This is a genomic window from Halopenitus salinus, assembly GCF_042662125.1.
Classification (GTDB): Archaea; Halobacteriota; Halobacteria; order Halobacteriales; family Haloferacaceae; genus Halopenitus; species Halopenitus salinus.
The window spans coordinates 111,307-167,381 of record NZ_JBHSXL010000008.1 but is presented as its reverse complement, the minus strand read 5'-3'; the positions used below and the strand labels follow the sequence as shown (position 1 = coordinate 167,381).

Sequence of the window (56,075 nt, the reverse complement as noted above, 5' to 3'; positions counted from 1 at the left end):
CCGCCCGTCCTCGGCGTCTCCCCCGACTCGATACACTCGGAAAAGTGGTCGACCTCGTGGCGATACTGGTCCGCGGGATCGAACTCCTCGACGGCGTGGCGGCCGTCGACGTGGTACTCGAGCGTCGTCGAGACGTCGGTGGGCGCGTTGTAGGTCACCTCCCGCTCCGCCTCGATCCAGCCGTTTGCCCCCTCGATCCGGTAGCGCTGGACGTCCTGGGCGTCGAACGAACAGTCGAACTGGGCCAGGGCGCCGGAGTCGTACTCGAGGAGTCCGTCCATTCGGGTGTCGACGCCGCAGTCGCGCGCGTCGTGGGCGTACGCGAACGCCCGGTCGGGCTCCCCGAGGATCCACCGCGCGACGGAGACCGGGTAACAGCCGAGGTCCATCAGGCTCCCGCCGGCCAGATCGGGGTCGAGCCGGATGTCGTCGGGGTCCTCGAGCGGGAACTTCAACGTCCCGCTCACGTGGTGGACGTCCTCGAGCAGATCCCGAGCCAGCTCGCGGGCGCGCAGGTTCCGCGGGAGGTACCGGTACATGAACGCCTCCATCAGGACGACGTCGCGCTCGCGACAGTACTCGATGAGGTCCTTCGCCTCCGCGGCGTCGCTCGCGAGCGGCTTCTCACAGAGCACGTGTTTCCCGTGGTCCGCCGCGCGCTTCGACCACTCCGCGTGCATCGAGTTCGGGAGCGGATTGTACACCGCGTCCACGTTCGGCGCCTCGAAGAGCGCCTCGTAGGAGCCGTACGCGTCGGGGATCCCCAGGTCGTCCGCGACCGTCCGCGCCCGATCTTCACTCCGGGAAGCGATCGCCTGTACCGTGTGCTCGCCCCGTCTGACCGCCGGGATCAGGTCCTCCCTCGCGATCGCCGCGGTGCTGATGATGCCGAGTCGCATGGGTCCGGTGACTGATGGGGAGCTAATAAGGGTACCGTGGCATCCGGACTCCGAAACGCGGTTGCGACCACTCGACGACCGGGATTAACCACGAAAGAATGCGGGTAGTGGGCCGGCGCGAAATTCGAACTGGGCAAGACGGTCGCGCTCGCTTCCTTCGCGCGCTGCGACTTGCTGGCTCGAATTCGCGCCGGCGTGATTGACACACCCACTACGGACTCCTCGCTAACGCTCGTCGTTGCGAAGTGGGGTGAAAATGGGCCGGCGCGAATTCGAATCGCGGTTACGGCCACCCGAAGGCCGAAGGATACCAAGCTACCCCACCGGCCCGCGTTCGAAGACACGTCGCTCGGTCCTTTAACGCTTCCGAACCGCCTCGGATTCGGGTCCCCGCTCGTCGACGATCGCCGGACTCCGGTCAGTTCCTCGACTCGCCGTCCGCACGCTCCGTCGGCTCGAAGTACCGATCGCGGTGGGCGCGACACCCCGGATTGAACGCGGCGCCGCAGGCCGGACAGCGGTCATCACACTCGAGGTAGGCCGCGGCGCTCATCGCCTCGCCGCAGACCCCACACAGCACCGCCGGCTCGTCGAAGCGGTCGCGGGGCCACCGGACCGGCTCATGGTCGGTCGCCGCCTCGTGACACCGAAAACACGGGTAGTACGTCCCACAGCACGCGAACCGGAGCGCCACCACGTCGACGGCCTCGTGCCAGTGGGCACACCGCGTCTCCGGATCGACGTCGATCCCACGGAGCGGGACGGCGAAACGCTCGTCGAGATCGGGCTCGACCGTGGTTCGAGTTCGAGTTCGAGTTCGGGTTCGGGTTCGATCTCCCCCTTCGCCGCCGCCGTCGCCGTCGTTTCCGGTCATCGTCGGCGGATCAGTACGACGTGTATCCGCCGGTGTCGAGCCAGTTGTGTGCGACCGTGATCGCGTGGTCGGCGTGGAGGACCTCCGGGCCGACGCGCACCCGGCGGTCCGCGACGTCAGCGAGCACCTCGCGTTCCGCGTCGGTGAAGTCGCGGTGGTCCGAGAGAACGAAGACGGGGTCCTCCGGCGGCGTCTCATCGGCGAGCGGGCTGCCGTCCTCGTGTAACTGGACGATCGGGCCCTCGCGAGCGAGCCGATCGACGGTGGCCTCGAAGTCCATCCGGAGGATGTCGACGCCGGGCGAGACGTCGGCGGGCTGGTGGCCGATGGCCGACTCGCGTTCCGCGAACGCGTCCCGGATGCGCGCGGCGACGTTCCGCTCGTCCGGATGGAGGTGTCGCAGGTTCGCCGTGTCGAACCGCACGGTGTAGGCGTCGCCGCAGACGAGGTGGACCCGCACCGACTCCCGGATCCCGTGTGAGAGGAACACGGCGGCGCCGACGCTCCGGCAGAGCAGGTCGAGCCGCCCCGCGCCGGGGAGGTCGTCCAGCGGGATGTCGGGGGTCGTCGGGACCTCGTGGCCGACGATCACGAACTGGCGCATACGAGGTCACCGGAACTCGTTGAGTCGGCGTTTGAGACGCTTTGCCGACTCGCCGGCCGCCCGGAAGTAGGGCCCCTCGACCTCGCCGTCGCGTGCGGCCGTGACCTCCTCGCCCGCGAAGATGATCCCGCGCGAGGAGTTCACGAGCCCGACGTCGACGTCGTGGCCGTCCCGCGGGGCGAGTCCGAACTCGACTGCGGCCTCGGCGTCGCCGCCCTGGGCCCCGACGCCGGGGACGAGGAACGGGAGCGAGGGAACCGCCTCCCGGAGCGACTCGAGTTCATCGGGCGCGGTCGCGCCGACGACGAGGCCGACGTTGCCGTGCTCGTTCCACAGGTCGGCCAGGGCCGCGATCCGCTCGTAGACCGGCTCGCCGCTCGCGAGTTCCAGGTCCTGGATGTCGCTGCCGCCCGGATTCGAGGTGCGACACAGGACGAAGACGCCCGCCGTCTCCCGGTCGAGAAACGGCTGGAGCGAGTCGCGTCCCATGTAGGGATTGACCGTGATCGCGTCCGCGCCGAGATCGCCCTCCCCGTCGAGCGCGCTCGCGTACCGTCGGGTCGTGTTCCCGATGTCCGCGCGCTTGGCGTCGAGCAGGACCGGAACGCCCTTGCCGTGTGCGTAGGCGATCGTCTCCCGGAGCGCCCGCCAGCCGTCGGCGTCCTCGTAGAAGGCGGCGTTCGGCTTGTAGCAGGCCGCGTGCTCGTGTGTCGCGTCGATGATCCGCCGGTTGAACGCCCACCGCGGCAGGTCCGCGTCCGCGAGGAACGCCGGGATCCGGTCGGGATCCGGATCCAGGCCGACCGAGACGACGCTGTCGACGGCCGCGATCCGCTCCGCGAGCCGGTCGAAGAAGGCTCCGGCCGCATCACCGCCCGCGTCCCCATCCGTGTCCGTGTCGGTGCTCATCGGATCGGGATGGACGCCCCCGGCGAGTAAGCGTTTCCGTCCGTGGCAGTCGATCGACCGGGTCCGGACCGGGATCCCTACTCCACGCCGCCGACGCCGCTCGACGCCTCCGGCGTCTCGTTGCGGACGACCTCCATGCCGAGCGCCTCGATGGCCGCCTCCATGTGCTCGTCGTCGACGTACTCCGCGCCGGCCTCGACGCGGGCCTGCTGTGCGCGCGCGAGCACCTCGCCGCGGCGGTCGTCCGGGATCTCGTATTTGTCGACGGCGAGCTCGATCGTGAGGCCGTTGTTGTCGCGGGTGTAAAGCGAGTGGAACGCGCCGCGGTCGAACTCGTTGTAGCCGTATCCCGCCTCGTTCAGCGCCTCCTTTATCTCCTCGAGCCGGTCGGCCTCGATCGTGAACGCGAGGTGGTGGACGCCGCCGACCCCGGTCCGCTGGGGGTTGGCGTTCGAGGGCCGGTCGTCGGTGACGAAGAAGGTGAGGATCCGCCCGTCGCCGGTGTCGAAAAAGAGGTGGGTCACCTCGGGCTGGTCGAGGTTGGGCTGGCGCAACACGAGGGGCATCCCGAGCAGGTCGCGGTAGTACTCGATCGTGTCCTCGACGTTGCTGCCGATGACGGTGATGTGGTCCGTTCCGAGGGTGTGAATCGGGCTGTCCGGCCGGTCCGCGGTGACTTCCGGGTCCATGTTCGCTCCGTTGGGCCCCGAGGGCCTTCCCTGTACCGCCCGCGGCGAGCTATCACTTCGTTCATCCTCCCTTCGGCTCCGGCCGCGAGCGATCCTTAGAAGTCCGCGCGCGCCGAACGCCGCCCATGGACCTCACCGACCGGCCGCGCCGGCTGCGGACCGACGGCGTCAGGCCGCTCGTCGCCGAGACGTCGCTTTCGCCGACCGACCTGATCGCGCCGGTGTTCGTCGACGCCACGACGGACGAGCGCGTGCCGATCGACTCGATGCCCGGCCAGGAGCGCGTCCCGGTCTCTGCGGCCGGCGACCGAGTCGCCGAGATCGAGGAGACCGGCGTCGAGGCGGTCATCCTCTTCGGGATCCCCGAATCCAAGGACGCCGCCGGCACCCGGGCGTACGCGGACGACGGCGTCGTCCAGCGGGCCGCTCGCCGGATCGACGCGGAGACGGACGCCTACCTCGTCGGCGACGTCTGTCTGTGTGAGTACACGGATCACGGCCACTGCGGCATCCTCGAGGAGACGGCCGAGACCGACCCGACCCTCACCGTTCGAAACGACGAGACGCTCGATCTGCTCGTCCGCACGGCGGTCTCGCAGGCCGAGGCCGGCGTCGACATGATCGCGCCCTCCTCGATGACCGACGGGATGGTCGCCGCGATCCGCGAGGGGCTCGACTCGGCCGGATTCGAGCACGTGCCGATCATGAGCTACGCGGCGAAGTACGAGTCCGCCTTCTACGGCCCCTTCCGCGAGGCGGCCGACGGCGCGCCGGCCTTCGGCGATCGACGCCACTACCAGATGGATCCGGGAAACCGCCGCGAGGCGCTTCGGGAGGCCCGCCTCGACGCCGAGGAGGGCGCGGACGTGTTGATGGTGAAGCCCGCGCTCGCCTACCTCGACGTCGTCTCGGACCTCCGCCGGGAGTTCGATCACCCGATCGCGGCCTACAACGTCTCCGGCGAGTACGCCATGTTGCACGCGGCCGCGGAGAACGGGTGGCTCGACCTCGAGTCCGTCGCCCTCGAGTCGCTGTCCGCGATCAAACGCGCCGGCGCCGACCTGATCGTCACCTACTTCGCCGAGGACCTCGCCGAGCGGCTGTGACCGTCGGAGCCGCAGCCGTCACCTCTCGTCGACGACCCGACCCCCGCTCCCCCTCCTCCGTCTCGACCTCGTCCGACTCGATCCCCACTCCTCTCAGACGACCTGCTCCCCGTCGTCGTACACCTCGATCGCGTCGACCGGACAGACGCGTGCCGCGAACTCGGCCTCGAACTCCTCGCCTTCGGGGACCTCCAGTTCGTAGACCTCGACGTCCTCGTCCGGCCGCTCTCCCCCCTCGAGGTCGGCCTTCCCCTCGTCCATGTTCTTCGTGAACTTCCCCCACTCATCGACGCACTGATACATCCCGATGCAGGTGTCGCGATCGAAGACGACCTTCATACGCGGTGGTTCGCGGGAGGGACACATATCGGTGGCGACCGTCTCCCGAGGTGGGCTGTGTGCGGAGGACGCATCCCTGACCGATCAGTTATAAACCGCCCCGGCCGTCGGATCGACCATGGACGCCACGGACGCAGACCCGATCGCCTTCGGAACCGACGGCTGGCGTGCGACGCTCGACGTCTTCACCGACGATCGCGTCCGGATCGTCGCCCAGGCCGTCGCGGACCACCTCGAGGCAGCCGGGCGGTCGGACCCGGTGTTCGTCGGCTACGACGCCCGCGAGAGCTCCGAGGGGTTCGCCGAGCACATCGCGACCGTCCTCGCCGGCAACGGCTTCGAGGTCCTGCTTCCCGACCGCGACGTCCCGACCCCGGTCGTCGCCCACGCCGTCGTCGACCGCGGCCTCTCCGGCGCCTGCATGGTGACGGCGTCGCACAACCCGCCGGAGTACAACGGCGTGAAGTTCATCCCCCACGACGGCGCGCCGGCGCTGCCGGAGGTGACGGAGGACGTCGAGTCGAGACTCCGCGAGCCGGACCTCCTCCCCGCGGACGAACGGGCGCCGATCCGCCGGTGTGACCCGACCGCCGCCCACGCCGAGGCGGTCCGGGACCGGGTCGGCACCGACCTCTCCGGGCTCACCGTCGTCTACGACGCGATGCACGGCAGCGGCCGCGGCGTCACGGACCGGCTGCTTGCGGACGCCGGCGCCGAGGTCGTTCGGCTCCGCTGTGACCGGGATCCGACCTTCGGCGGTACTCCGCCCGAGCCGAGCGCGGAGAACCTGCACGCGCTCGCCGATGAAGTCCGCGAACGCGACGCCGACCTCGGGATCGCCAACGACGGCGACGCCGACCGGATCGCCGTCTGTACGCCCGATCGCGGCGTCGTCGACGCGAACCGACTGTTCGCTTTGTGCTACGACTCCCTCCTCGAGTCCGAGACCGGCGCCGCGGTCCGCAGCGTCCCCACGACGTTCCTGATCGACCGGATCGCCGACGCCCACGGCGAGACCGTCCACGAGACGCCGGTCGGGTTCAAGTGGGTCGCCAGGGAGATGGCCGACCACGACGCGCTCGTCGGCGGCGAGGAGTCCGGCGGCTTCTCGATCCGCGGTCACGTCCGCGAGAAGGACGGCGTCCTCGTGGGGCTGCTCGCGGCCGCGGCGGCCCTCGAGGAGCCGCTCGACGACCGTCTCGACCGGATCGCCGCCGAGTACGGCGAGATCCACACGGACCGGACGAGCGTGCCGTGTCCGAACGACCGAAAGGACGCGGTGATGGCGGGGCTCTCGGAGCGGATCCCCGACGACGTCCTCGGCCGGGGGATCGACCGCGTCGTGACCCTGGACGGGTTCAAACTCCTCTTGGAGGACGGTTCCTGGCTGCTCGTGCGCCCCTCCGGGACGGAGCCGAAGCTTCGCGTCTACGCCGAGGCCGAGAAGGCCGAGCGCGTCGAGGCGCTGCTCGCGGCCGGCCGCGATCTGATCGAGCCGTTGCTATAGGCCGCCGGGGCGTCCCTACGGGTGATGGGCGTCCCTACCCACGGGTGACGGGCCTCCCTACAGGTGATCTCACACGCGACGCGCGCGAAGAGAAATAGATCGGATCGCGGGTCTTTTTAGGCCATTACGCCGTAGCGGTCCGTATATGTTCAAGGCCATCGTGAGTGCGTCGACGCTTCAGGACGCGCTCGACTCCGTGAGCGTGCTCGTCGACGAGTGTAAGGTCCGCCTGAACGAGGAGGAACTCGCCATTCGGGCCGTCGATCCCGCGAACGTCGGCATGGTCGACCTCTCGCTCGAGGCCGCGGCCTTCGAGTCCTACGAGGCGGACGGCGGCGTCATCGGCGTCAACCTCGCGCGGCTGCAGGACATCGCCGGGATGGCCAACTCGGGCGACCTCGTCCACCTCGAACTCGACGAGGAGACCCGAAAGCTCCACATCCAGATCGACGGGCTCTCCTACACCCTCGCGCTCATCGACCCCGACTCGATCCGCCAGGAGCCCGACATCCCCGACCTCGACCTCCCCGCGGAGATCGTCTTAGAGGGCGCCCAGATCGACCGCGGCATCACGGCCGCCGACATGGTCTCCGATCACATCCGCCTGCGCGTCGACGAGGCCGCGGAGACCTTCTACATCGAGGCGGAGGGCGACACCGACGACGTCGACCTCGCGCTCGAGCGCGGCGACCTCATCGACCTCACCGCCGGCCCCGCCGACTCGCTGTTCTCGCTCGACTACCTCAAGGACATGAACAAGGCGATCCCGAAGGACGCCGAGGTCGTCGTCGAGCTGGGCGAGGAGTTCCCCGTCAAGCTCCACTACTCCTTCGGCGAGGGGATGGGCAACGTGACCTACATGCTGGCGCCGCGGATCCAAAGCGAATAGTCGGCTCACGAGCGGTCGACTCACGAGTGGCCGACCGACCCCGGGTCGTCGATCCGTCGGATCGCCGCTCGTTCCTCGAGGCGGGTGACCGTCATTCCGACGTATCCGTCGTATCCGTCGACGTGTCGTCCTCCATCGGTAGCCGCAGCGTCGCGACCGTCCCCCGCGGATCGCGGTCCGCGAACGTCGCCTCGGCGCCGATCGCCGCGGCCGCCCAGTGGACGATCCACAGCCCGAGTCCCGACCCGTGTTCGAGCGCCGTCTCCCGGCCCGCCTCGATCGCCTCGATCTCGTGATCGGGGATTCCGGGGCCGTCGTCCACGACGCGGATGACGGGCCCGCCGTCCGATCGATCGAGGACGACCCGCGCCCACGCACCGCCGTCCGGTCGTTCCGTTCCCGCGCCGTCGTGGTGGCGAAGCGCGTTCTCGAGGAGGTTCGAGACGGCGGCCGAGAGGGCCTCCTCCGGCACCGACGCGACCGGATCCGACTCCGGGTCGACGCCCGGTCCCCGCTCGAGGTTCACCGTCGCGTCCGGGAACTCCTCTTCGGCCTCCGCGACGGCTCGCTCGAGGTGCGCCAACAGCGCCACCGGCCGTGACGGCTCACCCTCGATCAGCGTCTCCACGGTCCGTGCCTTCTCGCCGAGCGCGGTCAGCGCGCCCGCGCGACGTTCGATCGCGTCCGCCATTCGGTGGTTCTCCCCCTCGAGGCGGTCCGCGAGCAGCTCGCCGTAGCCGCGCACCACCCCGGCGTCGTTTCGCAGGTTGTGTCGCAGGATCCGGTTGAGCACCTCGAGCTGCTGGCGCCGCCGCTCGCGCTCCGTCACGTCCCTGAAGATCGCGGTGTATCCGACGTGGGTTCCGGCGGGATCCGAAAGCGGAGACACGGAGACCGCGAACGTGGCTCGTCCGCCGGCGCTCGCGCCGTTCCAACTGCCCCCGACGTCTCCACCCCTCTCGACTCGCCGCTCGATCGTCGCCTCCTCGCCGACGTCCGGCAGATCGCCCCCGACGACCGTCGCTATCGGCCGATCGATCCCCTCGTCGGGGTCGAACCCGAAGGCGTCCGCGAACGCGCGGTTCGTCCTCGCGATCCGACCGTTCGGGTCGACCACCGCGAGCGGGTCGGCGAGGTCGTCGATCGCAGTGCGCTCGGCCGCCCGAACGGTCGTGGGGTTGCGCGCGAACAGCTCGCCGCGGCCGAACGCGTAGGCGTCCAGCACAACGTGCGGGATGAACATGATCGGCGCGAGGTTGAGCTGGGGAACCGGGCCGACGCCGAAGGCCCACGCGAGGAGCGCCAGCCCGGGCGGCAGCGCGCTGACGGCGACGGCCGCGGCCTCCCGCCGGAACAGCGGGCCGTAACTCGCCACCGTGTCGACGAGGAGCCCGACGGCCACGACCACCGCCAGGGTCGCGATCCCGAGGGTGAGAACCGCGGCCGGCGCCAGCGTGTATGAGACGGTGGCCGACCGAAGCACCGGATCGAGTTCGAACCCGGTCCACATCGCCCCGTGGAGGGGGTTCGAGAGAACGAGCACCGACGCGACGACGCCGAAGGCGACGAACGCCCCGTACCCCCGCCCCCACACCACGTCGCCGCGGCCGGTGTACTCGAGCGCGAACGCGAGGAAGGTGAGCCCGGTCCAGACGATCCCGACCCACGAGACCATCTCGAGAACCAGACGGACGCCGGGATCGTAGACGAGGAGGCCGACCCCGTATGCGAGACACCACCCCGCCTGCGCGAGCAACACGGCGAGGAACCAGTTCGCTCCCGGCTTCCCGCGGTGGGCGAGGACGCGCGCGACGAGCGCGAGACTCGCGACGGCGGCGGCGATCGACCCGATCGCGGGCCACGGCAGCGTCGCGACCTCGACCATACCCTCGCGAGGACGGGCGGCCTGCTAAAGGTGTCGTGCGCCTCGATCGGATCCGGACGTCGCTGCGGCTCGTCGGTTTCGCTCCCGATCTGCCGTTCCCTCTCTCCTACCCGTGACGCTCGATGACGCGCTTTGCGGCCTGGGCCTTCTCCTTCCAGCCGTAGCCCGCCTCGTAGACGTGGCGTTTCGAGTCGACGAGCTCGCCCGGCGACGACTCCTCGAAGCCGCCGCGGTCCCACGCGCCCGACTCGTGGAGCCACTCGATCACGTTCTCGCGCGTCTCCGACCAGGAGAGCCCGACCATCTCGTACCACGCGACCATCGCGAAGACGGCGTTGTCGTGACACCCCGGAACCGATCCGTGTTCGTAGATCGTCCGAACCGGATCGCGGGTCGGCTCGGAGACGAGTTCCTTGAACTCCGCCGCCGTGAGCAGCCGCAGCTCGCCACCGTCGTCCGATTCGGACTCGTTCACCACCTCCCGATCGATCCCCTCGCCCCCGCCGTCTCGAACCACGCGATTCCCGCGTTCGAGCGTTCCGAGCGCGGCCCGGTGGAGCCCCGACCACTCGCCGGGAACCGCCTCGCGGAGATCGGACTCGTCGATCCCCGCGGGAGCGCGCGTCAACACCGCAAGCAGGTCCGTGTAGGCCCGCTCGATCGTCGGCCAGTCGACCCCCTCGAACTCGCAGTCGGCCTCGTGGAGGCTGTTCGTGGTCCGACAGCCGGGACACGGGTACTGAAACGTCGCCACTACCCCACCGTTGGTCCCGGCGGAAATAGGGTTTTCGCGAGCGAGACGCGAGCCCGGTCGGGGCTCGCGTGCCCCGGGGCCCCGTGGTCCCCGGACCTACCCCTCAGAGGTCCTGTCGCTCGAACAACACCATCCCGACGTAGACGGGGACGACGAACCACAGCGCGAGCAGCCCGGCGACGAACGGGTCGGTGAAGTAGACCGGGAGCTCGTCGCCGAGCGCCTCCGCCGCCGCCGGATCGAAGAAGATGAAGAACCCGAACAGCTGCTGGCGAGCCTCCATCTGTGTCGAAAGCAGCGAGTCGACGAGCGTCTTGTAGGCCGCGGTCGGGTTGAGCAGCTTGAAGCCCAACTCGATCAGATAGCGCTGTTGGACGCTCGCGCCCGCGTACTCCTGAAGCGCCGATGCGATCCGCGAGGCCGCGGTCCCCCAGAAGACGTTCGTCAGGACGAACAGCCCGACCGACCCGACCATCGCCTGTCTGTCGCTTTCGGCGGCGGCGGAGATGCCGACGGCCAGCCCGACGAAGACGACGCCGAGGAGGACCGTCAGGAACGCGAAGGCGACGAACTGCCCGATCGCCTGTCCGCTCGTGGCCGGGATCAACACGAGGCCGGCCGCCAGGAAGCCGACGGCGATGGGCAACGCGACCACCGCGGACCGTCCGATGACCTTCCCGAGGACGACGTCCGCGCGCGAGTGGGGAAGCGACAACAACAGCTTCAACGTTCCGCTTTCACGCTCGCGGGTGATCGACGCGTAGCCGACGACGATCGCGATGATCGGCACGAGCACCGCCGTCCCCTCCTTCATGAACTGGACGAACAACACGACGATGCTCGTCGCCTCCGCGGCGTCGCCGAGCCCGACTCCCAACGTGTACCGGATCAACGCCGGTCCGGCGAACGTCACGACGAAGAGCGCGGAGAGGACCCAGATCCACCGCGATCGCACCGCGTCCTGGAAGTCCTTTCGCGCGACGGCACGGAAGCTCATTCGGCCACCTCCCCCTCGGTGTAGGCGAGAAAGAGGTCCTCCAGGGACGCCTCCGTGGTCTCGAAGTCCTGGACGACTACGCCCGCGTCCTCCAGGGCCGCGATCACGTCCGTCTTCACGCCGCTTTCACAGCTCACGCGGACCGTTTCGCCGTCGGTCTCCGCGCTCGCGACGCCCTCGATCGCCCGGACCGACTCGAGGTCCGACTCCGTCGCGGCGTCGACGGTGATCGCGAGCGTCTCGTCGCCGCCGACCGCCTCCCGGAGCCCCTCGATCGAGTCCTCCGCGATGAGCCGTCCCTCCCGCAGGATTCCGACCCGGTCACAGACCGCCTCGACCTGTCCGAGGACGTGCGAGGAGAAGAAGACGGTCGCTCCTCGGTCGGCCTCGGCCTCGACGATCTCGCGCATCTCCCTCGCGCCGGCGGGATCGAGCCCGGAGGAGGGCTCATCGAGGATGAGGAGCTCGGGCTCGCCGACGAGCGCCATCCCGAGCGCGAGCCGCTGGCGCATCCCCTTCGAGTAGCCGCCGGCCGGCCGGTCGGCGTCGCCCGCGATGCCGACGCGCTCGAGGATCGCCTCCGGATCGGCGTCGACCTCCTTCGAGTCGATCGCGAACTCGAGGTGCTGTCGTCCGCTCAGCCGGTCGTAGACGCCGAACCCCTCCGGAAGCACGCCCGTCTTGCGGCGGACGGCGACGCTTTCGGCCTGCGCGTCGTGGCCGAGCACGCGAACCGACCCGGAGCTCGGGCGGACGAAATCGAGGATGGCGTTGATGGTCGTCGACTTTCCGGCCCCGTTCGGGCCCAGAAAGCCGTAGATCTCGCCCTCCCGGACCGCGAGATCGAGGTCCTCGACGGCGGTCACGTCGCCGAACCGCTTCGTGACGCCGGAGAGATCGATGGCTGTCATACCACCGGATCCCTCCCGTTCGGATAAAGGGTTGTGGGTGTCGACTCGAGGGTCGACGGGACGCACTCTCGGGGCGCTGCGGCGGCCGCTCGATCATTCGTCATTCCGACGGCCGGTCGATCCCCCATCACTTCGGCGGCCACTCGATCCCCCGTTCGGCCAACAGCCCCTCGAACGCCTCCTCGTCGATCGTCTCCACGCCGTGTGCCTCCGCGTCCCGTCGCTTGCTCGTACCGGGACTCTCGCCGATCACGAGGTAGTCGGTGTTGCCGGAGACGCTGCCGGTCGCGCTCCCGCCGTGACGCTCGACGAGGTCCTCGGCCTCGCCCCGGGGAACGGAGAGGCTTCCCGTGAAGACGATCGTCACGTCCTCGAGTTCCGTTCCGCCCGCCGCTCCCGTCTCGCCGTACGGTTTCGGGTCGACGCCGAGATCGCGAAGCTCGGCGATCGTCTCGCGGTTCCGCTCCCCGTCGAGGAACTCCCGGATCTCCGCCGCGACGGTCTCGCCGACGTCATCGACCGATCGAAGCTCCTCCTCGGAGGCCGAAAGGAGCGCGTCGAGCGTGCCGAAGTGCTCGGCCAGGTTGCGGGCGGTCGTCGCCCCGACGTCGGGGATCCCGAGCGCCGCCAGGAAGTCGGGAAGCGGCGGCTCCGTCGTCGCCTCGAGCTGTTCGAGGAGGTTCTCGGCGCTCGTCTCTCCCCACCCCTCCAGTTCCGCGAGCGCCTCCCGATCGAGCCGGTAGAGGTCCGCGAGCGACTCGACGAGCCCCGCCTCCCGGAGCTGCGTGACGGTCTCGGGACCCAACCCCTCGATGTCGAGCGCGTCGCGACGCGCCCAGTGTTCGACCGCGCGTTCGAGCTGTGCCGGACAGCCGAGCCCGCCGGTGCAGTAGGCGATCGGGCCGTCGCGTTCCACCGGCGAGTCACAGACCGGACACCTCTCCGGGAACTCGAAGGCCCCCTCGGATCGCTTCTCCACGACTGCGGGGACGTAAGGGATGACGTCTCCGGCCCGGTAGATCCGAACGACGTCCCCGACGTTCACGTTCAGCGTCTCGATCTCCGCGGGGTTGTGCAGCGTCGCCCGCGAGACGGTCACGCCGCCGACGTCGACCGGTTCGAGCAGCGCCACCGGGGTCAACCGTCCGGTTCGGCCGACCTGGATCACGACGTCCTCCACCGTGGTGGTCTCGGTCCGCGGCGGGAACTTGTAGGCGAACGCCCACCGGTAGGACCGCGAGGTCGTTCCGAGCGCCTCCCGGGCGTCGAGGTCGTTCACCTTGATCACCGTCCCGTCGATCTCGTAGTCGAGATCGTCGCGCACCTCCTGTAGTCGATTCCGGTAGGCGATCGCGTCCTCGATCTCCCCCGTGAGTTCGATCCGGTCGTTTCGCCGCAGCCCCAACGACTCGATCGTCGACAGCGCCTCGAACTGGCTCTTCGGACGTGCGAGTTCCGAATCGGAGCCGTCCTCCCAGGCGAGCACGTCGAAGAAGAAGACGTCGAGCGGCCGCTCGGCCACGACGTCTGGATCGAGCTGTCTGAGCGTTCCCGCGGCGGCGTTTCGCGGGTTCGCGAACGGTTCCTCCCCGCGTTCTTGCAGCTCCTTGTTGTACTCGGCGAAGGCCTCCCGCGGCATGTAGACCTCGCCGCGGACGGCCAGAAACGACGGCAATCGGTCGGGGTCGCCGCGAAGCCGCTGTGGCACCGATCGGATCGTTCGGACCTGTTCGGTCACGTCGTCGCCCGTCGTCCCGTCCCCCCGCGTCGCCGCCCGAACGTACTCGCCGTCCTCGTAGACCACCTCGATCGAGAGGCCGTCGAACTTCGGCTCGCAGACGTACTCGACCGCCTCGGGGTCGAACCCGGACTCATCCAACTCCCGCCGGACCCGCTCGTCGAACTCGTGGACGTCCGCGGCGTCCGTGGTCTGGTCGATCGACAACATCGCCGCGGCGTGTTCGACCGACTCCAGCTCGTCGACCGGCGCCCCGCCGACGCGCTGGGTCGGGGAGTCCGACGTTCGCAGATCGAACGCGTCCTCGAGATCCCGGAGGCGCTCGAAGAGGGCGTCGTAGGTCGAATCCGAGACGATCGGCTCCGCCTCGACGTAGTAGCGGTAGTCGTGTTCTCGGATCGCCTCGCGAAGCTGCTCGGCCTGTGCCTCCGCCGCCGACTCCGAGAGATTCTCGACGGGCTCGAAGTCGGTCGGCGGATCGAGCACGTAGGGGTTCTCCGCGGGATCGGCGTACCGTTCGGCCTCCCCCGTTCCGGCTGCGTCCTCGCTCATGATCCCACCTGTGACCGCCATCGTGTAAAAGGGGTCGTGCTCGGCCGGCTTGCCCAGCTCGTCCCGGCCGTTCGCTCGCGCTACTCGCGATAGCTCGGCGCCGCCCGCTCGACGACCGCCGTCGCGAGCGCGTCGAAGGTCGCCTCCTCCGGAACCACGTCGACGTCGATGCCGTGCGATTCCGCCGTCTCGCGTGTCGGATCGCCGATCGCGCCCACGATGGTCGCGGAGAGTCCCTCCCGTGCGTCCTCCTCGATCCCGCGGTCGGCGGCCGCCTCGAGGAAGTGTTCGACGGTGAGCGAGGAGGTGAACGCGGCCGCCTCCAGCTCGCCGTCGGCGGCGAGCTCGGTCGACCGCCCGGCGTCGGCGGGGCGGACGAGCCGGTAGAGCACCGTCTCGTGGACGTCCGCGCCGGCCGCGCGCAGCCCGTCGGTGAGCACGTCGCTGCCGTGGTCCGATCGCGCCACCTCGATCCGGACCCCATCGACGGAACCCTCGAGCGCCGTGACGAGCCCGGCGGAGGTGTACTCCTCGGGGACCAGGTCCACCTCCCAGCCGACCCCGCGGGCCGCCTCGGCGGTCGCCGGCCCGATCGCGGCGAGCGTGGTCCCCGGATCGGGTTTCCAGCCCCGATCGGCGGCCAGTTCGACGCCCGTCTTGCTCGTGAGAACGACGTACGGCGCGTCCTCCGGAGTCCGTCCGGTCGCCTCGACCGCCAGCATCGGGTCCGGGACCGGATCGCCCCCCAGCGAGGAGAGCAGCTCGACCGCGTCGTCGATCCGCTCGTCGTCCGGCCGGAAGACCGCGACGCGAACCCGTCGGCTCACGCCCGGTCACCGTCCGTGGACGCGTCGCCGCGTCCCTGATCGTTCCCGCCCTCGCCGTCGATCGGCGCCGCGGTCGGGTTCTCCAGGAAGTCGACGACCCGCGAGCGGGTCGCCGCCACCTCGCCGATGACGGTGATCGCGGGCGGCTCGATACCCGCGGAATCGCGCGCCTCGACGATCGTCTCGAGGGTTCCCGTCGCGACCCGCATGCCGGGGCGGGTCGCCCGTTCGACGAGCGCGACCGGCGTGTCGGGGTCCGTCCCCGCCTCCAGGAGCGCGTCGACGTACTCGGGGAGCTTCCCCACGCCCATGAGGACGACGAGGGTGCCCCCGGTGGCCGAAAGCGCCTCCCAGTCGACGGCCGACTCGGGCTTCGTCGGGTCCTCGTGGCCGGTGACGAACGAGACCGAGGAGGCGTGATCGCGGTGGGTGACCGGGATCCCTGCGACGCCAGGTCCGGCGATCGCCGAGGTGATCCCCGGGACCACCTCGAAGGGGACGGACGACGCGGCGAGATGTTCCATCTCCTCGCCGCCGCGGCCGAAGACGAACGGGTCGCCGCCCTTCAGTCGGACGACCCGTCTCCCCTCGCGCGCGAGTTCGACCATGCGCCGGTTCGTGTACTCCTGGGGCGTCCACTCGCCGCCGGCTCGCTTCCCGACGTCCTCGCGTTTCTCCTCGGGGATCGCCTCGAGGATCTCCGGCCCCGGCAGCTTGTCGTGGAGGACGACGTCGGCCGACTCGAGCAGGTCGCGGGCTCGAACCGTCAGCAGCTCCGGGTCTCCCGGTCCGGAGCCGACGAGATACACCTTTCCGGACGCGTCCTCGGAGGCGTCCGCGGGTATCGAGTCGTCGCTCATCGCTCCTCGCTTTCGGGGTCCGCTCGACCCGGTTCGTCCTCGCGGTTCTCCCGGACGGATCCCTCGTCTCCGTCCGATTCGGCCGCCTCGCGGGCACGCTCTATCAGCTCCGCCGCTCCCTGCTCGGCGAGATCCTGCGCAAACGCCACCGCGTCCTTCGTGTATCGTTCGACGTCGAGATCACGCGTCTCCGCGATCTCCTCCGTGCCGTCCGGCGAGAGCACGCGGACGTTCGTCCGGACGTAGGAGCCCTGAACGATCGCGTTGATCCCGATCGGCGCGATGCACCCCCCGCCGAGTTCCGCGAGGATCGTCCGCTCCGCGGTGGTCTCCACGCGGGTCCGGGGGTGGTCGACGGCCTCGCGGACCGTCTCGATCACGTCGGGGTCGGACGCGACGACCGCGATGGCACCCTGGCCGGCCGCCGGCACGAACTCCTCGCGGTCGAGCCGAACGGTCGGGACCGAGTGCAGCAGGTTCGACCGCCGGAGGCCGGCCTCCGCGAGCACGAGCGCGTCGTACTCGCGGTCGACCTCCCGCTCCATCGCCGCCCGCTCGAGGTCCGAAAGCGAGTCGAACCACTCCTCGATCGTTCGGTCGAACGCGTGTTCTTCCCCTCCGTCGCCGCCTCCCCCGCTCTCCGCGGTCGCGGCCGTCTCCTCCGCGCGCGCGTCCATCCGCGCCTCGTGCTCGCGCTGGAGCGTGGGGGCGAGCAGCTTCTCGAGTCGAGTGTCGACGTTGCCGCGTATCGCCTCGACCTCGAGATCCGGCCGCGCGGCGCGGATCTGGGCCGTCCGGCGCAGCGATGCGGTCCCGACCACGGAGCCGGGATCGAGATCCGACAGATCGCTTCCGTCCGCGGTCACGAGCACATCCCCCGCCGGCGCGCGCCGCGGGACGCCCGCGACGACGAGGTCGTCCATCCCCTCCGTCGGGACGTCCTTCAGCGAGTGGACGGCGAGGTCCGCCTCGCCGGAGAGCACCTCCTCGTCGAGCGAGCGGACGAACGCCCCGGTCCGCCCCAGCTCGTGGATGAGGGCGTCCGGGATCCGGTCGCCGCGGGTCTCGACCGTCCGGATCTCGACCTCGCGGCGCCGGCTCGCGAGCGCGTCCTCCACCGCCGTCGCCTGCCTCACGGCGAGATCGGAGCCGCGCGTGGCGAGCCGAAGGGTCTGGGTCATACCCGAAGGGTGGCGCCCGGGCGTGAAAAGGCCTCCAGTTTCCGGTCGCGGGGCGCCCGTCTCCGGTCGACGCGCCCGGCCCGCAGCGCGTCGATCTGGAGCGCGTGTTCGTCAGAGTGCGTGCTTGTACGCCTCGAGCGTCTCCTCGACGTCCTCGTCGGTGTGGGCGTAGGAGACGAACTGGCTCTCGAACTGGTTGCCCGTAAGGAGGATCCCGCGTTCCTTCATCTCCTGGCGGAAGACCCGCTCCCATCGGTCCGTCCCCGCGCGGGCGACGTCGGCGCCCGTCTTCGGGCAGTACTCGTAGCGGGGACAGTCGGGATCCTGTCTGCACCCGGCCGTACAGCACTCCCCGAGGTCGGACCGCGCCGGCCCCTCGCGGGTGAAGATCGTCTTGAACAGCGAGTCGGTTCCGACGACCGTGTAGGAGGGCGCCTGGTCCGCACAGATCTCCGTGATCCCCTTTCGGAGTCGACGGCCCAGATCGTTCACGTGCTCGTAGACGTCGTGTTCGGCCGCGTACTCGAGGTAGGCCTTGCCGGCCGCCATCGTCACCGGGTGTCCGGAGAAGGTTCCCGCCTGGAAGACGTCGCCGGACGGGGTGAACGACTCGATGATCTCCGCGCGGCCGCCGATGGCGCCGACGGGGAAGCCCCCGCCGACGATCTTGCCGAAGGTCGTGACGTCCGGGGTCACGCCGAACTTCCCCTGGGCACAGCTCAATCCGCCGACCCGGAAGCCGGTGATGACCTCGTCGAAGACGAGGAGCGAGCCGTGCTCGTCACACAGCTCCCGGAGCGTCTCGTGGTAGCCGTCGACCGGCATCACGATCCCCATGTTCGCGAGGATCGGCTCGACGAGCACGGCGGCGATGTCCTCGCCGTGTTCCTCGAACACCTCTCGGGCGGCCTCTGGGTCGTTGAACGGCACCGGCAGCGTGTGTTTCGCGAACTCCTCGGGGACGCCGGCGGTCGAGGGGCTCGGGTCGTCGGCGTCGCCCTCGACGAGCGTCGACTCCTGGGCGCCGTGGTAGCCGCCCTGCATGATCACGACCTTGTCGCGGCCGGTGTAGCCCCGCGCGAGCCGCACCGCGGAGACGGTGGCCTCCGTCCCGGAGTTGACGAACCGGACCTGCTCGACGCTCGGGACGTGGCGGGCGAGGAACTCCGCGTGTTCGACCTCGACCTCCGTCGGCGCCCCGTACATCGGCCCGTCGGCGGCGGCCGACTGGATCGCGGCGGTCACGGACTCCGGGACGTCGTGGCCGTAGAGCAGGGGTCCATAGCCCATCACCCAGTCGACGTACCGGTTGCCGTCGGCGTCGATCACGTGGCCCCCCTCGCCCCGCTCTATGAAGACGGGATACGGGATCGTCGCCCGGACCGAGGAGTTGACGCCGCCCGGCATGACCGAGAGTGCGCGATCGTACAGCGCGCGCGAGCGCTCGTGGTTCATGTCCCTCCCTTCGGGGGAGGGGAGAAAAGACGTTACGTTCGTCCGGTGGCCTCGCCGCCCCCCCGACCGAATACGTTCGTGTCCGCGCTTCGGGCGTCACCGTCTCGGTTCGTCACTGGATCAGGTCGATCTGTACCTCGCCGTCCTCGTGGACCCGATCGATCGGAACGCCGAGGTCCAGCCGCACCCGAACGGTATCGCCGGGACCCAGGCGAACCGGCTCGTGAGCACGCGCGTGCTCCTCGCCCGCGGTCGCCTCCACCGTCGCGAGTCCGGATCGGATTCGCGGTGGTTCGCTCGCGGCGCTCCCGTCCGTTCCGTTCTCCCCCGCCTCGTTCACGATCGTGAGTTCCATCACGAGGTGACCCGACTCGTCCTCCCGGAACTCCCAGTCGTCGACGGAGAGGGTCCGGTTCTCCGAGTCCTCGGCGAGTTCGAGGTCGTACCCCGGCGTCTCCGCGTGGTCGACCCGATATATCCGGACCCCCTCGTTCTCGAAGACGCGTTCCATCCCGTCCATCGACCCGAACGCGACGGTCCGGTCGTAGGCCTCCCGCTCGGCGCGGCCGACCCAGACGTACTCGACGTCGTAGTTCTCGAGTAGCGTCCCGACCACGACAGGGTCGCCCGTGTACATCCGGTCGACGTGTGTGGCGCGCCGCTCGAACGCCTCGTCGCCCCGGTAGCCGCGCTGGTGATCCCAGCCGACCACGGTCGGCAGTCCGGTGAACGTCGAGGCCACGGATCCCCACGTGTAGCTTTGACGCGTCGGGGCCTCGAGCACGGTCGGAGTCCCCTCCCGCTCGTCGAGCCACTGGAGCGCCGCGAGCTGGTCGGGGTACCACCGCTCGTGGCCATCGAACCCGTCGATCGTCGGGTCGCTCGGCGGGTCGCCGAGCTCCTGGCCGACCACGAGCGCCGGGAAGACTGCACTCGCCATCAGCACGCACCCGACCGCGAGAACCGCCGCGAGTCCCGGAAGGCGATCGCGTGCCGGGGTGCCGCCCCCGAGGCTCCCGTTGCGTTTCTCCCCCGCCACACGCAGCCGCTCGCGTCCCCACGCGAACAGCCGGGTGGCGACGATCCCGGCGGCGATCGCCGACAGCGTCCACGCCTGGATGGCGACCTTGAGCGTCGTGTTCCAGCGGTCGAACTCCGGGGGCCACACGCGCGCGTGGACCAGCTCCATCGACAACACCAGCCCGACGCCCGCCAGAAGCAGCGTCGTTTCGAACCCGGATCCATCGTCGAAGCGAACGACCGCGTAGCCGGCGAGGAGGAGCCCGCCACAGACCGCGAGCGCCGGGAACGCGAACGGGCCGACGAGCAGCCCCGCGAGGACGGCTCCCGCGGCGAGGACCGCGACCGTCCGCGACCGTGACCCGAGATCGAGCGTCGGCGCCGCCCGCCACCGCCACCCGAGGAAGGCGGCGAAAAGCAGGAACGGCCCGCCGTACAAAAGCAGGAGGCCGACCAGTTCCGTTCGCGGCGGGAACAGCCCGATGCCGTCGTTCGTCGGCGTCCCGCCCAACAGGAACGGGGACGCCGCAGCGATCGAGAGCCCGCCGACTGCCGCCCCGGTCGCCGTCCCGAACAGGAGCCTCGATACCTCCCCGAGCGGCGTTCCGTCCTCGTCGATCCCGTCCGGCAGCGCCGTCCGGATCCGACCTCCCGGCGCGAGAAGCGTGATCGGGTGTGCCGGCGCGGTGATCAGTCCCAGCCAGGCGAGCCCGACCGCCGTCGGCAGCGCCCAGGTGTTCGTCACGCCGAGCCACCCGCCGACGAGCGGGATGCCACAGCCGAGGAGGAGCAACCGCCGCCGCCGATCCTCGGCCGGCGTCAGGTAGTAGGCGTACGCGAGCCCCGCGGCGAGAAGCAGGAAGCCGGTCGTGATCGTGTGGCCGTGGTGGTCGCCCTTCACGAACGAGTACAGCGGCGTCTCCTGGAGGGTGCCGGGAACCACGTATCGTGCGTCCCACCACGTCCACGTCCAGGGATTCGACTGCGCCAGAACCGCCTCCTCGTAGGCGTCCCTGATCGCGCCGAAGACCGGCGCGCCGTACCGGATCGCGGTCTCCTCGGGGAGGAGTCCGTACGCGAGCCGAACCGGCGTCGTGACGGTTCCCGCGAGCGCGACGAGGAAGGCGCTCGCCGCGCCGGCGCCCCGTCTGGAGACGCCGCTTCGGTCGGCGATCGCGCCGGCGAGCCCGTAGGCCGTGGTCGCCAGGACGCCGAAGTACGTGGCGAGCGCGAGGTTGTACGCGTACCGCAGCTCGACGCCGCCGACCGTCGCCATCGTCGCGGTCGTGGTGTGGCCGCCGTAGTAGTACCGCAGCGGCTCGCCCGCGAACCACATGTCCTCCGGCGGCAGCGCGGGGGCGCGCGAGACGGCGTTCAACACGCCGAAGTGCAGGAACTGCTCGCCTCCCTGTGGAGTTATCGTCGGGGACGCGGTCCGCAACGCGAGCGCGAACCCCATCGCGAGCGCGAACACGCCGGCGACCTCCGCCGCCCGCCGGGGTGCGGGACGGTGTCCCCGCGCGAACGCGACGGCGCCGGCGGCGACCGGGATCGAAACCACGATGACCGCGACGGCGGGTCCGTATCGGAGCTGGCCGATCCAGACCGCGCTCAGCCCGACGCTCACGATGGAGAGGGGAAGCGCGAACGCCGCTCCCCTGTCCGGCAGCGTCGGCCAGACGAGCGCACAGACCGGCAGCGCGGCCACGTACAGGACCGCACAGACGAGAAGCCACCGGGCGATCTGGAGAAGCTCCATTCGATCCGGACGCGTCGCTCAGCGGAGTTAAGTGCTTTCTCCTCTGCGGCCCTCGTCGGGCGAAAAATGGGACGTTCGAGCGTTCGGTCGGCCGGCGTTCGGTCCGAAGCGGCTCAGACCGCCTCGGGACCCACGTCGCCGGTGCGCACCTGCAGCGCGTCCTCCACGGGCATGATGAACACCTTGCCGTCGCCGGGCTCGCCGGTGCTTGCGGCCTCGCGGATCGCGTCCGCGACCTCGCCGGCCGGGACGTCGGCGACGACGCACTCGACCTTCACCTTCTGGTGGAGGTCGACGACGTACTCCTCCCCGCGCCACTGGCCCTTCTTTGCGGGCTGGGAGCCGCGACCGGAGACGTTCGTGACCGTGAGCGAGGGCGCGCCGACCTCGGCGAGCGCGCTCTTTACCGCGCCGAGCTTCTCGGGGCGGACCACGGCGGTGACCATCTTGATCTCCGAACCCTCCTCCTCGCCGCCGTCGGCGCGCACGCCGGCGTTGCCGCCGTCGGCCGCCATCGGCTTGCCGAACTCGGGGTAGGTGTCGACGCCGTGTTCGCTGACGTCGAGCCCCTCACGCTCGTGTTCGGGCGTCACGCGGGCCTGGCCGGCCGCCTTGAACGCGCCGAAGACGACCGCGGTCGCGGCGACCGTCCAGACCGTGATGACCGCCACGCCGACGATCTGCGCGACGAGCAGGCTCATCGAGAACCCGTTCACGTGGACGAACGGCAGCGCGAGCACGCCCAGCACGCCGGCGGAGCCGTGTACCGGAAAGACCGCACAGACGTCGTCGATCTTCAACGTGTCCGAGACGAACTCGAAGACGAACGGAAGCTGCAGTCCCGCCAGCAGCGCGACGAGCATGGCGCCCCACCAGGTGACCACGTCGGCGATCCCGGTGACCGCGACGAGCCCGGCGAGCAGCCCGTTCGCCACGTACAGCGTGTCGACCTTCCCGTTGACCGCGATGGAGGCGATCGACGAGCCGATGGCGCCGCAGGCCATGCCGACCGTGGTCGCCAGCGCGACGCGTCCGACGACCGCGTAGCCGTCGAGGACGAGTTCGCCGTTGTCGACCGCGAAGACGGTCGCGGTCGTGCCGACGTTGAACCCGTACCAGCCGAAGGCCAACACGAGCGTGCCGAGCACGGCGAAGGTCAGCGAGTGGCCGGGAATGACGTTCGTCGAGCCGTCCTCCGCGTAGCGGTCCAGGCGCGGACCCAACACGTAGGCGGCCGTGAGCCCGGCGATGCCGCCCATGCCGTGGACGATCATGCCGCCGGCGAAGTCGTGGAACCCGAGCCCGGCGAGGAAGCCGCCGGCCCAGGTGAACCCGACGACGACCGGGTAGATGATCGCCGAGAGGAGGACCGTGTACCCGACGTACGCGCGGAGCTTCGCGCGGCCGGCGACCGCGCCGGAGACGATCGTCGCCGCCGTCATCGCGAAGACGGCGCCGAACAGCCAGCTGTTCACCCAGGCGCCGTCGGACGCGGTCATCGCCGCGGTCAACGCGCCCAGGCTGTAGGACCCGCCGCCGGTGAGCCCGCCGGTGATCGCCTCGACGCCGAAGCCGACGAAGAAGTAGGCCACGATCCCCACGCTCCAGGTGAGCAGGTTCTTCGTCAGCTGGTTGGCGACGTTCTTCGCGCGCACCTGTCCGGCCTCCAGCATGGCGAAGCCGGCGTGCATGAAGAAGATGAGGAAACACGCCACCGCGACCCACATCAGGTTCACGCCCTCCGCGATCACGGCGGGATCCACCTGCGCGAGCAGTCCGCTCATTCGGTGATCCCCTCCCCGAGACGGGTGCTTGGTTTACGTTCCGGTACTATTCCGATCGGTTCGTCCGTGTTCGTGTTGCGAATCACGTTTCGACTGGGGTAGTTGGATGTATATAAATCCTTGAGTTAAAATATGTGGATATATTTTGAAATAGAACAACATTCGTCATATATTAGATCGAATAAGGTCAATATAAGGACGTAAATCGGACGATCGGGACACAAATGTTGCCGTAGAATCCAACGATCGTTTTGTCAGATCTTGGAGTAGTAGGCCCGATACGGCTCGCGCGCGCCGTCCCGCGCGGTGTTACTCGGGTTTGAGGCCGCCGTCCTGGACGCGCATCACGGCCTCGCCGTCGGCGAGGTTGGGCGCGTCGACGAGCCGGACGATCCGCTTGTCGCCCTTCGACTTTCGCAGATAGATCCGGAACGTGGAGGTGTGGCCGAGGATGTTGCCGCCGATCGGCTGGGTCGGATCGCCGAAGTAGGAGTCGGGGTTGGAGGCGACCTGGTTGGTGACGAGGATCGACGTGTTGTAGAGGTCGCCGATCCGCATGAGGTCGTGGAGGTGCTTGTTCAGCTTCTGTTGGCGTTCGGCGAGCTCGCCGCGGCCGACGTACTCCGCGCGGAAGTGGGCGGTCAGCGAGTCCACACAGACGAGCCGGATCGGCCACTCGCTCTCCTCGTGTTCGCCGGCCAGCTCCTTGGCCTTCTCGGCCAGCAGGATCTGGTGGTTGGAGTTGAACGCCTTCGCGACGTGGATCCGGTCGAGGAACGCATCCACGAGCTCGCCGACCGCCTCCTCGTCGTTCGGGGTTCCCTCGATCTCGCGACGCTCCATCTCGGCCGCGAGGGCCTCGTCGTCGAGCCCCCGGACCATGTCGTCGATCCGCTCGGGCCGGAAGGTGTCCTCCGTGTCGACGAAGATGGCGGCGCCGTCGAGGCCGCCGTGTTCCGGAAGCAGCTGGACGTTGACCGCGAGCTGGTGGGTCACCTGCGACTTGCCGGCGCCGAACTCGCCGTACACCTCCGTGATCGACTGCGTCTCGACGCCGCCGCCGAGCAGCTCGTCGACCTCGTCGATCCCCCACGAGAGCTTGCCGATCTGCTCGCGCCGTTCGAGGACGGCCGCGCCGGTCTCGAAGCCGCCGACGTCGGCGGCCTCGCGCGCCGCGTTGATGATGTCCGACGCCGTCGAGGCGCCGATGTCCGCCGTGTTCGACAGCTCGCCGGGGCTCGCAACGGCGATGCTCTGGTAGCTCTCGTAACCGGTGTCGACGAGCTTGTCCGCGGTCGCGGGTCCGACGCCTGGGAGGTCCTCGAGTTCGTCTTCGGGCATGTACGTCCCGCTTGTTCGCTCTCCCATATAAACCCCCGTTAACAGTCAAGTGAAAGTGAAAAACCGTGATGAGGTGACACGATCGGGATCGGTTCGAGGGGACTGTGGCGTCCTGGATAAAGGTGGTTGGGATCGTTCCGGGGAGCTACGCGTCGCCCTCCGACTGCCCCGGTTCGCCGACCGCCTCGACCGGGGCGTTTCCGTAGACCTCCGCCTCGAGGTCCTCGGCGGACCCGAAGACGTCGTCGTTCGATCGGGCGACGACGGCGGCCAACGGCTCCCTCCCGTCGGCGTACACGAGCGTCACGTCGGACAGCTCCTCGCGTGCCGTCTCCCGCTCGATCGGATACTCGAGGGCGTCGATGACCGTGTGCAGCCGGTTGAGTCGTACCTCGGTTGACATACGGTTCGTACGCGACCGAACCGTATAACGGTGCGTGTTACCGGTTGTCCCCCACCGGTCAGAACTCCACGCGACGCACGTACGGCAGCTCGCGGATCGCCACGAGCAGGTCGCCGGGCACCTCGGCGTCGAGGATCACGTAGAGCTTCGGGTCGTCGGTGAACTCCGGGTCCTCGCTTATCACCTGCCGGATCGAGAGGCCCGCCTCGGCGATGAGCGTCGTCACCTCGGCGACGATCCCCGACTCGTCCGCCTCCGCGACCTCGACCGTGAGCACGGTCAACTCGAGGACCGGCGCGAGATCCATGAGGCTCGGGATCGACGAGATGTTCGCGAAGATGCGCCGCAGCTCCGGGTCCTCGAGGATCGCGTCGGTCGTCGAGTCGACGACCCGCCTGTCGACGTCCAGCTCGCGTGCGATCCCCGTATACGGGATCTCGATCCCCCCAGAGACGACCCGTCCCTCCTCGTTGACGGAGAACCCCCGCTCGAGCAGGAGCCGGATCACCGCCTGCTGGCTCGGCGATCCCTCGAACTTGCCGAGGATCTCATCGAACATGCCTCAGAGCGCGCCCTTCGTGCTCGGGGTGTCCGAGCGCCGGTCGTCGAGCCGGGTCGCGTCATCGAGCGCGCGAGCGAGCGCCTTGAACAGCGCCTCCACCTCGTGGTGGGCGTTCTCGCCGCGAACGACCGCCGCGTGGAGCGTGATCTCCGCGTTGTGCGCGAGCGACATCGCGAAGTGGTCGGCCATGACGCTCGTGAACTCGCCGACGGACTCCTGGGAGAACTCCCCGGTGAACTCGTAGTGGGGACGCCCCGAGACGTCGACGACCACGGACGCGACGGCCTCGTCGAGCGGCACGCGGCGGTCGGCGTACCGGCTGATCCCGCGCTTGTCGCCGAGCGCCTCCGCGAACGCCTCGCCGAGACAGATCGCGACGTCCTCTACGGTGTGGTGGTCGTCGATGTGGGTGTCGCCGTCACACCGGACCGTCAGGTCGAACAGCCCGTGTTTGGCGAACGACTCGAGCATGTGGTCGAGAAACCCGATTCCGGTCTCCACCTCGCTTTCCCCGTCGCCGTCGATCGCGAGCGTCACGTCGATCTCCGTCTCCGCCGTCTCGCGCGAGACGGCAGCCGTGCGGTCGCTCATACGCGTCCTGCGGGCGCGACTCTTAAGGTGATTGCGCTCGGCTGCGTCCTCGACCGCGACTCGATCCCGTGTGAGTGGGTCGCCGTGCCCTCACGTCGACTCGACGGCTCGCTTGGCCTCACGCAGCGTGAACTCGCCCTCGTAGAGCGCGGTTCCGATCACGACCGCGGCGGCGCCCGCCCGCTGTAGCGCCACCACGTCGTCGATGCTCGCCACGCCGCCGGAGGCCACGACGGGGATGTCGACGGCGTCGACGACGGCCTCGACGGCCCCCCGGTCGATCCCCTCCAGTTGCCCCTCGACGTCGACGTTCGTAAAGAGGATCGCGCCGGCGCCGAGTTCCTCGTAGCGTTCGGCGGCCTCCGCGGGGTCGAGCCCGGTCGATTCGGTCCACCCCGAGACGACGACCTCCCCGTCCTTCGCGTCGAGGCTCACCATCACGGTGCCGGGATACTCGGCCGAGATCGCCTCGACGATCGGCGGGTTCTCGATCGCCGCGGTCCCGAGGATCACGCGATCGATCCCCAGATCGAGGAGCCCCGCCGCGTCCTCGGCGGTTCGGATCCCCCCGCCGAGCTGGAGATCGACGCGGTCACCCACCGCGTCGACGATGGCCTCGAAGGCGGTCGCGTTGACCCGCTCGCCCTCGAAGGCCCCGTCGAGGTCGACGAGGTGCAGGGTCCCCGCGCCCGCGTCGATCCAGCGCTCGGCGGCCTCGACCGGGTCGCCGTACCGCTTGCCGGTCCCCCGCTCGCCCTGTACCAGCTGGACCACCTCGCCGTCCTGGACGTCGACGGCGGGGATCACCTCGAACTCCGAGTCCGCGCTCATACCCCGAGGTTGGCGGGTCCGGGGTTAAATGGATCGAGAGTCGGACCGCACGAGATCGGGGAGACGTCCCTCCTCAACTCTCGAGCGACTCCTTCCCCTCAGCTCACGAACAGCCGTCTGTCCGCCCGCTCGTGTTCCGCCGACACGACATCGACGAGCGGGGCGAACGGCGTCATGTCCTCGATCGTCCGGTTCGCCGAGTCGTCCACGGCGTCCCGCATCGCCGGCCGCAGTCCGTCGAGTACCCGCTGGGCGTCGGTGTGGCCGAGCGACAGCAGGCGCTGGGCCGCCCCGAGCATCCCGGTTGCGAACCCGTGACAGCTCAACAGACACGCCTCGCGCTCGTCGACGCCGGCCAGTCCGGTCGCCACCCCGAGCACGACCGGATACGTGCCCTCGGCCTCCTCGGCCTCGATCCGCTCCGCGTATCGTTCGAGGAGCGGCTCCTCGCGCAGATCCCGCTGGAGCGACAACAGGCGCCGTCCCGATTTTCGGGCGCTCTCGCGGAACTCCGCGGGCAGGGTCGCCGCCGTCAGCCGGCGGTCGGCCGCGAGGGCCGCCTCGAGGTCGCCCTCCCGTGCGGCCGCGTGGGCGGCCCGCAACGCGACCAGGTCGGCGGGCCCGACCTGTCGCCGGAGGTACGTCTCGAGGATCTCCTCGAGATCCGTGACGTCCTCGACCCGGTCGTCGGCGATGAACCCCTCGAGCGCGTAGGAGACGGTGTAGGTCCCGACCGGCAGGAAGGAGTCCGCGAGTCGGAACGACTCGAGACTGGCGTCGTCGCTCGCGCCCCGGTCGCTCGCCGCTCGATCGCTCATCGATCGCCTCCGTCGCTGGCCTCGGGGGCTCGTGGGCGGTCGTCGTGACCGTTCCGGTGGGTGTGTTCGTAACCATGATCGTGACCATGGTCATGACCATCGTGACCATGCTCGTGATGGTCCTCGCCGTGGTCGTGACCGTCGCCGCCGTGCTCGTGGTCGTGATGGTGTCCGTCAGCGTCGCCGCCGTGGTCGTGTCTATGCCCGTGCTCGTGGTCGCTCCCGTCGTGTCCGCCGATCTCGCCGAAGGTCGTGGGCGGCACCGTTTCGAACCGCACGGTCACCCTCTCGGGCAGCAGGCCGTCGACCGTCTCGCGCATGCGCTCGCGGGTGTCCGGAACCGGAAACAGCGCCTCCTCGCCGCGAACCGCCAGATCGAGGTGGCGGTTGCCGAGCGCGTGACCGATCTCGAGGGCGGCCGTCGCCGACACGTCCGCGTCCGCGAACCCGAGCACGAGCGCGTCGACCGCGGCGAGCTCGACGACGACGAGCGTTCCCGATTCGGTCTCGAGCACGTCGCCGTCGCCGAGCTCCCGGCTCACCACGATGCCGAGATCGCGTCCGTCCTCGGTCTCCGTTCGGACACGCGACCGCCGCCGCTCGACGTTCGAGAGGACGACCCTGGCCGGGGTTTCGCCCCCGTCCTCGTCCGCGAGGCGCGCCTCGACGTCGGGATCGTCGCGGTGGCCCACGTGCGCGTTCGCGACGAGCATCAGTACTTCCTCCCCGACGGCGCGGGGGCGTCGATCAGATCACGGCGCGCCGCGTCCCACGCCGCGTGGAGGCTCGCCTGAACCGTCTCGGCCCGGTCGCCGAGCGCGCGCACGGCGACGCCCGCGCCGTTCGGGAGCGCGCTCGCGCCGGCGCGCGCCGTCTCGGCGGACGGTCCCTCGCCACTCGCTCCGCCGCCGGTTCCTGTCCCTCCGTCGTCCGCGTTCGACTCGGTTGCTTCGATCGCCTCCGTCGCCCCTGTCGATTCGGCCGCTTCCGCCGCTTCGGCCGCTTCAACCGCCTCGGTTGCCGCTGCGTGAAGCCGGTCGCTCATCGCGGGCGCGTCCATCTCGGGGTCCACGACGTAGAGCGTTCCGTAGACCGTGAACTCGCCGAGCACCCCGGAATCGGTCGGATCGACCGATCCGGCGTCGCCGGGCGCCAGATGGGCGGCGTCCTCGAAGAGCATCGCCTCCGGTCCGTACGCGCGCACCCGCGAGAGATACCGTTCGAACTCGAACCGCTCCCCGCGGGCGAGCCGGCCGGGGACGACGACGTCGCCGAGGACGGCGGTCGCGCCGGCCGCGAGATCGATCCGGAGGTCCTGGTGGTATCGCGAGTTGGCGTGGAGGATCGTCGGCTCGGGCACGTACTCGAGGTAGCCCCCCGTACCGACCGACAGGCGCAGGTCCGCGCCGGCGTAGTTGCGCTCCATCGATTGGACCTTCGTCGAGCTCTGGGTGGTCACGTGCGCGATCGCCTCCGGACCCGCCGCGATCTCGACGTCCTGGCGGTCGCCCTGGGCGATCCCGCCGGTCGGCGACTGCAGGAAGACGGTCGACGCGTTCGGGTGCGGATCGGACGCGAGGGTTCCCGAGACGTGAAACGGGACCGTCGCGTAGTCGTGGACGAGCGCCGTCCCGCCGTCGACCCGCTCGAAGCGAAGCTCCAGGTTCCCGTCCTTGCCGGGCGAGCCGACCGCCGCCTGCGGGACCGGCTCGGCGGCGTAGTCCTCGAAGGAGGGGTGTGGCGCCTCCTCCCGATCGCTCGGGGGATCGCCGGAGTCGGACCCCGGGACGTCGGCGGCCATCAGGCGAAGAGCACCCCCTCGCGGACGTGTGCGAGCACCTCGTCGATGCCCTCCTCGGCCTTGCAGTCGGTGAGGACGTGGGGCCCCTCGCGCACCTCGCGGGCGTCGCGTTCTATCACCCCGAGGTCGGCGCCGACGTGGGGGGCGAGGTCGGTCTTGTTCACCACGAGGAGGTCGCAGTCGACGACGCCCGGCCCGCGCTTTCGCGGGATGTCCTCGCCCTCGGCGACGCTTATCACGTACAGCGAGTAGTCGGCCAGCTCCGGGTTGAACGTCGCGGCGAGGTTGTCGCCGCCGCTCTCGACGAACACGAGGTCGAGATCGGGGTGGTCGGCGAGGAACTCGTCGATCTGCTGGAGGTTCATCGAGGGGTCCTCGCGGATGCCCGTGTGCGGACACGCGCCGGTCTCGACGCCGGCGACGAGATCCGGCGGGACGATCCCCTCGAAGCGCTCCCGCAGGCGGTTCGCGTCCTCGCGGGTGAGGATGTCGTTCGCGATCACGCCGATCTCGAGGCCCTCCTCGCGGAGGCGCGGGACGACCTCCGAGAGCAGCGACGTCTTGCCGGACCCGACCGGTCCGCCCACGCCGACCGTGGCGACGTCGCGGTGGGTGAGGCTCATCGGCCGGCGTCCCCCTCGCTCCCTCCGGACTCGCCGGCGGACTCACCCGTCCCGCCGCCGGTTCCGTCGCCCTCGGCCCCGCCGACGCTGTCCGAGCGGATCGGGTCGTGGACCGTGACGAGCTTCGTCCCGTCGGGGAACATCGGCTCGACCTGGATCATCCCGACCATCTCCGGGATCCCCTCCATGACGTCCTCGCGGCCGAGCAGCTGTGAGGCGCCCGAGCGGATCTCCGCCACCGACTGCCCCTCGCGGGCCCGCTCGATGCACCAGTCGCTGATGTAGGCGACCGTCTCGGGGTGGTTCAACGGGACGCCGCGCTCCTTGCGGCGTCGCGCGATCTCCGCTGCGGTGAATACCGTGAGGCGTTCCTCCTCTTTGGGTGTGAGCTTCATCGTTTCATAACGTGTACCGCTGTGCGAGCGCGATCTCCCCGGCCGGGTCTGAGGTGACCGGCTCGCCGTTCATCTCGACGGTGAACGTCTCCGGATCGACGTCCACCGACGGGCTGTACGTGTTCGCCACGAAGTCGTCGGTCGACAGATCGCGCGTGTCGTCGATGGGAACCACGACCTTCGAGAGGTCGTAGGCCGCCTCGACGTCGGCCTCGTAGGCCTGTCGGCTGACGAACTGGATGCTCGTCGCGTTCCGCGCGGAGCCGAAGGCGCCGTACTGCGGGCGCATCGACACCGGCTCGCAGGTCATGAGCGAGCCGTTGGCCTCGCCCATCGCCGAGTACGCCGGGAACCCGCCCTTGATCACGGTCTCGGGCTTGATCCCGAAGAAGGCCGGATCCCAAAGCACGATGTCGGCTATCTTTCCGGGCTCGAGCGAGCCGACGTAGGCGTCGATCCCCGCCGTGATCGCCGGATTGATCGTGTACTTGGCGAGGTAGCGTTCGATCCGGCGGTTGTCGTTGCCGGACCCCTCGTCCGCCGCCAGCGGGCCGCGCTGGCGCTTCATCTTGTCCGCAGTCTGCCAGGTTCGCGGGATGAGTTCCGCCATTCGGCCCATCGCCTGCGAGTCCGTTCCCATCATCGAGACTGCGCCCAGGTCGTGGAGGACGTCCTCGGCGGCGATCGTCTCGGCGCGGACGCGGGATTCGGCGAATGCGACGTCCTCGGGGACGTCGGGATTGAGGTGGTGACAGACCATCACCATGTCGAGGTGCTCCTCGAAGGTGTTGTCCGTGTAGGGCATGGTGGGGTTCGTCGAGGACGGCAGCATGTGTTTTTTCCCGACGAGCTCGATGATGTCGGGGGCGTGGCCGCCGCCGGCGCCCTCCACGTGGTAGGCGTGTAGCGTCCGGCCGTCGATGGCGTCGAAGGTGTTCTCGACGAACCCCGACTCGTTGAGCGTGTCCGTGTGGATCGCCACCTGTACGCCGGTCTCGTCGGCGACGTCCAGACAGGTGTCGATGACGCCCGGGGTGGCGCCCCAGTCCTCGTGGATCTTGAGCGCGACCGCCCCGGCCTCCACCTGTTCGCGGATCACGTCCGGCCGCGAGGAGTTGCCCTTGCCGTAGAAGCCGACGTTGACCGGCCAGGCCTCCGCGGCCCGCATCATCATCTCCAGGTTCCACCTCCCGCTCGTGATGATCCCGACCGTCGAGGGGCCGACCCCGCCGCCGAGCATCGAGGTGACCCCCGAGGCCAGCGCGTGGCGCGGCAGCTGTGCGGAGTTGAAGTGGACGTGCAGGTCGATCCCGCCCGGCGTCGCGATCAGTCCCTCCGCGGAGATCACCTCCGTGTTCGCGCTGACGATCAGTTCGTCGTCGACGCTCGCCATCGTCTCGGGGTTGCCGGCGTTGCCGACCCCCGCGATGTAGCCGTCGCGGATCCCGACGTCGGCCTTGCGGATTCCGAGGACGGGATCGAGGATCACGAGGTTCGTGAGTACCCAGTCGAGCGCGCCCTCCTCGGCGGTGTAGCCCGGCTTCAGGCCCATCCCGTCGCGGAGGGTCTTGCCGCCGCCGAAGACCGCCTCGTCGCCGCGGGTGATCTCGTCCGTCTCCACCTCGGCGACGAGCTCCGTGTCCGCGAGCCGGATCCGGTCGCCCTCGGTCGGCCCGTAAAGCGAGGCGTATTCCTCGGGCGGGAGATCGCGAGCCACGCTCAAAGCCCCCCGTATCCGCCCTCGCGGGCGCGCTCGATGGCGGCCGCCTTGGTCTCCTCGTCGATCGCTCCGTCCTCCCCGTCGATCGCTCCGTCGACGAGCGCGTTCATCCCCGAGACCACGCGGTCGCCGGCGAGTCCCACGAGGTCGGCGGATCGTTCGTCGCCGGGCTCGAAGCGGACGGCGGTGCCGGCCGGAACGTCGAGGCGCATGCCGAAGGCGGCCTCGCGGTCGAAGGCGAGGGCGGCGTTGGCCTCGAAGAAGTGGAAGTGGGAGCCGACCTGGACGGGACGGTCGCCCGTGTTGGCGACGGTCACCGTCGCCGTCTCGCGTCCCTCGTTTATCCGAACGTCCTCGCCGCGTGCTGTGACCTCGCCGGGGACGAGCCGGTCGCTCATCGTCGTTCCCCGCGGCATCGGTTCAGCCGTCGGTGGTCGCGGTATCGCCGTGGCGCCTGGCCGTTCATATCGACCGGCGTTAGATCACTTATCACGGATTTTGGTTCCCTGATCGTCGGTATATCCGTTCCGTATAGTGTGATTATACTCCTTATAGGACAATATGGACCTGATCGTCCACCCACTCCGATCCCGGTTCCGATCATAGCATGTACCGCTGTGCGAGCGGTAGCTCCGAGGACGGTTCACAGGCCACGTGCTCGCCGTCGACCCGCACCTCGAATGTCTCCGGATCGACCTCGATGTCGTCCGGGCAGTAGTCGTTGTGGAGCATGTCGCCCTTCGCGACCGTTCGGGCCCCCTCGATCGGGACGACCCGCGAGTCGAGGCCGTACTCCTCGCCGACGCCGCGCTCCGCGGCCGCCGGCGAGACGAACGTCAGCGACAGCCCGTGTTTGGCCTTGCCGACGGCGCCGGCCCGCTCGCGCTGTTTGATCGGCTCGCAGGTCATGAGCGAGCCGTTGGCCTCGCCCATCTCCGAGTGGACCGGGAAGCCGCCCTTGAACGTCATCGCGGGCTTGATCCCGAAGAAGGCCGGGTCCCACAACACGACGTCGGCGAGCTTTCCGGGCTCGAGCGTGCCGACGTGCGCGTCGATGCCGGCCGCGATCGCGGGGTTGATCGTGTACTTGGCGAGGTAGCGTTCGATCCTGGCGTTGTCGGCCTCGGTACCCTCGTCCTCGGGCAGCGGGCCGCGCTGGCGTTTCATCTTCGAGGCGGTCTGCCACGTCCGGGGGACGACCTCCGCCATCCGGCCCATCGCCTGCGAGTCGGAGGTCATCATCGAGATCGCTCCCACGTCGTGGAGGACGTCCTCGGCCCCGATCGTCTCGGCGCGGACGCGGGACTCGGCGAAGGCGACGTCCTCGGGGACGTCGGGGTTGAGGTGGTGACAGACCATCACCATGTCGAGGTGCTCGTCGAAGGTGTTGTCGGTATACGGCATCGAGGGGTTCGTCGAGGAGGGCAGCATGTTCGGCTCCCCGACCATCTCCATGATGTCGGGGGCGTGGCCGCCGCCGGCGCCCTCGATGTGGAAGAGGTGCATCGTCCGGCCGTCGACCGCCGCGAAGGTGTTCTCGACGAACCCGGCCTCGTTGAGCGTGTCCGTGTGCATGCACACCTGGACGTCCTCGTCCTCGGCCACCTCGAGCGCGACGTCGATCGCCGCCGGCATCGACCCCCAGTCCTCGTGGAGCTTGAGCGCGCACGCGCCCGCCTCGACCTGCTCGCGGAGCGGCCCCGGCTCCGACCCGTTGCCCTTGCCGTAGAAGCCGACGTTGACCGGCCAGGCCTCCGCGGCCTGCAGGAACCGCTTTACGTTCTCCGGGCCGGTCGTACACGTCGTCGCCCCGCCGCCGTATCCCCCGCCGAGCATCGTGGTGATCCCCGAGGCCAGCGCGTGCTCGTGCAGCTGTGCGGAGTTCCAGTGGACGTGGATGTCCAGCGCCCCGGCCGTGGCGATCTTCCCCTCGGCAGGGTAGACGTCCGTCGACTGGCCGACGACCATGTCGACGCCGTCCATCGTGTCGGGATTGCCAGCCTTGCCGATCCCGGCGATCTCCCCGTTTCGGATCCCGATGTCGGCGGCGACGATCCCGATGACCGGATCGAGTATCGTCGCGTTCGTGATGACCCAATCGAGCGCGCCCTCCTCCTGGGTCACGCCCGTGGCCATCCCGAGCCCGTCGCGGAGGGTCTTGCCGCCGCCGAAGACCGCCTCGTCGCCGTGGGTCCGCAGGTCCCGCTCGACCTCGGCGAAGAGCGTCGTGTCGCCGAGCCGGACCCGATCGCCCTCGGTGGGGCCGTACAGCTCGGCGTACGCCTCGCGGCCGATCTCGCGGGTCACTGTTCGTCCTCCGTGCTCGGGTCCGCGTCCTCGGCGTCTCCGGCGGCGGCTGCCCCGGTGTCACGGAACCCGGCCGCACGCAGGCGCTCTAACGCTTCGGTCGGATCGCCGTCGACGCTCCCGTTCACCATCCCGTTCATGCCGTGGGCGCGTCGTTTCCCGCCGATCGCGACCAGCCCGACCGTCTGCTCGTCGCCGGGCTCGAAGCGGACGGCGGTGCCGGCCGGGACGTTCAGCCGTTTTCCGAAGGCGGCCTCGCGGTCGAAGGCGAGGGCGGCGTTGGCCTCGAAGAAGTGGAAGTGGGAGCCGACCTGGACGGGGCGGTCGCCCGTGTTGGCGACGGTCACCGTCGCCGTCTCGCGCCCCTCGTTGAGCGTCACGGTTCCCTCCCCGGCGCGGACCTCGCCGGGCACCATCCCCTCGCTCACGGGACGTCCCCCCGCTCGCGTCGATCCGCCGTCGATCCTCGCGGTGTTCGTTCGGCTCGTTCGTTCGACATTCGCGGGAGGGTTTGAACCCTCCCGATAAGCCCGTTCGTCTTAGCGCAAATACCGCCATTCACGCGGCTGAATGCGATCGTCCGTCCAGTTATTCGCCGACTCCGCTCCGTGAAGTCGGCTCACTCCCCGTCCGAGATGTCGTCAGGGGACCGAAGCCGCTCTTTCGCCTCCTCGACGGTCAGCGGGACCGGCTCCTCGTCGGCGAACAGGCGGACCACCTGCGGCGGTCGGAGATCGCAGTCGGCCAGCAGCGCCGCGTCGGTCATCACCTCGCGCGTCGGACCGTCGGCGGCGATCCCGTCCCCGTCGAGCAGCACCACCCGATCGGCGACCCGCGGGACGAGTTCGGTCTCCGGGGTCGAAATGACGAGCGTGGTCCCCGCCGCCGATAGTTCCGAAAGTAGCTCCACGATCGCGGCGCGGTTCGCGGCGTCGACGTTGCTCACGGGCTCGTCGAGGAGCAGGACGTCCGGCTCGACCGTCAGCGCGCTCGCCAGCGCGGCGCGACGCTTTTCGCCCCCGCTGAGCCGGAACGGCGGCTTCGACCGGAGGTCCGCCAGATCGAGACGCTCCGCGATCCGGTCGACGCGGCGGTCGATCTCCGACCGCGGCAGCGAGAGCTGGCCGGGACCGTACGCCAGGTCCTCCTCGACGGTCGGGTTGAACAGGTAGTCGGACGGGTCCTGGGTCGCCACGCTCAGCCGGTCTCGAACCGCGTCGGCGTCCTCGGTCTCCTCGAAGTACCGGACCGTCCCCGAATCCGGCTCGACGAGGCCCCCGAGCACCTGCAGCAGGGTCGACTTCCCGGCGCCGTTCGGGCCCACGAGCGCGACCCGCTCGCCGGCCTCGATCGTCACGTCGACGCCGTCGATCGCGAGCGTGCCGTCCGGATAGGCGTACCTGAGTCCGCTCGCCTCGATGACGTTCACGCGAGGGCCACCCCGGCGATCGTCGCCGCGACGATCAGGGCGAACACCAGGTCGCCACCCCCCGCTCGCTCGCGCTTGCGGACCGGCGTCGAACCCGTTCCGCCGCGGGCGCGGGCGGCACGCTGGACGCGCTCGCCGCGCTCGAGGCTCCGGAGCAGGAACGTTCCGAGGAAGTTCCCCGAGTCGCGCCAGGTCTCCCGCAGCCCCCGATTCCCGATCCGTCGCCCGCGGCGTGCCCGCACCATCCGGTCGAGTTCGGAAAAGAAGACGAGGAGATACCGGTAGGTGATCGAGAGCAGCGAGACCGCGATCGTCGGCGCGCGAAAGCGCCGCAGCGCGGCGAGCAGGTCCGCAAACCGGGTCGTCAACAACAGCACCGACAGGAAGCCGACGCAGGCGGCGACCCGCAGCGTGAAGACGGCGACGTAGGTCACGCCGTCGACCGAAAGCGGGGTCCAGGCGACGGTCGGACCGCCCATGAGCACCGCCTGGGGCGCGACCGCCACGGCCGCGAACGCCGGCGCGCCGGTCGTGCGCCCGAGGAACGTCCGGGCGGGGATCCGCGAGGCGGCGGCGAGGACCGCGGCCAGTCCTCCCATCAAAGCGACCGGAAGCGGGTCCCGCTGGGCGACCGTGGCCGCGACGAGCGCGAGCGTGCCGAGCAGCTTCACGCCCGGCGTCACCGACTGGAGGAAGCCCTCGCGGTCGGGGACGGACTCGGCCAGCAGGAACCACCGGGCGTGGGTCGCGATCGCCGCGATGGTCCCCTCGAGGGGGTCGCGTCCCCCGAGGGAGGAGCCGCGTTCCGATAGGGAGGAGCCGCGTCCCCCACGAGAGGGGCCGCGTCCTCCTTCCGGGTCACCGCGTCCCATCGGCGTCGGTTCCGAGCGCTCGGACGATCCCGGTCGCGACGAGCAGCGTCACCCCGGTCCCGAGGATCGCCGACACGAGGGTTCCGGCGGCGCCACCGAGACCCGGGATCCCGTAGTCGGGGAACGGCGCGAGGTCGACCGCCTCGGCGTGTTCGCTCGCGCCGGTCACCTCCGCGGCGTTCTCGAGCGGCTCCGCGTAGCCGACCTGTCCCGCCGCCCAGCCGAAGACCGGGGCGAGCAGCGCGAGAACCAGCAGGATCGCGAGCGCTCGCGGGAGCCACTCGCGGGCGTGGACCGCTTCGCCGCCGTTTCGCCCCGCCTCAGGCATCGGGCGTCACCTCCGGCGCGACGCTCGGGCGCAGGTCCGGGCGCGCGCGGACCAGGTAGCGGTAGACCACGGCGGTGATCGCGCCCTCGCCGAGGCCCAAGACGAGGTGGCCGACGCCCATGATCGAGAGGGTGGTTACGAGCTGGTACTCGAAGGTCGACGAGAGGCCGAGCTGGACCGCCGCCGCGAGCGCGCCCGCGGTAATGCCGAGCCAGCCGGCCGCGAACGCGGCGCGGAACTCCCCGTACCGCGAGAGGGCTCGGTAGACGGCGTAGCCGACGTACACCTCGACGACGGCCATGTTGAGGACGTTGGCGCCGAGCGCGACGAGCCCGCCGTCGCCGAAGACGAGCGCCTGGATCGTCACGACGGTGGCGACACAGAGCGCCCCGAGATGCGGACCGAGCAGGATCGCGGCGAAGGCCCCGCCGACGAAGTGGGCGCTCGTCCCGCCCGGGATCGGCCAGTTGAGCATCTGTGCCGCGAATACGCCCGCCGCGACGACGCCGACGAGCGGAGCACGCGCGTCCGATACCTCTCCCCCGACGCGGCGAGCGGCGATCGCGAGCGCCGTCACCGCGATCGCGGCGGCCGCCGCCGCGACCGGGAGGTCGAGGAATCCGTCCGGGATGTGCATGTCGGTTCGAACCTCGCCCGATGTAATAATACTTTCCTCTCGAACAGTATTACTCCATCGCGGACGACGAGCCGCGCCGAACGCGTCGGTGTCGGCCCGGAGGGACGCGCTTCCCAACCGTATTAGCCCCCTCACGCGTAGGGTGGCACATGAGCGAGGATCTCGACCGCATCAGCCTCACGCTGCCGTCGTCCATGGTCGATCGGCTCGACGGGATCGTCGACGACTGGGAGTACGACAGCCGATCGGCGGCGATCCGCGACTCGCTGCGGGACTTCTTCGCCGACTACGAGTGGGAGTCCGGCGGCGAGAGCGGCCACCACGGGACGATCGTCGTGGTTCACGACCACCACGTCGACGGCATCGCCGACGACCTCCAGACGATCCAACACGAGATGGCGGAGGCGATCACCTCCGTCCAGCACATCCACCTCTCACACGACACCTGCATGGAGACGCTCGTCGTGGAGGGGGCCGCGGGCGACATCACGGAGCTCGCGAACCGCCTGCGCGCGCTCGGCGGCGTCCAGCAGGTGAAGGTCGTCGTCGTCGACGAGTAGTCCGCGCTCTCGGCCCGTCGTCGCTTGGAGTTGCGATGTCGTCGCACCCGGCGTCGGACCGTCGGTGTCGCTCGAGGACGGGACGTCGCTGCTCGGAGCCGAGACGTCCTCGCCCCGCTTTTTCGATTTTGAATCCGTCCGGCCGTCTCCCCGGTGATCATACGTCTACTGATTAGCCAAACGAGGACTCGACTCGTTTCGGTCGTCCTCGACTGCTGATCGACCGTATCGAATAACCTTATATGGATATGCATATATTAACCCGTCTTAATACTCGTGTGGAAAGGTTTATACGTGTACTGTGGATTCGACGGAGTGTGCACCAAATGATGGACGAACGTACGTCTATTCGGCGCTTTGCTGCCAAGAACCGTGTAGAATTCCCGAATTCGCTTGTCGTTCCCGATCCCAATATGGAGGGATCCCAATGAGTCGGAACCCCATCGATCGCCGGACGTTCCTGACCGCTGCCGGCGCCGCGGGCGTCTCGGCGTTCGCCGGCTGTTCGGGCGGCGAGGGAACCGGCAACGGTAACGGCGGAAACGGCGGCGGCACGACCACCGACACCGCAAGCAGCACCGACGTCGTGAAGATCGGCGTCCTCGAGGACCAGTCGGGTAACTTCGCGCTCGTCGGTGACCCGAAACACAAGGCGACGATGCTCGCCATCGAGGAGATCAACAACGACGGCGGGATCGACGGCAAGCAGATCGAGACCTACGACCGCGACCCGCAGTCGGACAACCAGCGCTACCAGGAGCTCACGCGCGAGATGATCAACGAGAACGAGGTCGACGTCCTGTGGGCGGGCTACTCCTCGGCGACCCGCGAGGCCATCCGGCCGATCATCAACCGCAACGAGCAGCTCTACTTCTACACCACCCAGTACGAGGGCGGCGTCTGCGACTCGACGACCTTCGCCGTCGGCCCGACCGCACGCCAGCAGCTCGGGATGGTCCTCCCGTACCTCCGCGAGGAGTACGGCCCGGAGATCTACACCATCGCGGCCGACTACAACTTCGGACAGCTCTCGGCCGACTGGGTGCGGGTGCTCGCCGACGAGAACGACGCCGAGGTGATAGGCGAGGAGTTCATCCCGCTCAGCGAGTCCTCCTTCGGGTCGACGATCAACCGCATCCAGGAGGCCGACCCCGACTTCGTGATGTCGATGCTCGTCGGCGCGAACCACACCGCCTTCTACGAGCAGAAGGCCTCCTCCGGCCTCGACGTCCCGATCGGCACCTCGACGGCGATGGCACAGGGCTACGAGCACCGGCGGATCGACCCCCCGGCGATGGCGAACATCTACGCCGGCGTCAACTACATGCAGGAGGTCCCCACCGAGAGCAACACCGGCGACGGGGGATTCGTCGACCGCTACTTCGACATGTACCCCGACGCGCCCTACCTCAACGAGGAGGCGGAGACCAACTACTTCTCCGTCTACATGTACAAACAGGCCGTCGAGCAGGCGGGAACGCTCGAACAGCCGGAGGTCATCGAGGCGCTCGAATCGGGGATCAGTCTCGGGACGGAGCGCGCCCCGGAGGCGCCCGAGGGAGAGACGATCGAACTCGACGGCGCCACCCACCACGTCGACCACCACATGTGGATCATGCGCGCCGACGAGGAGCACAACATCGAGGCCGTCGCCGACCGCAAGATCCCCGAGCAGTTCCTCACCGAGACGGTCGGCTGTGACCTCCGCGAGACCGACGAACAGACCCAGTACACCCCGGTCGACTACTTCGAGGAGGCCGAATAGGGATGGTAAACGCCCTCAACCTCGTCTTCCAGTTCCTCGATAGCTTCGCGTTCATCGTGCTGGCGGCGGTGGGGTTGGCGATCATCTTCGGCATCATGGGCGTCATCAATCTCGCACACGGGGAGTTCATCCTCGTCGGGGCCTACGCGACGACGCTCGCCGTGACCGGAGCGGGCCTGCCGCTTCCGCTCGCGATGATCGTCGGCGCGCTCGCCACGGCGGTCTTCGGCGTCGTCGTCGAACGCACGATCATCTCCGGCGCCGTTCCGAACGCGCTCGGTCGTCGGTTCCTCGGACGCGATCTCGTCGAACCCCTCTACGACCGGCTCGCCGACTCGATGGTCGCGACCTTCGGGCTCAGCCTCGTCATGGTCCAGGGAGCCCGAATCGTCTTCGGCAACTCGATCGATCAGGTCTCGACGCCGCTCGGAAACGTCGCCTACGGGACCTTCTCGTACTCGACCTACCGGATCGTGCTCGCCGGCGTCAGCATCGCCGTGCTCGTCGCGGTGTACTACGTCTTCACCCACACCGACTTCGGAATGCGCGCCCGCGCGACCATTCAGGACGAGCGGACCGCCCGCGCGCTCGGCGTCGACACGGAACGCATCTACATGGCGACGTTCGCGATCGGGTCGGGACTCGCCGGGTTCACCGGCGCGCTCTTCGCGCCGATAATCTCGATGCAGCCGACCCTCGGCGACCAGTTCCTCGTCGAGGCGTTCGTCGCGGTCGTCGTCGGCGGGTCGAGCGTCGTTCTCGGCACGGCGCTTTCCGGGGGCGTCCTCGGGATCATCGAGGCGACGTTCTCGAACCTCTACGGCACGTTCATCGGTCGGATCGCGCTGCTCGTGGCGGCGCTTCTGGCGCTCCGGTTCCTGCCGGAGGGGATCACCGGGTTCATAAAGCGGGTTCGGGCCCGCAGACGGGAGGGGGCGTAGATGGCCGCCGACGCCGACGTCGGTTCCGGTCCCGCCTCCAGTCGTTCCGTCTTTGACCGACTTCGCCGCCGCCTCGAGGGACCCAACACGATCGGCAACTCGACCGGCTTCTGGGTCGGGTTCCTGCTCGTCGTGTGTGCGCTCGTCGCCTATCCGCTCGTCGGCGGGGGCGGACAGCTCTCGCTGTTCCTCGTGTTGGGGCTGCTCGGGCTCTCGCTGTCGCTCGTGTGGGGCTACGCGGGCGTGTTGAGCTTCGGCCAGGTGGTCTTCTTCGGGCTCGGCGGCTACGCGTTCGGCGTGGTGTCGATCAACTTCGCCACCCCTCAGGGCATCACCGCCGCGCTCGTGATCGGCGTGATCGGCGGCGCGGTCGGCGCGGCGCTGCTCGGCTACTTCATGTTCTACGGCGGGGTCCGTGACGTCTACGTCACCATCATCACGCTCGTCTCGACGATGGTGTTGCACACGTTCATGGCCCAGACCGCGGGCTCGGAGTGGACGATCGGCGAGGCCGCGCTCGGCGGGTTCAACGGGATGCCACAGATCCCGCTTCTCGCGTTGGGCGTCGAGGGCGCCTCCTACCAGTTCGTCTACAACGAGTTCGAGGTGGTCCTCCCCGTCGTCGGAGTCGCGGAGATCGACCCGTTCTACTACCTCGCGCTCGCCGTGCTCGTGGCGAGCTACCTCGGATTACGCGCGCTCGTCAACTCCGATTTCGGCCGCGTGATGGTGGCCGTCCGCGAGGACGAGGACCGCACCCGCATGTTCGGGTACGACGTCGAGCGCACGAAGCTCGTCGCGTTCACCCTCGGCGGCGCGCTGGCGGGCCTCTCGGGCGTGTTGTACGCCGCCCGCAACGTCTACATCGACCCGACCGTCTTCTCGCTGCTCTTTGCCACCCTGCCGGTCATCTGGGTGAGCATCGGGGGTCGAAAGAGCCTGCTCGGGGCGATCGTCGCGACGATCGCCGTCGAGTACGTGCGCGTGTCGATGCAGGGCGAGCTCGCGCTCGTCATCCTGGGGAGCCTGCTCGTGGTCACGATCCTCGCGCTGCCCGGCGGCATCGTCCCGTGGATCCACGAGACGTTCGTGCGTAACCGTCCCGATCCGACGGAGATCGACGCTCCGGACGCGCCGGAGGCGGCCGCGGAGGTGAGCGACTCGTGAGCGGGAGCCGCTCCTCGGCCGACGACCCGCAGAACATCGATCCGGACGTCCGCGAGACCGCCGCCGGGCTCGCGACCGGCGACCGCAGCGACACCCTGCTCCAGACCGACGGGCTGATCAAGCAGTTCGGCGGCTTCACCGCGACCGACGAGCCCGGATTCGCGGTCGAGGAGGGGGAGCTTCGCTGTCTGATCGGTCCGAACGGCGCCGGCAAGAGCACCCTGCTCAAGCTCATCACCGGCACCCACGAGCCGACCGCCGGAAGCATCTACTACGACGGCGACGACATCACCGACCTGCCGCCCCACGAGCGCGTCAAGCGGGGGATCAGCATGAAGTTCCAGGTCCCCTCCGTCTACGGCGACCTCACGGTCCGCGAGAACGCACAGCTCCCGATCCAGCGGCTGGTGACCGGCGACGATCGCAACCGCCGGATCGAGGAGACGATCGCCGCGGCGGGCCTCGAGGGATACGAGGACGTGCCCGCGAGCGACCTCTCACACGGCCAACAACAGCAGCTCGAGATCGGCATGGCGGCGTCGCTACAGCCCGACCTCCTCCTGCTCGACGAGCCCGTCGCCGGCCTCTCCGTCGAGGAGCGGCGGGGGATCGCGGACCGCGTGACCGCGCTCAACGAGGAGCGCGGGATCGCCTTCGTCGTCATCGAACACGACACCGACTTCGTCGCGGAGATCGCGGACGCCGTCACCGTGCTCCACCGCGGCGACGTCTTCCGCGAGGGGTCGATCTCGGAGATCGAGGCGGACCCGGAGGTCCGCCGCATCTACCTCGGCGAGGGGGGTGAGGAGTGATGGCGCTCCTCGAGATGTCCGGCGTGACCGCCGGATACGGCGCAACGCCGGTACTTCGCGACGTCGATCTCTCCGTCGACGCCGGCGAGATCGTCGGGGTGGTGGGGAAGAACGGCGTGGGCAAGACCACCCTGATGCGGACCGTGATGGGGCTCCTCGATCCCTCGAGCGGGAGCGTGCGCTACCGGGAGGAGGACCTCACCGACGCCTCGGCTGACGAGCGCGCACGCGCGGGGATCGGTTACATTCCACAGGGACGCGACGTCTTCCCGGAGCTCACCGTCGAGCAGAACCTCCGGATGGGCGAACACGTCAACGCCGGCGCCGATCGCACGCGATACGACGAGATATACGACCTGTTCCCGGTCCTCGAGGAGCGGGCGAGCCAGTCCGGCGGCACGCTCTCGGGCGGCCAACAGCAGATGCTCGCGATCGCCCGCGCGCTCGTGGCCGACCCCGACCTGCTGTTGCTCGACGAGCCAAGCGAGGGCGTCCAGCCCTCCATCGTCGACCGCATCAGCGAGGACATGCGGACGATAAACGACGAGCTCGGGACGACCATCCTCTTCGTCGAGCAGAACCTCGGGGTCATCCGCGGGATGGCCGACCGGTGTTATGCGATGGAGCGCGGCGAGATCGTCGACGAGATCGACGGCGAGATGCTCGCCGAGGAGAACGCCGTCGCCGAGTACCTCGCCGTCTGAGGCGCCCTTCGGCCCCATTCGCCCCTCGCTGACGACGTCCTCCGGCGACGTCGCGCAACCTATTTGTTTCCTGCCGTGTCACACCCGATCATGGCACTCGAACCCGCCATCGATGGAATCGCTCGCGACCGCGGCCGCGACGGGTTCGGGTTCGTTTTTCGCTGAATTCGCGTGGCGGATCCGTCCCGTCTCGGGGCGGTGAAACCCCGCGATCGACACGACGATCGCCGCGACGATCCTCGTCCGTCGATGGCCGATCACGACTCCTGGCCGCCGCTCGCCGATTTCCGGCCGTCGGACGCCGAACGTCGACTTCCGGCCGTCGGACGCCGAATGCCGACTTCCGCCGATCGGACGCCCAACGCCGAACGCCGATCGTCGCCCGAACACGGAACGCTTACGACGTGTCGGCCTCCGAACGTACGGACGAGAGACGACCCGACGCCCGACGCGAATCCACGAACACCAACCCACCATATGCGACTCACGGAAGCCCAACTCGCGGTCCTCGAGGCCGCGAGCGCGACCGACGAACGACCGATCGACGACCTGGCCGCCGATCTCGGCGAGAAACCCGAGACCGTCACCCGGATCGTCTTCGAACTGGAGGAGGAGGGCCTCCTCGAGGTCTCCGAGTCGGAGGCCGTCACGCTCGCCGCCACCGAGGAGGGCCGCGAGTACGCCGACGCCGGCCTGCCGGAGGTCCGTCTCCACCGCGCCGCGATCGAGGCCGGCGCGGACGAGGAACCGGCCTCGATGGGCGCGGTCATCGGCCGCTCGGGACTCGAGGGGCCGGCGGTCGACATCGCCCTGTCGAACTACGCCCGCAAGGGATACGGCACGATCGACGCCGGCGAGATCACGGCCGACCCGGACGCGGATCCGGACGCGGATCCCGAGCGACTCGCCCTGGAAGCGGTCGTCGACGCGACCGCTGACGCCGACGAGGACCGAGTCGATCCGCCCGAGGGGGTGGACGGCGACGTCCTCGAGAGCCTCGAACGCCGCGGGCTCGTCGATCGCAGCGAGTCGACCGTCCGCTCCGTGGCCCTCTCCGATGCGGGCGTCACCGCACTGATGGAGGGGATAGAGACCGCGGAGACGGTCGACCGTCTCACCCCGGAGCTGCTCACGAGCGGCGAGTGGGCGGACGTCGAGTTCGCCGAGTACAACGTCGAGGCGGACGCCGAGACCGCGACGGGCGGCAGAAAGCACATCCTCCGACAGACGGCCGACCGCGTGAAGGACGTCCTCGTCGGGATGGGATTTCGCGAGATGGAGGGCCCACACGCCGACTCGGAGTTCTGGATCAACGACTGTCTGTTCATGCCCCAGGACCACCCCGCGCGGACCCACTGGGACCAGTTCGCCCTCGATCTCCCCCCCATGGAGCAGATTCCTCCGGACCTGCTCGAGCGCGTCGAGCGCGCCCACCGCGAGGGCTGGGGCGAGGACGGCGACGGCTACCACTCGCCGTGGACCGAGGACGTCGCGCGCGCGATCGATCTACGTGGTCACACCACCTCGCTGTCGATGCGACACCTCTCCGGGTTCGCCCTCGGCGACCTCGAGCCGCCACGGCGGTTCTTCTCCGTCGAGAAGGTCTACCGGAACGACACGCTCGACCCGACGCACCTGCTGGAGTTCTTCCAGATCGAGGGGTGGGTGATGGCCGAGGACCTCTCGGTGCGCGACCTGATGGGCACCTTCGAGGAGTTCTACCGGCAGTTCGGGATCACCGACGTGCAGTTCAAACCGCACTACAACCCCTATACGGAACCGTCCTTCGAGCTGTTCGGCCGCCACCCCGAGACGGACGAGCTCATCGAGATCGGCAACTCGGGGATGTTCCGCGAGGAGGTCCTCGGCCCGCTCGGCGTCGAGTGCGACGTGATGGCCTGGGGGCTCGCCCTGGAGCGACTGCTCATGTTGATGTACGGATTCGACGACATCCGCGACGTACACGGGACGCTCTGTGACCTGGAACTGCTGCGGGAGACGGAGGTGGTTCGGTAATGCCCGTCGTCGACGTCGACCCCGACGAGCTGCGCGAGCTGACCGGCCACGAGAAGTCAGACGAGGAGTTCATCGACGACCTCTTCGCCCTCGGCTTGGAGTTCGAGGGCGAGACCGACGACGGCGACCTTCAGCTCGAGTTCGCCCCCGACCGCCTCGATCGCCTCTCGGTCGAGGGGGTCGCGAGATCCCTGCGGTACCACTACGGCGACGCCCGCGGGGTCCACGTCCCCGACACCAACGATGCGGACTGGACGCTCGAGGTCGCGGAGTCCGTCCCCGAGGAGCGCCCCTACGTCACGGGCGCGATCGTTCGCGGGGTGGACCTCGACGACGCCGCCCTCGACTCGCTCATCCAGCTGCAGGAGAAGCTCCACGCGACGATGGGTCGAAAGCGCGCCAAGGGCGCCATCGGGATCCACGACCTCGCGATGATCAAGGGCCGCGCCGGCACCGACGGCGAGGCCAACACGATCACCTATCGCGGGATCGCTCCCGACGGCGACACGTTCGTCCCGCTCGATTCCGACGCCGAGATGACGCCCGCCGAGGTCCTCGAGGAGCACGACACCGGGCGGACCTACGCCGACCTCGTCGCCGACTACGACCGGTACCCGGCCATCTACGACGACCTCGGGCTCTTCTCGTTCCCGCCGGTCATCAACGGCCGCCGGACCGAGGTGACGACCGGCAGCCGCGAGCTGCTCGTCGAGATGACGGGGACTGACCAGTGGACGATCGATCGGATGCTCGCGATCGTCTGTTACGCGCTGTCGGCCCGCGGGGCGACGATCGAGGACGTCGAGGTGGTCTACCCGGGTGCCGGTGATACCGACGGACCCGGAGACGTCGAGTCGATCTCCGATGAGGACGACGTCGAGTCGATCTCCGATGAGGACGACGTCGAGTCGATCTCCGATGAGGACGACGTCGAGTCGATCTCCGATGAGGACGACGTCGAGTCGATCTCCGATGAGGACGACATCGAGTCGATCTCCGATGAGGCCGACGTCGAGTCGATCGACGGCGACGGGAGCGACTCCTCGATCGCGTCCCACCCGAGCGCCGGCCGGACGCTCGTTCGGCCGGACCTCGAGGTGACGGAGAAGTCCGTCTCCCACGAGCGCATCGAGTCGACCATCGGCGTCGAGTTCGAGCCGGACGAGGTCGTCGACCTCCTCGAGCGTTCCGGGCTCGATGCGACCTACTCGCTCGGCGACGAGGTCGTCTACGACGTGGAGATCCCGCCCTACCGCGTCGACGTGCTCCACCCCTACGACCTGGTCGACGACGTCGGGCGCGCATACGGGTTCAACGACCTCGAGCCGCGCTACCCGGACGTCGGAACCGTCGGCGGCCGCCACGACCGGTCGCGGCTCGAGGACGCCGCCCGCGCGAGCCTCGTCGGGCTCGGGTTCGAGGACCTGCTCAACTTCCACATGATCAGCGGTCCGGAGAACTACGACCGGCTGCGCGTCGACCCCGGTAGCGACGTCCTCGGCGGCGGCGATCCGGTCGAGATCACCGAACCCTACAGCGAGGACTACACGCAGCTTCGCACGTGGGCGCTCCCCTCGCTGCTCATGGTCCTCGAGCGCAACACCCACCGGGCGTATCCCCAGGACCTCGCCGAGATCGGCCTGGCGGCAGAGCGTGACGACGCCGAGAACACGCGCGTCGCCGAACGCCGAACCGTCGCGGGCGTCCTCGCCCGCACCGACGCGAGCTACGAGGACGCGAAGGCCCGGCTGCAGGCGCTCTGTCGCGACTTCGACGTCGACCTCGCGACGCCGGCGATCGACCATCCGACGTTCATCGACGGGCGCACCGCCGCGGTCGAGATCGACGGCGAGACGGTCGGCGTGATCGGCGAGGTCCACCCCGCCGTCCTCGTCGAGCACGACCTGGAGCTGCCGGTCGCGGCCTTCGAGTTCCGCCTCGACGCGCTGGAGTAGCACGCCGGTTCTCCCTCCGCAGTCCCCCTTCGTCGTCCTTCATCTATCGTCCTCATCCACCACAGCCTCATCCGCAGTCCTCCTTCGCCGTTCCCTCTCCGATCGAGGCGCTTAACAGGCAACCGGCGGTATCGACACCCAAGAATGCCCAGCGGAGAGTATGACCCCGACGCCGCCGAGGCGCGCTGGCAGCGGCGATGGGTCGACGAGGAGACGTTCGCCTACCCGGAGGAGACCGCCGACCCCGACACCGCGTTCGCGATCGACACGCCGCCGCCGACCGTGTCCGGGAGCCTCCACTGGGGGCACGTCTACGGGTCGATCCTCCAGGACGTCGTCGCCCGGTTTCACCGGATGAACGGCCGGGACGTCCTCTATCCCTTCGGCTACGACGACAACGGGATCGCCTCCGAGCGGCTCGCGGAGCGGGAGCTCGGGATCCGCCACCAGGACTTCGAGCGCCGCGAGTTCCAGCGGAAGTGCCGAGAGGTCTGTCGCGAGTACGAGGCCGACTTCTCGGAGAAGATGCAGGGCGTCGGCCTCTCCATCGACTGGACGAACACCTACCGGACCATCTCCCCCGAGGTCCAGCGGACCTCCCAGCTCTCCTTCATCGACCTCTACGAGAAGGGCCGCGAGTACCGCGAGAAGGCGCCCGCGATCTGGTGTCCCGAGTGCGAGACCGCCATCTCGCAGGTCGAGACCGAGGACGACGAGCAGGACTCACACTTCCACGACATCGCCTTCGAGGTCGTCGAGGCGGACTCGGACCGCTCGGATGTCGATCCCGGCCTTCCGGGCGAGTTCACCATCTCGACGACCCGTCCGGAGCTGTTGCCCGCCTGCGTCGCCGTCTTCGTCCACCCCGACGACGAGGAGAACGAGGCCCTCGTCGGAAACCACGCGCGGATCCCCATCTTCGGCCAGGAGGTCCCGATCATCCACGACGAGCGCGTCGACATGGAGACCGGCTCCGGCGTCGTGATGTGTTGTACCTTCGGCGACCAGACCGACATCGAGTGGTATCAGGCCCACGACCTCCCGCTTCGGGTCGCCATCGACGAGTCCGGCCACCTGACCGAGGAGGCCGGCCCCTACGAGGGCATGCACTCCTCGGAGGCGCGCGAGGCGATCGTGAGCGATCTCGACGACGAGGGAGCGCTGCTCGACCGCCGGGCCATCACCCACACCGTCAACGTCCACGAGCGATGCGGCGTTGGCGTCGAGTTCCTCGTCACCGAACAGTGGTACGTCGAGGTGCTCGACAAGGTCGACGAGTACCTCGAGGCCGGCCGCGAGATGGAGTGGTTCCCCCAGAAGATGTTCACCCGGTACAAACATTGGGTGGAGGGGCTCCAGTGGGACTGGTGCATCTCCAGACAGCGTTCCTCGGGCATCCCGTTCCCGGTGTGGTACTGTGCGGACTGTGACGCCGAGGTCCTCGCCGCGAAGGACGACCTGCCCGTCGATCCCCTCTCCGACGATCCGCCGGTCGACGCCTGTCCCGAGTGCGGCCACGACGAGTTCGTTCCCGAGGACGACGTCCTCGACACGTGGGCGACCTCCTCGCTCACCCCGCTCATCAACGCCGGCTGGGATTGGGACGCGGCGGCCGGCGAGTTCACGATGGATCGCCCGGAGATCTACCCGATGGACGTCCGCCCGCAGGGCCACGACATCATCTCGTTTTGGCTCTTCCATACGGTCATCAAGTGTTATGAACACACCGGCGAGGTGCCCTTCGAGTCGACGATGATCAACGGGATGGTCCTCGACGAGAATCGCGAGAAGATGTCGAAATCGAAGGGCAACGTCGTCGAGCCCGACGCCGTGATGGAGCAGTTCCCCGTCGACGCCGCCCGCTTTTGGGCCGCCGGCTCGTCGATCGGCGACGACCTCCCCTACCAGGAGAAGGGGCTTCGCGCCGGCGAGAAGCTCATCCGCAAGCTGTGGAACGCCTCGAAGCTCGTCGAGTCGCTGGCGCCCGAGCCGTATCCGGACGCGCCCGACGACCTCGAGGAGCTCGACCGGTGGCTGCTCGCGGAGATCGACCGGGAGATCGAACGGCTCACGGCCCGCCTCGAGAACCGCGAGTTCTCGAAGGCCCGCGACGGCCTCCGGACGTTCTTCTGGGGCACCTTCTGTGACGACTACCTGGAGATCGCCAAAAGCCGCGAGGACGCCTCGGCTCGATACACCCTCCGGACGGCCCATCGGCGATTCCTGAAGCTGTTCGCGCCCCTCCTCGCGCACGTCACGGAGGAGATCTGGCACGCCGAGTACGCCGAGGGCGTCTCGAACGCCGCGAACGCCGGAGAGCGCGCCGAGGCCGCCGAGTCGATCCACCTCGCGGACTGGCCCGAGCCGCTCGGCCTCGAGGCGGACCACGACGCCGGCGAGCTCGCGATGGCGGTCGTCGGCGCCCTCCGCAAGTACAAAAGCGACGAGCAGCTCCCCCTCAACGCCCCCCTCGACGTCGTCGAGGTCTACGGCGACGTCCGCGGCTTCGAGGACGACGTCACCGGCGTGATGCACGTCGAGGACCTGCGCGTCCACCCCGACGAGGCCGCGCCCGTCGAGACGGTCACGACCGGCATCGACCTCGAGTACGCGACGGTCGGCCCGAAGTACGGCGACGCGATCGGCGACATCGAGGCGGGGATCTCCGCGGACGAGTACGAGATCGTCGACGGCGAGCTCCACGTGGCCGGCGTCGAGCTGGCTCCCGACGAGTTCGAGATCGAGACCGAACGCCAATATCGCGGCGAGGGCACGCTCCTCGACGCGGACGACGCGGTCGTGATCGTGGAAAACGCCGAGTGAGCGCGCGTTCTCGCGACGATTCGTTCTCGCGACCACGGTCGCTGCTTCCGTCGACCCCTCGATCGATCCTTCATTCGACCTTCACTCGAGGAGGCTCTCGGCCAGATACGCCGAGACCACCCAGTTCGGTCGGTCCACGACCTCGTTGATCTTGAGGTCGACGGCGACCGAACAGAGGACGTAGGCCTCCTCGCGGGTCAGATCCCGTCCCTCCACGAGGTGGCCGATCATCGCGGAGACGGCGTCCTTCGTGGCGTCCATGAGGTCGTCGCGGATCCCCGTCGTCGCGTACGTTGGCTCGTCGCGTCCCGAGGGCGTGAACGGCCCCGTCGTCTCGAACTGCGGGGCGTCGATCGCCAGGTCGGATCGACGGGTCACCCGGGCGGTGATCGTCGTCGGCGTCTCGATGGCGCTGACACAGACCTCGCCGTCGCCCTGTGCGGCGTGGCCGTCGCCGATGCTGAAGAGCGCGTCCTCGACCGCGACCGGCAGGTACACCGTCGATCCCGCGGTCAGGTGCTTGACGTCCACGTTGCCCCCGACGTGTCGCGGCGGTCCCGTCGAGTGCTCCCCGTCGGCCGCCGGCGCCACGCCGACCACGCCGGGGAAGGGATCGATCGGGACCTCGATGCCGTCCTCGAAGGGGGCGACCTCCTCGCCGAGGTCCCAGTGGTAGATGTAGGGGTCGGGGAACGCCTCCGGAAGCAGTCCCTTGCCCGTCTCGCCCGGCCGTATCAGCGTATAGCCCCAGTCGCCGTGTTCGATCTCGAGGAGATCGATCTGGAGGACGTCGCCCGGCTCGGCGCCGTCGATCGCGACCGGCCCCGTGAGGTGGTGGCCGACGAACTCGGTCTCCGGGAGGTCCGCCGACTCGGTCTCCGACGTGATTCGCGTGCCGCTGTCGGGCAGACACTCGAAGGTGACGACGTCGCCGGATTCGACCCGAAGCGCCGGCTCGTGGTCGTTGTTCCAGGACGTGTGCAGCGCGGACTCGTGGCTGAGCGTGTGATCGACGTGCACGGTTTCCTCGAGGATCGGCGAGGATCGTCTTATCGGTTCCGGCGGGGCGGCGGTCGTTTCACCCTTCGAAATCGTTCGCCGCCCGCCGTCGGACGTTCACCACCCCTCGCTCGCGCGCCGCGGCTACAGGTCCGCGCCGACGGCCTCCTCGACCGACTCGAACCCGTCGCGCTCGAGGAGGTCGAGGAGTCCCTCGTTGATCTCGCGGGCGACGCTCGGCCCGCGATAGACGAGTCCCGTGTACAGCTGGACGATCGACGCGCCGGCGCGGATCTTGGCGTAGGCCCCGTAGGCGTCGTCGACGCCCCCGACGCCGACGACCGGAACGTCCGTGCGCTCCGCGATGAATCGAACCAGATCGGTCGCGGTCTCCTCTATCGGCTCGCCGGAGAGCCCCCCGCGTTCGGCTCGCTGGGGGCTCTCGAGCGAGTCCGGCCGCTCCGTCGTCGTGTTCGTGGCGATGACGCCGTCGAGGTCCAACTCGTCGACGACGCCGAGCGCCTCCTCGATCGCCGGCCGCGGCAGGTCCGGAGAGAGCTTCACCAAAAGCGGTTCGGCGCCCGCGTCCGCGAGCGTTCCGAGGATCGACTCCAGCGCGTCGCGGTCCTGCAGCGAGCGGAGCCCGGGCGTGTTGGGACTCGAGACGTTCACGACGAAGTAGTCGCCGGCGTCGGCGACGCGCTCGTAGGTGTACAGGTAGTCGTCCGGGGCCTCCGAAAGCGGCGTGGACTTCGACTTCCCGACGTTGATACCGACCGGAACGTCCGGCAGGGGTTCGGAATCGAGGCGTGCTCCCACCCGATCCGCTCCCTGGTTGTTGAACCCCATCCGGTTGATCAGCGCGCGGTCCTCGCGCAGCCGGAACATCCGCGGGCGGGGGTTTCCGGGCTGGGCCTCCGCCGTGACCCCGCCGACCTCGACGTGTCCGAACCCCAACGCGGCGAGCGCGCGGGGGATTTCCGCGTTCTTGTCGAACCCCGCGGCGACCCCGACGGGATTCGGGAACTCGAGTCCGAACGCCTCCGTCCGCAGGCGCGGGTCCTCGCGGACGTACCGGCGCGCGAGGAGGTCGGTCGCGGGCGTTCCCTGGATACCCCGCAACAGCCGGTGGGTGAGGCGGTGTGCGGTCTCCGGCGGCAGCGCGAAAAGCGCCGGCTTGCACAGCTCGTAGACGCTCATTGGGGGATCCTCGGACCCGATCGGCAAGAACCCTCCCGATCGAAGACGACACGTTGATTTATGAAGGCGGTGGACTCCCCGACATGGTGGCACCCATTACGGCGGTCGCGATCGCCGCGGGGATCGCGGTCGCGGCGATGACGCTCGCGATGTTGTGGTTCGTGTGGGACGCGATGGACGACGAGGCGCACGCGCTCACGGATACCGACGACGCCGACGGAAACGGCGGAAACGGAAACGGCGCGTAGAACGGTACCGCCCCGGTTCGTCACGCTCCGGCTCCCCGCTATGTCCCGTCCTCCGCGGGTTCGTAGGCGTGTGCGTCGCCGTCGACGGGCGGGGCTCCCACGGCGATCACGGTCAGATCCTCGTCCTCGTTCTCCGGATTGTACGCCCGCTGCGGCTCGCCGGGATCGACGGCGAACAGCCCGCCCGCCGGGACTTCGATCGTCCCCTCGGGCGTCTCGACGTGCATGGTCCCCGAGCACACGTAGAAGGCCTCCTCCTGTTCGTCGTGGTAGTGGTAGGCGAGCGGGATCTGTTCGCCAGGCGCCGCCCGATAGCGGTTGATCGCCATCCGGTCGAGGCCGGCCGCCTCGCTCAGCCGGCGCAGCTCGCAGGGTCGATCCGGCGCGGGTTCGATCTCCTCGGGGTCGACGACGCGGTAGCCCATGGCCCTCCCGTTGTCCGCCGCGAACAAAAACGCGACGGGTGCGGGAGGGGGTTCGACGCGACGGGTCTCGGAGCTGCTTCGACACGACGGGTGCCGGAGGGCCTTTAGGGGCTCGCGTCCTACCACTCGGGCAACCGATGGAAGAGAGCATCTCCGGGTTCAAGGTGCGCGGGGACTGGGGGAAGATGGTCGAACACGGCGAGAAGATCACCCAGGCGCTGCGGGAGGCCGGGGTGAACAACGACGCCTTCCACGAGTGGGACGAGTGGCGACCCCGCTCACACGAGCGCATCGACGAGGACGTCTCGGAGAAGACCGCAAGACAGGCCTCCGTCGACGAGGGCGAGGGCGAAAAGGCCGGCAAGACCGCGGGCGAGGACATGCAGACCGCCGGCGAGAAGCTCTCTGAGTCCTACGAGAAGGTCGAGGAGGGCGACAACGAGGCCGCGCTCGATCGGTGGGGCGAGTCGATCGGACACGTCGCCCGTGCCGCGGACTCCGCGGGTCGCAAGGCCCTGCGGAAGGTGGAGGACACGGTCTACCGCAACGTGATGACCCAGCTCGCGCCCTACTACTTCGACAACGAGCTGATAAGCGCCAACATCCAGCGGGTCGGCCGCGGCGACGCCGACGAGGAGTTCGTCTTCGAGGTGAACGTCAACGACGACGAGCTGAAGGCGGAGGTCTCGGAGATCCTCGCCGAGTACGAATCGACCGTCGACCGCTGGCACGTCGCGACCGAAAAGGAGACGGCCAACCTGGAGGCCGCCGAGGGCGTCGAGCTCCCCGAGACCGAGGACGAATCGAAGTCGACGACGACGTGATTCCCGACGCGCATCCGGACGGACCGCCCGACGCGTGTCCGAACGGGTGGCACGGCTCCCGCCCGGACCGCCCACCTTTTAGGTTGGGGCCGTAACTCTCGAACGATGACGCTCGACATCGACGCCCCCGCGCCGTCCGCGCCGGCCTGCGCCGACGACGGGGTGTGGCTCGCCTGCATCGCGTGCGGCTCGACGTTCGCCCCCTTCGAGGACGTCCGATACACCTGCGACGACTGCGACGGCCTCCTCGAGGTCCGCTACGAGAACCCTCCGACCTTCGAGGAGTTCGGCTCCGGAGCGTCGACCGACGGACCGGACCGCGGCGTCTGGCGGTACCGCGAGGGGCTTCCCTTCGAGTCCGGCGTCACGCTGCCGGAGGGCGACACGCCGCTGCACGAGGTTCCGCGCCTGGAGGCCGACGTCGGCGTCTCGACCCTCCGGATCAAACACGAGGGGATGAACCCGACCGGCTCGTTCAAGGACCGGGGGATGACCGTCGGCGTTCGCGTCGCCGAGGAGCTCGGCGTGGACGCGCTCGCGTGCGCCTCGACGGGGAACACCTCGGCCGCGCTCGCCGCCTACGGCGGCCGGGCCGACCTCGAGACGCTCGTGCTCCTCCCGTCGGGCAAGGTCGCGGCCGGCAAGATCGCCCAGGCGAGCCTCCACGGCGCCCGCATCCTCGAGGTCGACGGCAACTTCGACGCCTGCCTCGACATCGTTCAGGAGCTGGCCGCCCGCGGCGAGGCCTACCTGCTCAACTCGCTCAACCCCTTCCGGCTGGAGGGCCAGAAGACGATCGGCTTCGAGATCCTCGAGGCGTTCCACGCCGATCACGGGACCTTTCCCGACCGGATCGTCCTGCCGGTCGGCAACGCCGGCAACACCGCGGCGTTGTACAAGGCCTTCCGCGAGCTCGTTCAGTCGGGCGCGCTCGCGGTCGAGGACGTCCCGAAGCTCACGGGGGTACAGGCCGCCGGCGCCGCGCCGATGGTCGAGGCGATCGAGAATGGGGCCGACTCGATTCGCCGCTGGGAGGACGTCGAGACCCGCGCGACCGCCATCCGGATCGGCAACCCCGTCAACGCCCCGAAGGCGCTGCCCGGGATCCGAAACACCGACGGCACCGCCGTCGCCGTCGCGGACGAGGAGATCACCGACGCCCAGCGCGCGCTCGCGAACGAGGGCGTCGGCGTCGAACCCGCCTCCGCGGCCAGCGTCGCCGGACTCCGGAAGCTCCGCCGCGAGGGCGTCGTCGACGACGACGAGGACGTCGTCTGTCTCACCACCGGCCACCTGCTGAAGGACCCCGATGCGGCCTACGAGGCCGGAAACGACCCGGAACCCGTGGCCAACGACGTCGACGCGGTGCTCGAACTGTTGTAAGGCTGATCGCCGCGTCGGACGGGCGCCGCTCTCGATCGGGTCAGCGACTGCGGATC

General features: G+C 69.3%; 53 protein-coding genes and 1 tRNA gene (1 of these 54 running past the window's edge). 15 read left to right on the top strand and 39 right to left on the bottom strand.

The window, feature by feature from the left end; all coding sequences use genetic code 11:
• From ACFQE9_RS09095 to ACFQE9_RS09070, 6 genes are all read right to left on the bottom strand, one after another.
• A protein-coding gene (locus ACFQE9_RS09095) for a Gfo/Idh/MocA family protein (protein ID WP_379743556.1) crosses the window boundary here: on the bottom strand, positions 1-899 show its 5' portion. 79 nt of this gene lie to the left of the window's left edge; only the first 899 of its 978 coding nucleotides appear in the window; it begins with the start codon at positions 897-899; its stop codon lies off the left edge, out of view.
• A gap of 257 nt (positions 900-1,156) precedes the next feature.
• Positions 1,157-1,229: transfer RNA gene (locus tag ACFQE9_RS09090), tRNA-Pro, on the bottom strand.
• 88 nt (positions 1,230-1,317) lie between these two features.
• Complete coding sequence (locus ACFQE9_RS09085) at positions 1,318-1,773, bottom strand: CHY zinc finger protein (RefSeq protein ID WP_379743553.1); 456 nt, start codon at positions 1,771-1,773, stop codon at positions 1,318-1,320.
• A gap of 10 nt (positions 1,774-1,783) precedes the next feature.
• Positions 1,784-2,377 carry a tRNA (pseudouridine(54)-N(1))-methyltransferase TrmY gene (gene trmY, locus ACFQE9_RS09080; protein WP_379743550.1) on the bottom strand — a complete coding sequence of 198 codons (594 nt, stop codon included), beginning with the start codon at positions 2,375-2,377 and terminating at the stop codon, positions 1,784-1,786.
• A gap of 6 nt (positions 2,378-2,383) precedes the next feature.
• Positions 2,384-3,286 (bottom strand): orotidine-5'-phosphate decarboxylase, encoded by a 903-nt coding sequence (gene pyrF, locus ACFQE9_RS09075; RefSeq protein WP_379743547.1) that lies wholly within the window; start codon positions 3,284-3,286, stop codon positions 2,384-2,386.
• A 77-nt stretch (positions 3,287-3,363) separates the two neighbouring features.
• Positions 3,364-3,975 (bottom strand): VOC family protein, encoded by a 612-nt coding sequence (locus ACFQE9_RS09070; protein ID WP_379743544.1) that lies wholly within the window; start codon positions 3,973-3,975, stop codon positions 3,364-3,366.
• Between the two features lie 125 nt (positions 3,976-4,100).
• On the opposite strand from ACFQE9_RS09070, the gene hemB reads away from it, so the two are divergent.
• Complete coding sequence (hemB, locus tag ACFQE9_RS09065; RefSeq protein WP_379743541.1) at positions 4,101-5,081, top strand: porphobilinogen synthase; 981 nt, start codon at positions 4,101-4,103, stop codon at positions 5,079-5,081.
• A gap of 93 nt (positions 5,082-5,174) precedes the next feature.
• On the opposite strand, the gene ACFQE9_RS09060 is transcribed toward hemB, so the two are convergent.
• The gene (locus ACFQE9_RS09060) at positions 5,175-5,420 is read right to left on the bottom strand and encodes a ferredoxin (RefSeq protein WP_379743538.1); all 246 of its coding nucleotides are present in this window, start codon (positions 5,418-5,420) and stop codon (positions 5,175-5,177) included.
• A 118-nt stretch (positions 5,421-5,538) separates the two neighbouring features.
• Here ACFQE9_RS09060 and ACFQE9_RS09055 point away from each other — a divergent pair, with 118 nt between their 5' ends.
• Together ACFQE9_RS09055 and ACFQE9_RS09050 are read left to right on the top strand one after the other, a co-directional pair.
• On the top strand, positions 5,539-6,927 hold the full coding sequence (locus ACFQE9_RS09055; RefSeq protein WP_379743536.1) for a phosphoglucomutase/phosphomannomutase family protein: 1,389 nt from the start codon (positions 5,539-5,541) through the stop codon (positions 6,925-6,927).
• Between the two features lie 145 nt (positions 6,928-7,072).
• Positions 7,073-7,816: a DNA polymerase sliding clamp gene (locus ACFQE9_RS09050; RefSeq protein ID WP_379743534.1), complete on the top strand. Its 744-nt coding sequence runs from the start codon at positions 7,073-7,075 to the stop codon at positions 7,814-7,816.
• Between the two features lie 91 nt (positions 7,817-7,907).
• Here ACFQE9_RS09050 and ACFQE9_RS09045 read toward each other — a convergent pair whose 3' ends face one another.
• From ACFQE9_RS09045 to ACFQE9_RS08905, 29 genes are all read right to left on the bottom strand, one after another.
• On the bottom strand, positions 7,908-9,701 hold the full coding sequence (locus ACFQE9_RS09045) for a histidine kinase N-terminal 7TM domain-containing protein (RefSeq protein WP_379743531.1): 1,794 nt from the start codon (positions 9,699-9,701) through the stop codon (positions 7,908-7,910).
• 106 nt (positions 9,702-9,807) lie between these two features.
• Entirely contained in the window at positions 9,808-10,455 is a 648-nt protein-coding gene (locus ACFQE9_RS09040; RefSeq protein WP_379743529.1) for a DUF7474 family protein, read from the bottom strand.
• A gap of 103 nt (positions 10,456-10,558) precedes the next feature.
• On the bottom strand, positions 10,559-11,452 hold the full coding sequence (locus ACFQE9_RS09035; protein ID WP_379743526.1) for an ABC transporter permease: 894 nt from the start codon (positions 11,450-11,452) through the stop codon (positions 10,559-10,561).
• A complete protein-coding gene (locus ACFQE9_RS09030) occupies positions 11,449-12,363 on the bottom strand; it encodes an ABC transporter ATP-binding protein (RefSeq protein ID WP_379743523.1) in 915 nt (304 codons plus the stop codon). Before ACFQE9_RS09030 ends, ACFQE9_RS09035 begins: the two co-directional genes overlap by 4 nt.
• 127 nt (positions 12,364-12,490) lie before the next feature.
• Positions 12,491-14,653 (bottom strand): NAD-dependent DNA ligase LigA, encoded by a 2,163-nt coding sequence (gene ligA / locus ACFQE9_RS09025; RefSeq protein ID WP_379743520.1) that lies wholly within the window; start codon positions 14,651-14,653, stop codon positions 12,491-12,493.
• A gap of 80 nt (positions 14,654-14,733) precedes the next feature.
• Positions 14,734-15,480: a uroporphyrinogen-III synthase gene (locus ACFQE9_RS09020; protein ID WP_379743517.1), complete on the bottom strand. Its 747-nt coding sequence runs from the start codon at positions 15,478-15,480 to the stop codon at positions 14,734-14,736.
• A complete protein-coding gene (cobA, locus tag ACFQE9_RS09015; protein WP_379743514.1) occupies positions 15,477-16,340 on the bottom strand; it encodes a uroporphyrinogen-III C-methyltransferase in 864 nt (287 codons plus the stop codon). Before cobA ends, ACFQE9_RS09020 begins: the two co-directional genes overlap by 4 nt.
• A complete protein-coding gene (gene hemC, locus ACFQE9_RS09010; RefSeq protein ID WP_379743511.1) occupies positions 16,337-17,521 on the bottom strand; it encodes a hydroxymethylbilane synthase in 1,185 nt (394 codons plus the stop codon). Before hemC ends, cobA begins: the two co-directional genes overlap by 4 nt.
• 111 nt (positions 17,522-17,632) lie before the next feature.
• Positions 17,633-18,976, bottom strand: coding sequence for a glutamate-1-semialdehyde 2,1-aminomutase (gene hemL / locus ACFQE9_RS09005; RefSeq protein WP_379743508.1), 1,344 nt, complete (start codon positions 18,974-18,976; stop codon positions 17,633-17,635).
• 112 nt (positions 18,977-19,088) lie between these two features.
• Positions 19,089-21,755, bottom strand: a complete 2,667-nt coding sequence (locus ACFQE9_RS09000) for a DUF2298 domain-containing protein (RefSeq protein ID WP_379743505.1) — start codon at positions 21,753-21,755, stop codon at positions 19,089-19,091.
• A 113-nt stretch (positions 21,756-21,868) separates the two neighbouring features.
• Entirely contained in the window at positions 21,869-23,539 is a 1,671-nt protein-coding gene (locus ACFQE9_RS08995) for an ammonium transporter (RefSeq protein WP_379743502.1), read from the bottom strand.
• 309 nt (positions 23,540-23,848) lie between these two features.
• Positions 23,849-24,880 (bottom strand): DNA repair and recombination protein RadA, encoded by a 1,032-nt coding sequence (gene radA / locus ACFQE9_RS08990; protein ID WP_379743499.1) that lies wholly within the window; start codon positions 24,878-24,880, stop codon positions 23,849-23,851.
• A gap of 145 nt (positions 24,881-25,025) precedes the next feature.
• Positions 25,026-25,283: a DUF5789 family protein gene (locus tag ACFQE9_RS08985; RefSeq protein WP_379743496.1), complete on the bottom strand. Its 258-nt coding sequence runs from the start codon at positions 25,281-25,283 to the stop codon at positions 25,026-25,028.
• Positions 25,284-25,341: 58 nt separating this feature from the next.
• Positions 25,342-25,842, bottom strand: coding sequence for an amino acid-binding protein (locus tag ACFQE9_RS08980; protein WP_379743493.1), 501 nt, complete (start codon positions 25,840-25,842; stop codon positions 25,342-25,344).
• Between the two features lie 3 nt (positions 25,843-25,845).
• Positions 25,846-26,436: an imidazoleglycerol-phosphate dehydratase HisB gene (gene hisB, locus ACFQE9_RS08975; protein ID WP_379743489.1), complete on the bottom strand. Its 591-nt coding sequence runs from the start codon at positions 26,434-26,436 to the stop codon at positions 25,846-25,848.
• Between the two features lie 90 nt (positions 26,437-26,526).
• The gene (gene hisA / locus ACFQE9_RS08970) at positions 26,527-27,267 is read right to left on the bottom strand and encodes a 1-(5-phosphoribosyl)-5-[(5-phosphoribosylamino)methylideneamino]imidazole-4-carboxamide isomerase (protein WP_379743486.1); all 741 of its coding nucleotides are present in this window, start codon (positions 27,265-27,267) and stop codon (positions 26,527-26,529) included.
• A gap of 98 nt (positions 27,268-27,365) precedes the next feature.
• The gene (locus tag ACFQE9_RS08965) at positions 27,366-28,085 is read right to left on the bottom strand and encodes an urease accessory protein UreF (RefSeq protein WP_379743483.1); all 720 of its coding nucleotides are present in this window, start codon (positions 28,083-28,085) and stop codon (positions 27,366-27,368) included.
• Positions 28,082-28,798 (bottom strand): urease accessory protein UreE, encoded by a 717-nt coding sequence (locus ACFQE9_RS08960; RefSeq protein ID WP_379743480.1) that lies wholly within the window; start codon positions 28,796-28,798, stop codon positions 28,082-28,084. Before ACFQE9_RS08960 ends, ACFQE9_RS08965 begins: the two co-directional genes overlap by 4 nt.
• Positions 28,798-29,886 carry an urease accessory protein UreD gene (locus ACFQE9_RS08955; protein WP_379743477.1) on the bottom strand — a complete coding sequence of 363 codons (1,089 nt, stop codon included), beginning with the start codon at positions 29,884-29,886 and terminating at the stop codon, positions 28,798-28,800. The genes ACFQE9_RS08960 and ACFQE9_RS08955 overlap by 1 nt, the downstream gene beginning before the upstream one ends.
• The gene (gene ureG / locus ACFQE9_RS08950; protein ID WP_379743474.1) at positions 29,886-30,509 is read right to left on the bottom strand and encodes an urease accessory protein UreG; all 624 of its coding nucleotides are present in this window, start codon (positions 30,507-30,509) and stop codon (positions 29,886-29,888) included. Before ureG ends, ACFQE9_RS08955 begins: the two co-directional genes overlap by 1 nt.
• Positions 30,506-30,904: an urease subunit gamma gene (locus ACFQE9_RS08945; RefSeq protein ID WP_379743471.1), complete on the bottom strand. Its 399-nt coding sequence runs from the start codon at positions 30,902-30,904 to the stop codon at positions 30,506-30,508. Before ACFQE9_RS08945 ends, ureG begins: the two co-directional genes overlap by 4 nt.
• Before the next feature lie 4 nt (positions 30,905-30,908).
• On the bottom strand, positions 30,909-32,621 hold the full coding sequence (gene ureC, locus ACFQE9_RS08940) for an urease subunit alpha (protein WP_379743468.1): 1,713 nt from the start codon (positions 32,619-32,621) through the stop codon (positions 30,909-30,911).
• A gap of 2 nt (positions 32,622-32,623) precedes the next feature.
• The gene (locus ACFQE9_RS08935) at positions 32,624-33,022 is read right to left on the bottom strand and encodes an urease subunit beta (protein ID WP_379743465.1); all 399 of its coding nucleotides are present in this window, start codon (positions 33,020-33,022) and stop codon (positions 32,624-32,626) included.
• Between the two features lie 202 nt (positions 33,023-33,224).
• Positions 33,225-34,931 (bottom strand): urease subunit alpha, encoded by a 1,707-nt coding sequence (gene ureC, locus ACFQE9_RS08930; RefSeq protein ID WP_379743462.1) that lies wholly within the window; start codon positions 34,929-34,931, stop codon positions 33,225-33,227.
• Positions 34,928-35,359 carry an urease subunit beta gene (locus tag ACFQE9_RS08925; RefSeq protein ID WP_379743459.1) on the bottom strand — a complete coding sequence of 144 codons (432 nt, stop codon included), beginning with the start codon at positions 35,357-35,359 and terminating at the stop codon, positions 34,928-34,930. The genes ureC (ACFQE9_RS08930) and ACFQE9_RS08925 overlap by 4 nt, the downstream gene beginning before the upstream one ends.
• Before the next feature lie 191 nt (positions 35,360-35,550).
• The gene (locus tag ACFQE9_RS08920; protein ID WP_379743456.1) at positions 35,551-36,360 is read right to left on the bottom strand and encodes an energy-coupling factor ABC transporter ATP-binding protein; all 810 of its coding nucleotides are present in this window, start codon (positions 36,358-36,360) and stop codon (positions 35,551-35,553) included.
• Positions 36,357-37,232, bottom strand: coding sequence for a cobalt ECF transporter T component CbiQ (cbiQ, locus tag ACFQE9_RS08915; protein WP_379743453.1), 876 nt, complete (start codon positions 37,230-37,232; stop codon positions 36,357-36,359). Before cbiQ ends, ACFQE9_RS08920 begins: the two co-directional genes overlap by 4 nt.
• Positions 37,219-37,473, bottom strand: coding sequence for a PDGLE domain-containing protein (locus ACFQE9_RS08910; protein ID WP_379743746.1), 255 nt, complete (start codon positions 37,471-37,473; stop codon positions 37,219-37,221). The genes cbiQ and ACFQE9_RS08910 overlap by 14 nt, the downstream gene beginning before the upstream one ends.
• Before the next feature lie 79 nt (positions 37,474-37,552).
• On the bottom strand, positions 37,553-38,197 hold the full coding sequence (locus tag ACFQE9_RS08905) for an energy-coupling factor ABC transporter permease (protein ID WP_379743450.1): 645 nt from the start codon (positions 38,195-38,197) through the stop codon (positions 37,553-37,555).
• A gap of 149 nt (positions 38,198-38,346) precedes the next feature.
• Here ACFQE9_RS08905 and nikR point away from each other — a divergent pair, with 149 nt between their 5' ends.
• The 9 genes from nikR (at position 38,347) to ACFQE9_RS08860 (ending at position 50,940) form a co-directional block, all read left to right on the top strand.
• On the top strand, positions 38,347-38,757 hold the full coding sequence (nikR, locus tag ACFQE9_RS08900) for a nickel-responsive transcriptional regulator NikR (protein ID WP_379743447.1): 411 nt from the start codon (positions 38,347-38,349) through the stop codon (positions 38,755-38,757).
• 427 nt (positions 38,758-39,184) lie between these two features.
• Positions 39,185-40,522, top strand: coding sequence for an urea ABC transporter substrate-binding protein (locus ACFQE9_RS08895; RefSeq protein WP_379743444.1), 1,338 nt, complete (start codon positions 39,185-39,187; stop codon positions 40,520-40,522).
• A gap of 2 nt (positions 40,523-40,524) precedes the next feature.
• Positions 40,525-41,463 carry an urea ABC transporter, permease protein UrtB gene (gene urtB / locus ACFQE9_RS08890; protein WP_379743441.1) on the top strand — a complete coding sequence of 313 codons (939 nt, stop codon included), beginning with the start codon at positions 40,525-40,527 and terminating at the stop codon, positions 41,461-41,463.
• Positions 41,464-42,630 (top strand): ABC transporter permease subunit, encoded by a 1,167-nt coding sequence (locus ACFQE9_RS08885; RefSeq protein WP_379743438.1) that lies wholly within the window; start codon positions 41,464-41,466, stop codon positions 42,628-42,630.
• On the top strand, positions 42,627-43,442 hold the full coding sequence (locus ACFQE9_RS08880) for an ABC transporter ATP-binding protein (protein ID WP_379743435.1): 816 nt from the start codon (positions 42,627-42,629) through the stop codon (positions 43,440-43,442). Before ACFQE9_RS08885 ends, ACFQE9_RS08880 begins: the two co-directional genes overlap by 4 nt.
• Positions 43,442-44,146: an ABC transporter ATP-binding protein gene (locus ACFQE9_RS08875; protein ID WP_379743432.1), complete on the top strand. Its 705-nt coding sequence runs from the start codon at positions 43,442-43,444 to the stop codon at positions 44,144-44,146. Before ACFQE9_RS08880 ends, ACFQE9_RS08875 begins: the two co-directional genes overlap by 1 nt.
• Positions 44,147-44,623: 477 nt before the next feature.
• A complete protein-coding gene (gene pheS, locus ACFQE9_RS08870; protein WP_379743429.1) occupies positions 44,624-46,162 on the top strand; it encodes a phenylalanine--tRNA ligase subunit alpha in 1,539 nt (512 codons plus the stop codon).
• Positions 46,162-48,117, top strand: coding sequence for a phenylalanine--tRNA ligase subunit beta (locus tag ACFQE9_RS08865; RefSeq protein WP_379743426.1), 1,956 nt, complete (start codon positions 46,162-46,164; stop codon positions 48,115-48,117). The genes pheS and ACFQE9_RS08865 overlap by 1 nt, the downstream gene beginning before the upstream one ends.
• A 144-nt stretch (positions 48,118-48,261) precedes the next feature.
• Complete coding sequence (locus ACFQE9_RS08860; protein WP_379743423.1) at positions 48,262-50,940, top strand: valine--tRNA ligase; 2,679 nt, start codon at positions 48,262-48,264, stop codon at positions 50,938-50,940.
• An 81-nt stretch (positions 50,941-51,021) separates the two neighbouring features.
• On the opposite strand, the gene ACFQE9_RS08855 is transcribed toward ACFQE9_RS08860, so the two are convergent.
• The gene (locus ACFQE9_RS08855; protein ID WP_379743420.1) at positions 51,022-51,960 is read right to left on the bottom strand and encodes an acetamidase/formamidase family protein; all 939 of its coding nucleotides are present in this window, start codon (positions 51,958-51,960) and stop codon (positions 51,022-51,024) included.
• Positions 51,961-52,083: 123 nt separating this feature from the next.
• Complete coding sequence (locus ACFQE9_RS08850) at positions 52,084-53,139, bottom strand: quinone-dependent dihydroorotate dehydrogenase (RefSeq protein ID WP_379743417.1); 1,056 nt, start codon at positions 53,137-53,139, stop codon at positions 52,084-52,086.
• An 83-nt stretch (positions 53,140-53,222) separates the two neighbouring features.
• On the opposite strand from ACFQE9_RS08850, the gene ACFQE9_RS08845 reads away from it, so the two are divergent.
• Positions 53,223-53,387 carry a hypothetical protein gene (locus tag ACFQE9_RS08845; protein ID WP_379743414.1) on the top strand — a complete coding sequence of 55 codons (165 nt, stop codon included), beginning with the start codon at positions 53,223-53,225 and terminating at the stop codon, positions 53,385-53,387.
• 38 nt (positions 53,388-53,425) lie between these two features.
• Here ACFQE9_RS08845 and ACFQE9_RS08840 read toward each other — a convergent pair whose 3' ends face one another.
• Positions 53,426-53,812: a cupin domain-containing protein gene (locus ACFQE9_RS08840; protein ID WP_379743411.1), complete on the bottom strand. Its 387-nt coding sequence runs from the start codon at positions 53,810-53,812 to the stop codon at positions 53,426-53,428.
• 137 nt (positions 53,813-53,949) lie between these two features.
• Between ACFQE9_RS08840 and ACFQE9_RS08835 the strand changes: the two genes are divergently transcribed.
• Together ACFQE9_RS08835 and thrC are read left to right on the top strand one after the other, a co-directional pair.
• Positions 53,950-54,636, top strand: coding sequence for a DUF5828 family protein (locus ACFQE9_RS08835; RefSeq protein WP_379743408.1), 687 nt, complete (start codon positions 53,950-53,952; stop codon positions 54,634-54,636).
• Between the two features lie 105 nt (positions 54,637-54,741).
• A complete protein-coding gene (gene thrC / locus ACFQE9_RS08830) occupies positions 54,742-56,019 on the top strand; it encodes a threonine synthase (protein WP_379743405.1) in 1,278 nt (425 codons plus the stop codon).
• Positions 56,020-56,075: the final 56 nt, after the last annotated feature.

Excerpts from the sequence above, each read along its gene's own strand:
- ACFQE9_RS08875 (WP_379743432.1), top strand. The coding sequence starts at position 43,442 with ATGGCGCTCCTCGAGATGTCCGGCGTGACCGCCGGATACGGCGCAACG.
- urtB (WP_379743441.1), top strand. The coding sequence starts at position 40,525 with ATGGTAAACGCCCTCAACCTCGTCTTCCAGTTCCTCGATAGCTTCGCG.
- ACFQE9_RS09030 (WP_379743523.1), bottom strand. The coding sequence starts at position 12,363 with ATGACAGCCATCGATCTCTCCGGCGTCACGAAGCGGTTCGGCGACGTG.
- ACFQE9_RS09045 (WP_379743531.1), bottom strand. The coding sequence starts at position 9,701 with ATGGTCGAGGTCGCGACGCTGCCGTGGCCCGCGATCGGGTCGATCGCC.
- ACFQE9_RS09070 (WP_379743544.1), bottom strand. The coding sequence starts at position 3,975 with ATGGACCCGGAAGTCACCGCGGACCGGCCGGACAGCCCGATTCACACC.
- ACFQE9_RS08945 (WP_379743471.1), bottom strand. The coding sequence starts at position 30,904 with ATGAAGCTCACACCCAAAGAGGAGGAACGCCTCACGGTATTCACCGCA.
- ACFQE9_RS09035 (WP_379743526.1), bottom strand. The coding sequence starts at position 11,452 with ATGAGCTTCCGTGCCGTCGCGCGAAAGGACTTCCAGGACGCGGTGCGA.
- ACFQE9_RS09055 (WP_379743536.1), top strand. The coding sequence starts at position 5,539 with ATGGACGCCACGGACGCAGACCCGATCGCCTTCGGAACCGACGGCTGG.
- ACFQE9_RS08895 (WP_379743444.1), top strand. The coding sequence starts at position 39,185 with ATGAGTCGGAACCCCATCGATCGCCGGACGTTCCTGACCGCTGCCGGC.
- pyrF (WP_379743547.1), bottom strand. The coding sequence starts at position 3,286 with ATGAGCACCGACACGGACACGGATGGGGACGCGGGCGGTGATGCGGCC.
- hemC (WP_379743511.1), bottom strand. The coding sequence starts at position 17,521 with ATGACCCAGACCCTTCGGCTCGCCACGCGCGGCTCCGATCTCGCCGTG.
- hemB (WP_379743541.1), top strand. The coding sequence starts at position 4,101 with ATGGACCTCACCGACCGGCCGCGCCGGCTGCGGACCGACGGCGTCAGG.
- hemL (WP_379743508.1), bottom strand. The coding sequence starts at position 18,976 with ATGAACCACGAGCGCTCGCGCGCGCTGTACGATCGCGCACTCTCGGTC.
- ACFQE9_RS08865 (WP_379743426.1), top strand. The coding sequence starts at position 46,162 with ATGCCCGTCGTCGACGTCGACCCCGACGAGCTGCGCGAGCTGACCGGC.
- ACFQE9_RS09085 (WP_379743553.1), bottom strand. The coding sequence starts at position 1,773 with ATGACCGGAAACGACGGCGACGGCGGCGGCGAAGGGGGAGATCGAACC.
- ureG (WP_379743474.1), bottom strand. The coding sequence starts at position 30,509 with ATGAGCCTCACCCACCGCGACGTCGCCACGGTCGGCGTGGGCGGACCG.
- cobA (WP_379743514.1), bottom strand. The coding sequence starts at position 16,340 with ATGAGCGACGACTCGATACCCGCGGACGCCTCCGAGGACGCGTCCGGA.
- cbiQ (WP_379743453.1), bottom strand. The coding sequence starts at position 37,232 with ATGGGACGCGGTGACCCGGAAGGAGGACGCGGCCCCTCTCGTGGGGGA.
- ligA (WP_379743520.1), bottom strand. The coding sequence starts at position 14,653 with ATGAGCGAGGACGCAGCCGGAACGGGGGAGGCCGAACGGTACGCCGAT.
- ACFQE9_RS08835 (WP_379743408.1), top strand. The coding sequence starts at position 53,950 with ATGGAAGAGAGCATCTCCGGGTTCAAGGTGCGCGGGGACTGGGGGAAG.
- trmY (WP_379743550.1), bottom strand. The coding sequence starts at position 2,377 with ATGCGCCAGTTCGTGATCGTCGGCCACGAGGTCCCGACGACCCCCGAC.
- ACFQE9_RS09000 (WP_379743505.1), bottom strand. The coding sequence starts at position 21,755 with ATGGAGCTTCTCCAGATCGCCCGGTGGCTTCTCGTCTGTGCGGTCCTG.
- ACFQE9_RS08995 (WP_379743502.1), bottom strand. The coding sequence starts at position 23,539 with ATGAGCGGACTGCTCGCGCAGGTGGATCCCGCCGTGATCGCGGAGGGC.
- ACFQE9_RS08840 (WP_379743411.1), bottom strand. The coding sequence starts at position 53,812 with ATGGGCTACCGCGTCGTCGACCCCGAGGAGATCGAACCCGCGCCGGAT.
- radA (WP_379743499.1), bottom strand. The coding sequence starts at position 24,880 with ATGCCCGAAGACGAACTCGAGGACCTCCCAGGCGTCGGACCCGCGACC.
- ACFQE9_RS09050 (WP_379743534.1), top strand. The coding sequence starts at position 7,073 with ATGTTCAAGGCCATCGTGAGTGCGTCGACGCTTCAGGACGCGCTCGAC.
- ACFQE9_RS08845 (WP_379743414.1), top strand. The coding sequence starts at position 53,223 with ATGGTGGCACCCATTACGGCGGTCGCGATCGCCGCGGGGATCGCGGTC.
- ACFQE9_RS08885 (WP_379743438.1), top strand. The coding sequence starts at position 41,464 with ATGGCCGCCGACGCCGACGTCGGTTCCGGTCCCGCCTCCAGTCGTTCC.
- ACFQE9_RS08955 (WP_379743477.1), bottom strand. The coding sequence starts at position 29,886 with ATGGCCGCCGACGTCCCGGGGTCCGACTCCGGCGATCCCCCGAGCGAT.
- ACFQE9_RS08860 (WP_379743423.1), top strand. The coding sequence starts at position 48,262 with ATGCCCAGCGGAGAGTATGACCCCGACGCCGCCGAGGCGCGCTGGCAG.
- nikR (WP_379743447.1), top strand. The coding sequence starts at position 38,347 with ATGAGCGAGGATCTCGACCGCATCAGCCTCACGCTGCCGTCGTCCATG.
- hisA (WP_379743486.1), bottom strand. The coding sequence starts at position 27,267 with ATGAGCGCGGACTCGGAGTTCGAGGTGATCCCCGCCGTCGACGTCCAG.
- hisB (WP_379743489.1), bottom strand. The coding sequence starts at position 26,436 with ATGAGCGACCGCACGGCTGCCGTCTCGCGCGAGACGGCGGAGACGGAG.
- thrC (WP_379743405.1), top strand. The coding sequence starts at position 54,742 with ATGACGCTCGACATCGACGCCCCCGCGCCGTCCGCGCCGGCCTGCGCC.
- ACFQE9_RS08980 (WP_379743493.1), bottom strand. The coding sequence starts at position 25,842 with ATGTTCGATGAGATCCTCGGCAAGTTCGAGGGATCGCCGAGCCAGCAG.
- ACFQE9_RS08985 (WP_379743496.1), bottom strand. The coding sequence starts at position 25,283 with ATGTCAACCGAGGTACGACTCAACCGGCTGCACACGGTCATCGACGCC.
- ACFQE9_RS08905 (WP_379743450.1), bottom strand. The coding sequence starts at position 38,197 with ATGCACATCCCGGACGGATTCCTCGACCTCCCGGTCGCGGCGGCGGCC.
- ACFQE9_RS09060 (WP_379743538.1), bottom strand. The coding sequence starts at position 5,420 with ATGAAGGTCGTCTTCGATCGCGACACCTGCATCGGGATGTATCAGTGC.
- pheS (WP_379743429.1), top strand. The coding sequence starts at position 44,624 with ATGCGACTCACGGAAGCCCAACTCGCGGTCCTCGAGGCCGCGAGCGCG.
- ACFQE9_RS08935 (WP_379743465.1), bottom strand. The coding sequence starts at position 33,022 with ATGAGCGACCGGCTCGTCCCCGGCGAGGTCACAGCACGCGGCGAGGAC.
- ACFQE9_RS08965 (WP_379743483.1), bottom strand. The coding sequence starts at position 28,085 with ATGAGCGATCGAGCGGCGAGCGACCGGGGCGCGAGCGACGACGCCAGT.
- ACFQE9_RS08850 (WP_379743417.1), bottom strand. The coding sequence starts at position 53,139 with ATGAGCGTCTACGAGCTGTGCAAGCCGGCGCTTTTCGCGCTGCCGCCG.
- ACFQE9_RS08960 (WP_379743480.1), bottom strand. The coding sequence starts at position 28,798 with ATGCTCGTCGCGAACGCGCACGTGGGCCACCGCGACGATCCCGACGTC.